The following is a 57,671-nucleotide window of genomic DNA, read 5'->3' on the forward strand; positions in this document are numbered from 1 at the left end:
CCAACTGGGAACCTGATCTGACAAACATATATCTTGCGCCAAGTTCATCCAACTGAGAATTTGATCTGTTCTGAAAGATCATCTTATCAGCTGTTTCACCTGAGTTAGATATACTGACTTGTTGTTCAATTAGAGTTGCTTCGCCCTGCACTCTATATCTTACTGCTTCTTCTACTTGAGCAAAAGATGCAATTGATAGAACAAACAAGATCAATATTATAAGGGATTTTTGCATAGCACCCACCTTATTATTGATGAAATAATTAGAAAAAAATATTTTTTTCTTAAAAGAAACTTTAACTAAAGTTTGCCCTCTTTTAAGTATTTATATTAGACAATCGAAATGCCAGTAAAATAGGTTTGAAAATTGAAAAGATAAGACAAAAACAAGAAATGGCGGTAAAATTTACAATTTTTAATCAGAAATTATGTTTTTTATGTAAAAAATATTTACACAAAAAAGTTCAAAATAAAGTGATTTTATTTCTTTTTAGAGATTAAAGAATCGAGTTTTGGTCTTGAAATGCCTAATAATTTTGATGCCTGTGATTTATTTCCGCCCACTTTATCTAAGACTTTCTGAGTATAGAATTTTGTTAGCTTCTTTAAATCTGTTGTTCCAAAGTTTAAATCTAATCTGATTATATTATCCGGCAGTTGATTATTAGAATCCGAGTTAATTGATACAGCGGAGGCAGAATTTCTTAAATTTGAAAAGTCACTTAATTGTAAATTTCCATCGTCTGATAAAAGAACAGCTCGCTCAATAACGTTTTTTAATTCTCTTACATTCCCGGGCCAAGGATATCCGAGAAAAAAGAATTTGAGTTCTTTATCTATCTTTTTTACAGATTTATTAAAACTTTTATTGAATTCTGAAATAAAGAAATCTGATAATGTTATAATATCTTCACCTCTGTCTCTCAAAGGTGGTAATTCAATTGTAACTACATTTAATCTATGATACAAATCTCTTCTGAAAGAACCTTCAGCAACCATTTGCTCAATATTCTTATTTGTGGCAGAAATAATCCGGGCATTAATTGGTATATCAGTAACTCCTCCCAATCTTTTAATTACTTTCTTTTCAATTGCTCTAAGAAGTTTTGCCTGAAGACTTAAACTCATATCTCCAATTTCATCAAGGAACAAAGTTCCTTCATCTGCAATCTCGAACAGCCCAAGTTTACGAGTTCGGGCGTTTGTAAATGCACCTGCTTCATATCCGAATAATTCAGATTCCAGTAAACTTTCGGGAATAGCAGTACAAACTATATCAACAAAAGGCTGCTTTCTGTTTTTTCCATAATTATGAATAGCTCTTGCAAACAGTCCCTTACCTGTTCCGGTTTCCCCAAGTATTAAAATATTAGAAGCAGTTTGTTCGGACACTTTTTTTGACAGTTCTATTGTTCTGGCAAATCTTTCAGAACTGCCTATGATGTTTGTAAGACTAAATTTATCCCACTTTGAATTTTCAGTTTCTTTATCGGATGTTTTAAACAGTCCATCAGATACAATTTCTTTTATGTAATTAGTAAATTTTAGTATCTCATAAGGGAAAACAAAAATATCTTTAAGTCCCATTTTAGCAATAGTACTTACTAACAGCGCGTTATTGTTCCTTACAACAACAACTATTTTATTTTTTATATCTCTTTTTATCGGAAAGACTTCATTGAGTAAACCAGAAGCCAGCGAATCTATCTGAAGTATTATTATGGTATCATCTTCAGCAGCAAATGCTTTTGGATTAGTATATGCAATAGGTACACTTTCAAGTTCAACCTGTCGCAAAGCAGAATTGATAGTGCTTATATCCTCATTATCAGAATATATTTTAATGTTCACTTTGCTGGTATTCATTAACTTGAATTTTATTCCCGATTAATAAAAGTTTTTCTAAAGTTTTTTTTCTTTCCGGATGATTAAAATATACTGATCTTAAATTATTATTTAAAATATTTTCACCAATCATATTTAGTAATTCATAAGAATAAAGACGAGGTTTCTTTAACTTAAAGATATTTCCTCTTTCATAATAAATAAGTGTTATCTCATACAGAACTTTCCAGGTTAATTCAGATATGCTATGATCTTCCAGAATATTATAAGCATCCTCAAAGTATTCAATTGATGATTTTTCGGGATTATCAGATTTTAATAAACAGATTTTCCCTAAGAAATAGTTTTTATATGCCAGTAAGATAATATTTTCTTCAATAAGTTCATTAGTGATTAGTGTGTTGAATAAACCTAGCAGCTTATCATATTGAGTAGTTCTTAATAGATAATCGCAATAGATAATAATTATTTCAAGTTTATCTTCTTGCGTCCCATTAATTATCTGTTCAAAGAATTCTTCCAATTTAACATTCGGTTTAATAACACTCGCAGGATTTAACTCAAGTAAAAACTTAAGAAAATTAAAATAGAAGTAATACTGCTCAGAGTTAGTTAAAGCCGTATTACTGAATTGCTCAATCTTATCTTGAGTCTTATATAATTGTTCAAAGTCTCCCAGGATATACCATAATTTTCCAAGCGAAATAAGAGAGCGAATTTTTTCTTCAATATTGCCAAATTTATTGAATAGATCATTAGCCTTAGTTAAATACTCATAGCTTTTCTGATAATCACAAATTTGAATATATACATTACCAATATTATACGAAGCATTCGCTATTTGAATTTTCAAGCCTATTGAGTTTAAAATATTTATTGCACTGAACCAGTTACTTAAGGCAGACTCATAGTTCCCTTTATTGCTGAAAAATACACCGTAATTAAAATATATGGCACTTTCCTGTTCAAGGTTTCCAATTCTGGAATTAATTTTTAGAGCTTTATTCCAGTTTTCCTGTGCTTTAGTTTGATTACCCAGGATATCATAGTAATTCCCAATATTTACATACATACCAGCCATACGGCTTTTAAGTTGAGAAGACTCGTATTTCTGTAAGGCAAGCTCAGCAAGGTTCAAACTTTTTTCAGGATTATTCTTTATTTGAAACTCGATAATTGATAATAAATTAAGCACTTTTCCGCATGCTTCGTCGCTAGAGTTTTTATTATTTATCACAAGGTTACAGTATTTCTCTGACTCAGAAATATTATTTAGATCAAGTTCTGCAAAAGCAAGATTAACATAAATATTTAATAAAAAATTTTCATCTGATATTTTTGATGCAAGACCTAGCAGAATTTTTTTCCCTTCAGTAGCCTCACCAAGTTCTATCAAACTGCTGCCTTTAATGGATAATATTTCGTTCAAATCTGATTCAGATAAATTATCAGTTTTAAGGCTGTAAATAATCTGCATAGCAGATGTATAATCACTTAACTTGAATAAAGTTTTTACTAATTCAATATATAATTTTTCGCGAGTATTATCGGAAATAATCAGTTTAAGAGAGTTATCAAGAAGTGTACGTTTATAACTAAAAGCATTTTCTTTTTCAGCTTTTAAAATTTCTCTATTAATTATTTCAACTGCTTTTTCATTTTCGCCGGCTAATTCATATTGTCTTGCCAGTTCAATGTTGTTAAACTCAGGAAATAATTTCTTAATTGAGTTTGCGATTACAAGATGAAATCTTGCTTTATTATTTATTGTAGAATAAACATATCTTTTAAAACTAAAAGAATTTATCGCCGGCGTATAACTCTGATTTAATATTCTAATAATATTTTTTTTCTCAAGTTCGCTGAGGAGAAATTTTAATTTTTCATTTCCAACATCAACTAACGCCGATAGAACAGTTTGTTCTACAGAAATATTAAATGATGAAATAATTTGTGCAAGCTTTAACTCCAGACTGTCTAAATTGCTCAATCTTATGCGGTATATTTCTTCGTGTGAACTTTGAAGTGCTAAATTTGTTTCTTCGGAACAATCAAATGAGCTTTTGCCATTGTTGAACTTTAAAACATTCAGCAGGATTAAATCTTTAATAAATTGCCTGATGTTCCCCGGTAATAGATCAGAGTATAATGCAATATACTTATGAAGTTCATCTTTCGGGAATGAAGAAATATAACTTAGATTCAGAAACTCTTTCAGGTGATGCTCTGTAAATGGATTGAGTTGGAATTCGTAAGTATTACTGATATTTAAGGAGCTTTGATCATAATCCGATGACTCAGTAATAATAACTTTTATACCTTTAATTTGAAAAATCCTGATCAGGTTTGTTAAGACCTCAATTGTATAGCTGTCGTATAAATTATAATTATCAAATAGTATTATTAAATCAAATCCAGCCGTTAATGTATTAAAAACCGTTTTTGCAGATTGTATAATCTCCGATGAATCCTTATTCATTGAATCCAAAACATATTGTATGTGATCAGCTTTATCCTTATAAAGAATTTCAGTAAACAATATTTTCTTCAAAATGAATTTGATACACTCAAGTCCTGTTTTTGTCCCAGGGTTTTCTATAAGTATTGAATTTTGATATTTCTCATGAATATAATTCAATAATGAGGTTTTACCTGCACCATCAAACCCCGTAATTGTAAATACTTCATTGCTGTTTTGATCATTAATATAAGTGTTGATAATATTTATAACATCTTTTCTTCCACTCAGTACTTTAGCAGGGATAAAATCCTTGGTCATATCCAAATCAATTTTAATATCTAAATCAGCAAGTACTTCTAATGCATTTGAATATCTTTCTAAAGGATCTTTCTTTAATAGTCTCTCAATTACTTTTAAAATTCTTTTAGAAAATATGCTCTCTCCAAACTCAATTTCTTCTTCCAGATGAGCTTTATAAATTTCAAGTTCATTTGAAGATTGATATGGGAATTTGTCATAAGTTATTTTATATAATAATACACCAAGCGCATACAAGTCCACTCGGTGATCGTGTGTTTCATTCTTTAAAACTTCGGGGGCTAAATAATTAGGTGTACCTCTGATTACAAAACATTCACTTTCGGATACTTTACCAACAAACCCAAAATCAATCAGCTTAATTGCTGGATTATTTTCTTTAACTGATACCAGTATGTTTTCAGCTTTAAGATCATAATAAATGTAATTGGATTGATGAAGATAAAACAACACAGAACAGATTTGTTTAATAATAGAATGAAGTTGTTTTTCATTGGTCAGGTTTTTGTAATTAAGCAGCTCTACTGAGTTAAAATATTCAATTAAAATAAAAGGTGAACCAACTTCAATTTCATCATCTTCTTCATCCTTAATCAGAACTGAACTTATTTCAAACGGCTTTATAATATTGGGATGATCAAGAGACAGCAGAGTAAAATATTCTTCCCGAAAAAAATGTTTTTCTTCATATGAAGAATCAACTGGCAAAAACTTTGCAGCAACTTCACGTTCAGGAAATTCAGTATCAATAATTCTAAATACTTTGCTTCTGCCTTGTCCGATTTTTTTTTGAATTATATATCTGCCATTAATCATTTCTTAGGACATATATTTATTTCACAATTTTCTGCCGGCTTCATTTATCGCCAGTAGTGTAATTATTAAAACTGATCCAGGTGCCAGCACAAGCCACCAGGCTTCACTTAAGTATCGTTGACCGGATTGTATCATTTTTCCCCAAGAGGAATAATCATTCCCCGTACCTAAGCCTAAAAAACTTAATGCTGACTCGGCTAATATAACATTACTAAACTGGAAAATCAGATTTACTATAACAGGTACAATTATAACAGGCAGTATTTCTTTTATTAACAAATCTCTTTTACTTAAACCAATTAGTTTTGCAGTAAGAAAAAACTCTCTGTGCTTTACAGTAACCATTTCACTTTTTGTAATTTTAAATAAACTCATCCAGCCGGTAAAACCTAAAACTAAAATAACTGTTAATAAATTATTTCCGAAAAATGCAAGAAAAAGCAGAACAAAGAAAATTGCCGGAACAGTTAAAAACAAATCAGTTATTCTTGATATTACAATATTAGTCAATCTACCGCTTTGTGTTGCTATATAAGCAAGAGTAATTCCGAATAAAAATGAAATCAACACGGCAAAAAATCCTACCAAAAGTGAAATCCGGGAACCAAATACAATTCTTGTAAACACATCTCTTCCAAACTCATCAGTTCCGAACAGAAAAAATTTGTTATATATCTGTATTCCTTTGCTGTTTGTCTCCAATAACGATTTATCAATCACTATCTCTTTACCAGCCTGATAATATTTAAACTCAGAGCCGGTGTTTGAACTATCAAAGAAAATTATTTTATTATCGTACGGTTTATAAATAATAGAATTATATAAAAACATCAACTTCTCTTTTTCGGTTACAGCAACATTTTCATTGATTAGCTTTACATATTTAACTGATGAAAGCGGAGGTAATAGTTTTGTTACGGAAATATTTTTTTGAAAATCAGGATGTTGTGTGGTAATAATCGGTGCAAATAAAAAACACATCAGTAATAGTGAAATTATAATATTGACAAAACTTATTTTCTGCTGAAGTTTTTTATTAATTGATTTTGATAAAACAATTGTAAAAAGTAATATGAACAGCAATAAAATTGAGATAATGTTATCTATAAATGAAAGGTCAATAATTTTAAGGACTTCACTGTCTTTTGTGAATAAATTTGTTATAAAAACATACATTAAATACAGCATACTTATTATGTAATTACTCCTCAATAGAATCAGAGACAACAGAAGAACCAGAATCAATCTTAACAATGTAAATTTTTTCATTACTACTCTATCAATTCTTTTATGAGTCTCTTATCAAATTTAACTTTTACTAAATCAGCTATCAGGTTAGTAAGAATCATTATCATACCAGCAATAAAAGTACAGCCGATTACTAATGGATAGTCGTGATTAATTATTGCTGATACTGTTAATCTGCCCATACCTGGCAATGAAAAAATCACCTCAGTTATTAAGGCGCCGCCCATTAAAATACCAAACTCAATCCCCGCAGCAGATATCAACGGTTGAATTGCATTTGGCAAGATATGTCTGTTGAAGATTTCTTTTTCAGAAAATCCACTTGCTCTTAGATTAGTTACAAAATTCATTTTTGCAATTTGTGTGAATCCATCCCGAAGATATCTATAAAACAGGGCAGAGCCGGCTGCTGTTAAAGTAATCAAAGGTAAAATCAGATGGTAAAGATGATCTGACATTTTTTGAAGTATTGAAGCAGAATCATTGTGTATAGATTCTATTCCAGAAGTTGGAAACAAATTCAGACTGACAGAAAAAATAATGATCAAAAACAATCCCAGCACAAATGAGGGGATAGTGTAAATAATAACTGCAAAACGGTTTGTTATCCTGTCAATAAATCTATCTTTATACTTGAATGTAAATCGTGCGATTAAAAATGCAATCAAGAATTGTAAAAAGAAACTTATAGATGAGAAAATGAGAGTAAACAAAAAATAATTTTTAATAACAGTTAAAACCGATGTCCTGTATGTGTAGGAAATTCCAAAATCTCCGGTAAATATTTTTGTAAGGAATGAAAAATACTGAATGTGGATTGGTTGATCTAAATTAAATGATTTTTCTATATGCGTAATAAGTTCAGGACTTAATTTTGGTGAAATAAATTTTTGTACCGGATTTCCGGGAGCTAATCTGATTAGAAGAAAGACAAGTGTAATTAATAAAAATAAGACAAGTATTGAAGTTAAAATTCTGTTGATAAAAAGTTTCGATAGTTCTGATTTCATTTGTTAATGAACTTGTCTTAAAAATAAAAGCTTTTTATTCAATTAGGTTTTCTTACAGTAAATACTAATTATTCGTTTGTTAATTTATTAATTTGGATAACAAAACCAAAAAATTGTTTATGCTTAAAACTGATATTAAAGAAATCTCGAGTGTTAAAGCGGATAAGAATTTTAATCTGCTTTCAAATATCAATTTCGAATTATCAGAGGGTAAAGTTTATACAATACTTGGAAAAAACGGAAGCGGAAAGACTACTCTTATCAAATCACTTACAAAATTACTTGATTCAAAAACATTTAATGTAAATGCTGATGTGTTCTGGTATGACAGAAATATTTATAAAATGAATGAAGATGAATTGCTGGGATTAAGAAAGAATCAGATTAGATATGTTTTTCAGGATTTAACAAACAATTTTGATCCTTTGAAAAAACTGAGTTACTATTTTTCAAAAACTGAATTGGAATTAACTGCCGTTGATAAACTTCTGTCAGATTTTTTATTACCGGAGTATAAAATTATATCCGAACTGTACCCTTATGAATTAAGCGGGGGTATGGCTCAGAGAATAAGTTTAATATTTGCTGTTATTCCTGCTCCAAAATTATTAATACTTGATGAACCAACTTCAGCTTTGGATTATATAAATACAAATCTTTTGAAATTTTTGTTTACTGACTATTGCAGCAAAGCAAATTCAGTAATTATTGTAACCCATGATATGGTATTTGCAAAAGCTGTATCCGATGAAATAGCAGTTTTAAAAAACGGTACTATTTCTGATTTTGTTAAAACTGAAAATTTTTATGAAACTGCACTTGTTTTATGAAAGACACAATTTTACAATTAGAAAATGTTTCTTTTACAGCTAAAGATAACAGCCTGTTTAATCCTGAAATAAAAAGTATTCTGAAAGATATTTCATTCAGCTTTGAGCATAGAAGGATATATGGATTAACCGGTGAATCGGGCAGCGGTAAAACTACTTTGGCAAAATTAATTACAGGAATTATTAGAGATTACTCAGGCAAAGTAACATTTAATTACAAGAATAACTGGAATGATGTTTTATCAAGCCCTGTCCAAATGCTTTTTCAGAATGATGGATATCTGATTAACCCGTATAGAATAATCAAAGATATATTCAATGAAACATTCAGGGTAAAAAACAATTCCCGAAAAAATTATTTTAAGGAAATTGAAAGCTTATTTACTAATCTGGGTTTAGACCATAAACTTATTAACAGCAAAGGCTCTCAACTTAGCGGGGGAGAACAACAAAGAATTGCTCTTGCAAGGATATTAATAATTGAACCTGAGTTATTAATACTTGATGAACCATTTTCTTCTCAGGATATAGAAGCAAAATCATCACTTATAGAATTAATTGTAAATACAAATAAAAAAGCACACACAACAATTATTTGTATATCACACGATATTTATGCGCTTAGAGAATTTGCAGAAGAGATAATAATTCTTTCAAATGGAAAGATCATTGAAAGCGGGGCAGCAAATCAGATCTTTAATAATCCTCAGATCGAACACACAAAATTCCTGCTTAGTGCACAGTCTTTAACTTTATCAAAAGAAGAGATAATTTCTCACTTAAATGATGAGCAAAACAAACGCAATTAGAATAGTTGAATCACTTAATATTAAACATAAAGTTGTTTCCTATGAAGTTGATGAGAGCGATTTAACCGGTGAAACTGCAGCATTTAAAACAGGAGCTGATCCGGAAAAGGTTTTTAAGACTCTCGTTTGTAAAGGTGATAAAACGGGGCATGTAGTTTTCTGCATTCCTGTTACATCTGAACTAGATTTAAAGAAAGCAGCATCTGAAAGTGGAAATAAAAAAGTTGAAATGATAAAGTTAAAAGATCTTTTCTTACTGACAGGTTATGTAAGGGGAGGATGTTCGCCAATTGGAATGAAAAAACATTTTCCGACTTTTATTGATGAGACTGCTCAGTTGTTTGAACAGATTTATGTTAGCGCTGGTGTAAAAGGGACACAACTGATAATTGCACCTGACGACCTTTTGATTATTATAAAGGGAAGTTATGCTGATTTAATTTAAATAGTATCTTACCATATTTTTTGGTTCACACCCACAGAATATTTGGTGAGTGTGATTATTCAGTTTTATCAGTTTTCCAAAGCTACCTTTCATAAATATTAAATAGCTGAATATAAACCTCAGTTTGATTATGTGAGAAATGAGAATTTTAAGAAATGCAATAATCATGAGGATTGAAGACCTTTAAAAGATTAAATGGGCTTTTAATTTTGAAAACACCAGTATCAAATATCTTTTTTGTAAAACTAATTTGGTAGCATTTAATTTTTTTTTAACTTGAAGAAATAATTAATAGCTATTTTCGGTCAACATCTTTTTACTAACTAATTGAAGGATTAAATTATATGAGAACAACTTTTCGGTCTTTCTTCATATTGTTAACGGCAATTTATTTATTTATGCCGTTGATTACTTTAGGGCAAACTGCTCCACTTGAGTATTATATTCAGGACTTCAAACTTAATTCCGGCAGTAAAGATGGTAATGAAAATTACGGGTCCAATCCTGAACTTGCATTTTCGGCTGTAATTGAAATTCCTGATGCTCCCTGGATACAATTACATTTTGATAAAACTAATCTCGGTAAAGAAAGTTATGTGATTATTACTTCTTTATTCGACCATCAATGGCAAAAGCTGAATGTAGCATCGCTAGAGCAATGGAATAATTACAGTGCATTCTTTAACGGCAATTCTGTTAAACTTGAACTTTTTGTCGCTCCCTTTGATAAAGAAATTTTAATAAATGTTGATGAAGTAATTGTTGGTAAATGGGCAAATGGTGTTGTAACAGAATCTCAATGCGGACCAACTGATGACAGAGTATTATCAAATCAGCCAGCAACAGCAAGGCTATTAAATGTTGGCTGCACTGCCTGGATTATCCCTAACGGTAAGTTTGCAACTGCCGGGCATTGCCTTGATGGAAGTAGTGCAAATGTAGTTGAGTTCAATGTTCCATTATCTTTACCAAACGGAACACTTCAGCATCCCGGTCCTGAAGATCAGTATTCGGTTAATGTTTCTACAAAAGTTTATCAGGATGGCGGGATAGGCAACGATTGGGGAGTATTTGAAGTTTATCCTAATTCAAATACCGGTTTAATGCCAAAGCAAGCTCAAGGTGCTTATTGGCCATTGGTTCAGAGTTATAGTCCTGATTCTATTAGAATTACGGGCTATGGAGTGGATTATGATAATCAAAACTATAATCAGGTTCAGCAGACACATGTAGGACCGAATGCAGGTTCAAGCGGCACAACAATGAGATATGTAACAGATACAGAAGGAGGAAATTCCGGAAGCCCTGTAATTGATGCATTAAATAATGTTGCTGTAGGTATTCACACACACGGAGGTTGTACTACTTCGGGCGGTAATAATAATGGAACAAGTACATTTCATACTGCGTTCTGGGCGGCTGCTGATGAAGGAGCCGGCGGATGCCCGGTCGAACCTCCTTCAAATCCAAATCCTTCAAATGGTCAAACTAATGTTGCGCTTACTCTAAGTGAATTAAGCTGGACAAACGGTACCGGTGCGGTTTCAAATGAACTTTATTTCGGAACTGATCCAAATGCTCTTACACTTGTCCAAAGCGGAACATTAGCAAATAGCTGGACTATAACTGGTGTTACGTTTGTTTATGGAACAACCTATTATTGGAGAGTAGTAGAGATTGGTGATACCTGTAATACAAACGGATCTTTATGGAGTTTTACATCTGTTCAAGACCCCAATTTAGTTGAGAATTGTGAGCCGTTTAATAATATAAGCAACTGGACTGCAGTAGGACCATTAGGTATGACAAATTGGACTGTAAGTAACTCAGCGAGTGCTGGAGGAACAGCTCCTGAATTAAGAATGGGCTGGTCGCCTTCATTTAACGGTAAGTCAGTAATTAGATCAGGTGTTTTGCCTTTGATAAATAACTATGAAACATCCTTTTCATTTAGATTTTTCCTTGACTGGTATGCTGACCCAAGCGGTACAGCAACAGTAAGCGTTACTTATGATGGCGGTGTTACAGAGCAGATATTACATCAGGTTGTTAATCCGACAGCTAATGTAGGTCCTACTCAGATTACAGGAACTTTTACAACTCCTGCTTCGGGTTCCGATAGTGCTAAATTACAGATTTGGTTCGAGGGTAATTCATTTAATATCGATTATATATATTGGGATGATTTATGTATTGGTCAGATCATTCCCGTAGAGTTGACATCTTTTACAGCAACAAAACTCGCTAATGAAGTTCAGCTAAACTGGATTACAGCAACCGAAATAAACAATCAGGGTTTTGAGATTGAAAGAAAGAGTTTTGAAAACGGAACTCAAAGCTCAGAGTGGATTAAAATTGGGTTTGTTCCGGGATTTGGAACAACAATAGAAATGAAATCTTATTCTTATACGGATTCAAAACTTAATTCCGGGAAATATATTTATAGATTAAAGCAGATAGACTTTGATGGAGCAGTTAAATATTCACAGGAAGTAAACGCAGAGGTAACAGTTCCGTTGCAGTATTCACTTGAACAGAATTATCCAAATCCCTTTAATCCAAGTACAAATATAAAATTCTCTCTTCCTTCAGAAACGAAAGTAGTATTAAGTGTTTTTAATACTCTTGGAGAGCGGGTAGCTGAAATTGTAAACGGCACAATGAAAGAAGGATATCACGAAGTGGTATTTGATGCAAGCTCTATACCATCAGGAATATATTTTTACAGAATGGAAACAAATAAATTTACTGATGTGAAAAAGATGATAGTAATCAAGTGATCTTTTAGTAACCGATTAACCCCTCTGATTGAGGGGTTTTTTTATTATAAATGAGATTAATTAAGAGAAATGCTTAATTTAACATCAGTTAAATAAATTTTTCATAATAAACTAAAATGAGTTTTAGAAATGAAAATTTTTTTTCTCCTCCTTTTTCTTTCTTTTTCATTTGTTAATATTAATTCCCAGGTACCTTTTAATCAAAGTCCGGATTGGATATCTGCTGATATCTCAAATGTAGCTACAGGAGGAGCATTTGCAGATATTAATAATGATGGCTGGCTGGATTTTGTTGTTGCAAACGGTAACGATATTTCTATCCAAACACTTGTTGTTTATTATAATGATGGAACAGGAAAATTTCCTTCAGTACCATATTGGCAGTCAGTTGATTCAGATTATCATGGTCACTTAGCGGTTGGTGATGTAAACGGAGATGGATGGGCTGATGTAGCTGTCTCGGTTTATATAGGAAAAGGCGGCTTTTCAACTCCCGGAAAAGTTAAATTATTTTTGAATAATAACGGAACGCTTTCTTCAAATCCGGATTGGGTATCAGCTGAATTATTTTATACTTTCAGTTGTGCATTTGGTGATGCTGATGGTGACGGTGATCTCGACCTTGCTGTTGCTGCTGGTGAAGCTTATTATGTCAATCCTGCTCAGTTAAGGATTTTTTATAATGAAAATGGAAATCTGGAATCAATTCCTTCATGGAAGAGTCAGATTTCTTTTTACAGCTATGATGTATGCTGGGCTGATTTTGATAATGATGGAGACCTTGATTTAGTATGTGCAGGAGAAAGTAATCCGAATTATATTTTTGAAAATTATGGTGATTCAATAAGCGTTACTCCAACCTGGCAATCTGCCGATGCAAGTAAATACGCAAATTCTTTATTTGCAGGTGATGTTAATAATGATGGTTTTCTTGATCTGGCAATTTCAGATAACAATCAGCTTGGCGGAACGGGCAGATTTAAAATATATCTTAATAATAACGGTACTTTGGAAACGACTCCTTTTTGGTCTTCATCTTTTTCAGGAATGGGTTCAGGGATAAATCTTGTTGATATTGATAATGATGATGATCTGGATCTAATTACTGGCGGCTGGTGGGAGCCGGTCAGAATTTATTTAAATGATGATGGAAATTTCAGTTCAACTCCTGATTATGTTAGTACAAGCTCGAGTGTTGTTGAAGTAATAGTATGTGGTGATGTTGATAATGATGCGTTGATTTCAGAAGTTATGTATGATGTGGGTCCGAATAAATTATTTTATCTGCCCCAGAATCATATACAAAAGATCAACAGAATAATTGTTGCAGGAGACACTTTACAGTTAAATGAGTACTGTTATAATCTTGAAAATGGCTGGATCAGTTTGGCAGCTAAGCCGGATTCAGCAGCAGAAATTATAATTGAGTATGTTTATTCAAAAGATATAGATATAGGAGTAACAAACTGGGATCAGAATATCGGGAATTATGTTTTCCTGAATAAATCAAATCCGGTTTCCATTGAAAGTGAAACAGAACTTCTCAACAGTTTTATTTTATCTCAAAACTATCCTAATCCATTTAACCCTGCAACACAAATACGATATACAATTAACAGCAGGCAATTTGTTTCACTGAAAGTTTTCGATGTTTTAGGAAACGAAATAGCTGTTCTGGTTAATGAAGAAAAACCTGCCGGTAAATACACAATTGAATTTAATTCAGAATCAAGAGCTAATAATCTTTCAACGGGAATTTATATTTACCAATTGCGTGCAGGTACATTTGCCGAATCAAAAAAAATGTTATTGCTCAGATAGATTTTTCATTACACAGATGGATAATTTCCAAACTGCAAAAATCTGTTTGGTAATATCGTTTACATTGCAGTTATTCTTTTTTATCTTTGATTTAAATAAGAAAGGAGAAAAGTATTAAATACAGAAAACTTGGCAATTCAGATGTAAGTATTTCTGAAATCAGTCTTGGCTGCTGGACAATGGGCGGATTAAACTGGGTAGATGGAGTTCCGAATGGCTGGGCTAATGTTGAAGAAAAAGAAATATCTGAAGCGATAAATTATGCGATTGATAACGGTGTAAATCATTTCGATAATGCAGATGTCTATGGTAACGGCAGAGCAGAACGTATGCTTGCCCGGATACTTGGAAAACGATCAAACAATTTTATTATTGCAACTAAAGTCGGATGGTTTCCCGGAACAGCAGAACACTCCTATGAACCCGGACACATTCGCCATCAATGTGAACAGTCTTTAATAAATCTTAAAAGAGAGTACATTGATATTTATTATTTTCATCACGGTAATTTTGGTGAAAACGATATGTATCTTAATGATGCTGTAGAAGTTATGTATAGGCTGCGTGAAGAGGGGAAAATAAGACTGATTGGACAATCTGCATACAAACATGAAGAATTTGTAAAACTGATCCCGAAGGTAAAACCGGATGTTATTCAAAGTTTTGCCAGTGCACTTGATGATAGATTCTTAGCAGATGAATCACCCACAAGAAAACTGCTTGATAAACACAATATTTCCTTTATTGCTTTTGGACCGATTGCACAAGGGTTGCTGCTCGGTAAATATCATCATCGAAATCCGCCTCAATTTGAAGAAGGTGATCATAGAGCGAAAAAGAAAATCTTTTATTCAGAAAATCTTGCAAGACTGGAACCTAAAATTGAACAGCTGAAAATAAAATTTGGACCATCAAATCAGGAGTTATCAAGAGCTGCTTTGCAGTACATATTATTTTATAAACAAGCAGGTGCTGTAATTCCGGGTTTCAGAAATCTTGATCAGGTTAAATCAAATTTAAGCGGTATGGATAATCCGTTAACTTTAGAAGAGTTTGAATTTATTAAACAATTATTTGCAGACTATTTACAAAACAAATTATAGGTGTGAATATGAAAATTTTATTTATAACTGTATTGGCAGTATTTGTATCGGGAGTAAATCATTGGACATTTTCACAGATGACAGACAACAATATAAATCTGATTCCAAATCCCAAAAGTATTGTAATTAATGAAGGCTCATTTACTCTGAGTAGTAAAACAAAAATTTGTTTTGATCAATATTCAAAAAGAGTTGCTGATTATTTGGCAGAGGTTATCAATCCGGTTACCGGATTTAATATAAAACCTGAAATCTGGAATGGTATGATGGAAACAAATTCAATCATACTTTCATTAAAAAGTAAAACGAATGAATATGGTAAAGAAGGATATACACTTGTAATAAATCCATTTAATGTTCTGATTGAAGCAAACGAGCTGAACGGATTGTTTTATGGCGTTCAAACATTACGACAGCTTTTTGATCCTTATATAAACTCACCAGTAAGAGTAGAAGGTATTGAGTGGAATTTACCAGCAGTGGTAGTTTTTGATAAACCGGAATTTGAATGGCGCGGATTAAATCTTGATTGCTGCAGACATTTTATGGAGAAAGATTTTATAAAAAGATATATAGACCTTCTGGCTTATCATAAGTTTAACACTTTACACTGGCATCTTACAGAAGATCAGGCATGGAGGATTGAAATTAAAAAATATCCTGAGTTAACAAAGAAAGGTGCTTACCGAAGTTATGAAGATGGCACTGTTTACGGCGGTTACTATACACAGGCAGATATAAAAGAAATTGTTGAATATGCTGCCAGCAGATTTATAAATGTTGTTCCTGAAATCGAAATGCCCGGACATTCACTTGCCGCACTGTCCTGCTATCCGGAAATTTCCTGCACAGGCGGACCATTTGATGTCGGAACTCTTTGGGGAATTTATCCTGATATTTATTGTGCCGGTAATGAAAAAACATTTCAGTTTTTGGAAGATGTGATAAGTGAAGTAGTTGAATTATTTCCCGGTAAATATATTCATGTTGGCGGTGATGAAGCACCGAAAACAAGATGGCAAAACTGTCCGAAATGTCAGCAAAGAATTAAGGATGAAAACTTAAAAGATGAAAATGAATTACAAAGTTATTTTGTAAAGCGTATGGAAAAGTTTATCAACTCAAAAGGGAAAAAGATTGTTGGATGGGATGAAATATTGGAAGGAGGGCTTGCACCGGCAGCAACTGTTCAATCCTGGCGCGGTCTTAAAGGCGCAATTGAAGCCGCTAAGATGGGACACGATGTAATTGTTTCGCCAACAACACACTGTTATTTTGATTATCCGGTTGAAACTACTGATTTACAAAAGGCGTATTCTTTTGATCCGGTTCCGCCTGAATTGAGTTTTGATGAGCGGAAACATGTTCTTGGCAGCGAAGGATTGATGTGGACAGAATATGCACCACAGGAATTAGTTGATGACCGGTTATTTCCGAGAATGTTAGCTCTTAGCGAGATAATATGGAACTATCCGCAGGAAAGAGATTTTGAATCCTTCAGACAAAGAGTCCAGAATCATTATAAAAGATTAGACTTACTTGGTGTTAACTACGGTTTGGAAGCAAAGCCCTTTGATATTACTAAAACTTTTAATCCTTCAAAAAAAGTTTATGATATTAAAGTAACTCAATTACAAAAAGATATTGACCTTAAAATCGGTTCATTCGTCAGCGAACTAATGATAAATAAAATTTCGGATAACGAATATCAATTTGAAATAGATAGATCAAATCTGGTAAATATCTTTTTACAAAAAGGTGAAAAGAAGGTTGGTAAAACTTATGCTTTTGGGATTTCTTTTAATAAAGCCAACAGAAAACCTGTTAAACTTTCTTATCCTTACAGCGAAAAATATTCTGCAGGCGGAATCGAAGCTTTAACAGATGGTATCAGAGGTTCAGATAGTTTTAGAGGCGGCGATAATACCTGGCAGGGTTATTATGGAACTGATTTTGAAGCAATAGTTGATTTAGAAAAGCCGTTCACTTTTAATCAAATATCGCTTGGAATATTTCAAGCCTCTTCTTCATTGGTAGTATTTCCTTTGTATGTTGAGTTCTATACTTCAGTTGATGGATATGAATATAAGAATGCCGGGAAGGTAGAAATCCCTTCTACATTAAAAAATCCGGATTGGATTCAAAAAGATTTTAGTGTTCAGTTAAATGATACTTATGCAAGATATATTAAAATCTTTGCAAAGAATTATGAACAATTACCAAAATGGCATCCGGTTGCACATGGAAAACCCTGGCTAATGATTGATGAGATAATAGTTGAGTAGCTTACTTGCTGCTTTAATAAAAAAATAATTGAATTTTAATTACTGCTGGTTTCTTAGCTGTTACCGGTAATTGAAAATTTTATAAAAGATTATGGGAAATGAAAACCGCAATTGTAATCGGTGCAACAGGTTTGGTCGGAAGTTTTATTACACTGCAGCTTCTTGATGATGAGCGATATGAAAAAGTTAAAGTATTTGTTCGCAATCGCCTGGGAATAAAGCATACAAAACTTGAAGAGAATATTGTGAACTTTGATTTATTGAAAGACTGGAAAGTAAAAGTATCGGGTGATGAGCTTTTTTCTGCACTTGGAACAACAATTAAAAAAGCAGGAAGCAAAGAAACACAATATAAAATAGACTTTACTTATCAATTTGAAACTGCCAAAGCCGCACTTGAAAACGGAGTTAAATCATTTTTTCTGGTTTCATCACTTGGTGCAAATTATAAATCAAGTAATTTTTATCTGCGATTAAAAGGCAGCCTTGATGAAAAAGTTCAGCAATTTGATTTTGAAAAAATTAGGATTTTCAGACCTTCAATATTAGTTGGATTAAGAAGTGAAAAGAGAGTTGGAGAAGCAATTGGAATAAAAGCAGCAGAAATTGTTACTTCAGTTATTCCAGTATTAAAAAAATACAAACCAATAAAAGCCTCTGTTGTAGCTGCGGCAATGATTGAAACTGCAAATTCAAATACGCCAGAAAGAGTAATAATTTATAATTCAGATAAAATAACTGAGTTAGTAAAGTGATTACCTAAATTACGATACCCCATCTTTGTCCGGAAAGAAAATATTAATAGTTTTTTAACTTGTTACATTTTGGTTTTGCAACCAGCAACAATGAAGAATAATTTTAACCAGGTTATTATACATAATCACTTATTGAGTTTGCCGAGATTAAATCTCTTTCTTTCATTCGTATCAAGATAGAGTTTTCTTAAACGGATTGATTTGGGAGTAACCTCCACCATTTCATCATCATCTACATATTCAAGAGCTTCTTCAAGCGAGAACTTAACTGCGGGGGTTATCTTGATTGCTTTATCAGCGCCCGAAGCTCGCATATTTGTAAGCTTTTTACCTCGCTGAATATTTACTTCGATATCGTTTTCTTTGGTATGCTCGCCTATGATTTGACCTTTGTAAACAACATCTCCCGGGTCTATAAAAAATTTTCCACGATCCTGTAAACTGTCAATAGCATAAGCGGTAGAAGGACCTTCATCCATAGAAATAATTACACCATTTTTTGAACCGTTAATAGAACCTTTGAAAAATTCATACTGATAAAAACGATGATGCATTACTGCTTCACCCTGTGTAGCATTTAAAACTTTTGTCCTCAATCCCATAATTCCGCGGGAAGGAATATGAAAATGAATCTTAGACATATTACCTTTCTTTTCCATCTTCATAAGTTCGCCGCGCCGCTGACCGACAAGTTCAATTACTTTACCCGAAAGTTCCTCCGGCACATCTACTACCAATACTTCAATTGGTTCTGCTTTTTTCCCGTCAATTTCTTTGTATATCACTTTTGGTTCGCGGATCTGGAGTTCAAAACCTTCGCGCCGCATATTTTCAACAAGTACCGAAAGGTGAAGAATTCCTCTGCCTGATACTTTAAAAGAATCAGGTGAACTTGTTTCCTGAACTTTGAGGGCAACATTATGTTCAAGCTCCTTAAATAATCTTTCTCTGATCTGACGTGATGTTACGGATTTTCCTTCGCGTCCATAAAACGGTGAATTGTTTACGGTAAATGTCATACTTATTGTTGGTTCATCAATAGAAATATTGGGCAGTGGTTCAGGATTTTCGGAATCAGTGATAGTATCACCGATATCCACATCATCAATTCCGACAATTGCGCAAATATCACCGCAAAAAACTTCCTCGGTTTCTGCTCTCTGCAGTCCTTCAAAAACCAATAACTGCTTTATCGAAACAGGATGAACAATTCCGCTGCGTTTAATGATAGAAAGTTTATCAGAATCTTTAAGCTTACCTCTGAATACTCTGCCTATTCCAATTCTTCCGACATAATCATTATAGTCCAAAGTTGTAATCTGCATTTGAACGCTGCCTTTTTTAATTATCGGAGCGGGGACATCTTTAATAATTGAATCGAGCAATGGAATTAAATTTTCACGTTTATCATTTAAATTTCTTATCGCCCAGCCGTTTCTTCCGCTTGCATAAATAACAGGAAAATCCAATTGCTCATCATTTGCGTCAAGATCAATAAACAAATCGTATATCTCATTAAGCACTTCTACAGGGCGGTTATCTGTCCGGTCTATTTTATTTATTACCACAATAGGTTTAAGGTTTAGAGAAAGTGCTTTTTCAAGCACAAATCTTGTCTGCGGCATTGGTCCTTCAAATGAATCAACTAAAAGTAAAACACCGTCAGCCATTTTAAGAACCCGTTCAACTTCTCCGCCGAAATCGGCATGTCCCGGTGTATCAATTACATTAATTTTATAATCTTTATAAGTAATGCTTATATTTTTTGCAAGTATGGTAATTCCTCTTTCGCGTTCGAGGTCATTTGAATCGAGGAATCTTTCCCTTACTATCTGATTTGATCTGAAGATTGAACATTGTTTTAATATCTGATCTACAAGTGTGGTCTTTCCATGATCAACGTGAGCAATGATTGCTATGTTTCTGATTTTTTTCATCGTTTTAAAATAGTGATTAAAAATTAAGGTGCTAATTTAATTAAGCGGGACTGAAAGCAGAAAATATTTTTATACTTTATTTTTCATCATTAATGTTTATCACAACTTTGCCAACTGTCTGCCTTGATTGAAATTTTCTTATGGCATCAATCAGATTGCTAAAATTAAACCGCTCTCCAATTACTGGTTTAGCTAAGGATAAATTTTGAATTTCAGATAAATATTTTTTCAGAATTTCAGCTTTACTCCATAAATAGATAAGATTAAAACCCATCACACTTTTATTACTGTCAGTAAGCTTTAGCGGATCAATTTTAGGACGCATAAAATATTTGCCAATAACTTTCAGGTAATTGGGTGAAAAACTTCCGGTTGAAAAATGTGCTGCACCATAAACAATTACTCTTCCGCCTGCACTTACTTGCTTAAAACTTTGTGAAAAAATCTTACCGCCAATGCTCTCAAGAACAAGATCAAGATTTCTGTTATTAATACTTTCTTTCAGTTGTTGACTGAAATTACTATTGCGGACTATAACTTTGTCGTAGCCTTCTTTTATCAGTAAGTCAGTTTTGTTCGAATTACCTACAGTGCCGATTGTAAAAGCATTAAACTTCTTTGCAATTCTGTTAGCATAAATTCCTACTCCGCCGGCAGCCGAATTAATCAACACTGTCGAATCAGTCTGGATATTTCCTAAAATAACAAGAGAGTAATAAGCTGTTAAAGAATGAACTATAAATGAAGCTCCTTCTTCAAAGCTCCAGTTTGAAGGTAACGGAGTTACATAGTTCTTATTAATATTAAGATGTGTTGCGTATGCACCAAATCTGATTACACCCATTATCTTATCACCAGGTTCAAATTCAGTAACATCTTTACCTTTATTAATTATTATACCCGAATACTCTAAACCCGGGATAAAACTTCCTTTTGGAGTTGCAGAATACAGACCTTGAATAGCAAATACGTCGGCAAAATTTAAACCAATAGCTTTAACTTCAACAGTAACTTCGTCCGGTGCAGGTTGTGAAAGGGTTTCAGTTAATAATTTCAGATTTTTGAGTGAACCAGAACTATCAATCCGGTAAACTGATCTTTCCATAGAATTTCTTATTTTAATTGCGAGTAAAATTTTAAAATTATTTAACCGATTAAATCATTGGGAAGTCAGGTTTTTCAGAAGAATAACATCAGTTAATAATTAAATATTCAATACAAATATAAAAAGTATGCTTAATGTTAGAAAGCATTTCCATTTTCTGCATTTAAGATTGGTTTGGTAATGACATTTAAATTAAAGCTTAACAGACAAGTAAAATTAACACTTATAATAGTTTTCTCTCTGTTGTTATTATATTTTTTAATAAGAACCGGTTTTTTGATTTATAATTATAACAGGTTTAGTCAGTTTTCGGCAAGTGAAATATTCTCAGCTTTCCTGATTGGATTAAGATTCGATATCAGCTCAATCTTTTTTATTAATATCTTCCCCTTAGTTCTGTTAAATCTGCCGGGTAAAATTTTTAGAAATAAATATTATGAAGGAACAATTTTTACTATACTCGTCGCAGCTAATCTTTTAATGATTATTATATCGTTTTCAGACTATGGTTATTATAATATAACGGAGCGCCGTTTAAGTTATGAATTGTATTTTATGATTTCGGATATAATAAGCATTTTGCCCGGACTTATTATTTCCCATTACATTATTTCAATTATAATTTTGTTAACTGCTGCGGCAATCATTTACTTTAGCAGTAAGTTTATTAAATCATTTCATATAAAGCATCCGCGGAAATCTACATTTGTTAAAGAATTATTATTCCTGATAGTCCTGATAATCTGTTCAATTATTGCAATAAGAGGCGGATTACAATTAAAGCCTTTAAGGCAGGCAAATGCGTTTCCAAATGAAAATCTGGAACTTGGATATCTTGCACTTAATACATCATATACTGTTATCAGAAGTTATTTTCAGAATAATATTAAAGTTATAGAGAATCTTGATTACGATGATGCATTAACAACAGTACGAAAAATGATATCAACTGACAAAGATAAATTTATTGATGACGGATTTCCGTTTTTAAGGATTACCGAAGCTGATTCAGGAATAAACAAAATGAATGTTGTAATATTCATAATGGAAAGTTGGTCTGCTAATTTTTGCGGAAGTATAACTGGTAAAAATTCTTTTACACCTTTTTTTGACAGCCTTGCTGAACACTCAATTTTGTTTACCAGCTTTTTTGCAAACGGTCAAAGATCAATAGAAAGTGTTCCTTCAATTACAGCTTCAATTCCTTCATTGTTTGATATTTCAATAATCGGATCAAGAGCCGAGTTAAATAATATTAAAGGATTAGGATCAATACTAAAGAGAGAAGGATATACCACATCATTTCATCATGGAGCAAAAAGCGGTTCGATGGGTTTTGATGGATTTACAAAACTTGCCGGATTTGATAATTATTTTGGGAAAGAAGATATGAGTGAATATGATGATGATGATACTGATGGAATGTGGGGCATTTGTGATGAGCCGTTCTTTATTGAATCTGCTAAAAATATAGATAAGTTTAATCAGCCTTTTTGTTCTGTTATCTTTTCACTTTCATCACACGATCCGTTCAGAATCCCTGATAAGAGAAAATCTTTGTTTGAAAAGTACAGCGGTGAAACAGAGCTTGAAAGGTCAATAAGATATTCGGATTTCAGCCTGCAGAAATTTTTTGAATATGTAAAAACAAAAAGCTGGTTCGATAATACTGTCTTTTTAATAACCGCTGATCATACTTTATATAATACCCGAAAAGATTTTGAATCTACTTTTCATATTCCGTTACTCATCTTTAATCCAAAAAATTCAACAGGAACAAAATATGATAAACCTGCTTCGCAGATAGATATAGTTCCATCGTTGATTGATATGCTTAATATTACAACAAAACATTCGTCAATGGGCAAATCAATTTTTGATACGGAAAAGCGGTTTGTTGTTTTTAAGTTTCATAGCGAATATACTATTCTTACAGATCAATACAGATTAGGGAATACTTTGGAAAAAGCTCCAACTTTATACTTTAATAATGATTCCTCTAATATTGATCTTTCTGAGGATAAACCGGAAATAGTTTCTGAGCTTAATAAAAAACTATTAGCATATTTACAGCTTGTGTCTTATTCCGTAGCTCACAACAAAATATTCATTCCGGATAGATAAAATCAGATATTAAATACTTTAATTATCTTTACGGCACTGATTTAATTTCTGTTTAATTAAATTACATTTACGGTATTTAACAAAGCAAAATAGTTAAAGGATAAATATGAATGATCAAATAATTGAATGTGTTCCAAACTTTTCTGAAGGACAGCGTCCTGAGATCATCAAACAAATTACTGATGAAATTGAGAAGGTTGAAGGGGTAAAACTGCTTGATGTTGATCCCGGCTACGATATGAACCGGACTGTTGTAACATTTATCGGCAATGCAAAGGGTGTAAAAGAAGCCGCATTTAATGCAATTAAAAAAGCTTCTGAACTTATTGATATGAGCAAACATAAGGGTTCACATCCAAGAATGGGTGCTACAGATGTCTGCCCGTTTGTTCCGGTAAGCGGAATAACGACAGAAGAGTGTATCGAACTTTCCAACGAAGTTGCAAAAAGAGTTGGACAGGAGTTAAATATACCTGTTTATCTTTATGAAAAATCAGCCGTTAAGCCTGAAAGAGAAAATCTTGCTAAGATAAGACAAGGAGAGTATGAAGCACTCGAAGAGAAATTAAAAAAACCGGAATGGAAACCTGATTATGGACCCTCTGAATTTAATGCAAAAGCCGGCGCAACAGTAATGGGCGTGCGTGAGTTTTTAATTGCATATAATATTAATCTGAACACACGTGAAGAAAAATATGCTTCTGATATTGCTTTTGAACTCAGAGAGAAGGGAAGAAGTGCAAGAGAGGGAAGCAAAGGTCCGTTTTATTTTAAAAGTGAGAAAATATTAAAATATGAAAAAGATAAATATCCTTGCGGCAGTTGCGATTTTACAGGAAAAACAATTTCTGAAACTGTTAAACATTGTAAAGATTCACATAATTATGATCTGACTGAACTGCTGGAATTAAATGGAATTGATCCATCCAAACCCGAAGGACAATCCGTTAAAATTCCAGGCTTGTTTAAACATTGTAAAGCAATTGGCTGGATGGTTAATAAATTTGATCGCGCACAGATATCAATAAATCTAACAAATTATAAAATTACTTCTATGCATGATGTTTTTGATGCAACAGAAAAACTTGCTGCCGATAGAGGTTTACGTGTAACAGGAAGTGAGATAGTTGGGATGGTTCCTTATCCGGCTTTACTTGAAACCGGTAAATATTATTTAAGAAAACAACATCGCTCAATCGGTGTTCCGGTAAAAGATATTCTTAATACCGCAGTTCAATCTCTTGGATTAAATGATGTATCGGAGTTTAATATTGAAGAAAGAGTATTGGGGCTGCCTGAAAATCCTGATACAGCTTTAGTTGAAATGAAACTGACTGATTTTGTTGATGAGGTCTCGAGAGAAACCCCTGCCCCCGGAGGTGGTTCTGTTGCTGCATTAGCAGGTGCACTTGGCGCTGCATTATCTTCAATGGTGGCTAATCTTACAGCAAACAAACGCGGCAGCAGTGTCGAAACAGATAAGATTCTTAACGGAGCGGCGGATAAGTGTCAGGAAATTAAAAATGCTTTAGTCAAAGCTGTAGATGATGATACAAATGCTTACAATGATTTTATTATTGCAAAGCGTTTACCGAATAAAACTTCTGAAGAAAAAAAATTGCGTGAAGAAGCAATGCAGAATGGATTGAAACATGCAGTGCTTGTTCCATTACAAACTGCACAGTTAAGTTATCAGATAATCGAAATTGCAGAAGAAGTTGCAAAGCATGGAAACCCAAGTTCTATTACTGATGTTGGAGTTGGTGCACAAAGTGCTTTTACCGGAGTGTTTGGCGGTGTTTATAATGTACTTACAAATCTTAAAGATATTAAGGATGATAAGTTTAATGCTGATATGAGAAATACTTGTAATGAACTGAAAATGCAGGCTAAGGAAAGATTAAATAAAGTACTGGAGCTTGTGGAAAGCCATCTTTAAATTATTTCTTAATAATATTGACAAGGTTTGAATTAACTTTACACTTTTACAAAGCAGAGTTGAGATATATTTTTTACTAACAAATCATTGAATGGTATTTCTTAACTCTGCAATAAGTGGATGAGAATTGAGTAAGCGTTATTATCAGGCTAAACACAGTTGAAGTCTGACAAAATATTTACTTCTAAAACATAATCTTATTTATCTGCGGGCAAAAACAACTCAAATTATTATTGATTCTAATCTAAACTACTTTTAATTTCCTTTCAGATTTTTTCCACAAACTAAAATTCAGGAGTTTATATGTCTGATAGGAAATTAAGCGGTGAAGTCTTTTATCCAAGTAAAGAAGTTCTTGATCGTACACAAGTACAATGCGAAAGTATTTATCAATCTGCTGAAAAAGATTCATTGTCATTTTGGGAAAATGAAGCAAATAAGCTTCATTGGTTCAGGAAATGGGATAAAGTTCTCGATGATTCAAAAAAACCTTTCTTCAAATGGTTTATTAACGGAAAGACAAACATCGCTTATAATTGCCTGGATGTTCACTGCGAAACTTACAGACGTAATAAAGTTGCTTTAGTGTGGGAAGGAGAAAACGGTGACTTTAGATCCTTGTCTTACTTTGCTTTAAGAAGAGAAACCTGCCGCTTTGCAAATGTACTTAGAAGTCTTGGTGTTAAAAAAGGTGACAGGGTTACGATTTATATGGGCAGAGTTCCTGAAATTGTAACTGCTATGCTTGCCTGTGCACGAATCGGTGCTATTCATTCGGTTGTTTACGGAGGCTTTTCTGTAGAATCACTGCACGAAAGATTAGAAGACAGCCAGTCAAAAGTTTTGATAGTAGCTGATGGAGCTTATCAAAGAGGCAAAATTGTTGAGTTAAAAAAGATTGCCGATGAAGCTTTGCAGCGGGCAGCAACAGTTGAAAGTGTTCTGGTTATTAAAAGAACTGGTCACGAAATCAATATGGAGTTTGGCAGGGATTTTTGGTATCACGATTTAATGTCCTCTCCGATAGCCGGAAACTCCTGTGATATTGAAATAATGGATTCAGAAGATCCTCTTTACTTACTTTATACTTCAGGAACTACCGGAAAGCCTAAAGCGATTATGCATACTCATGGCGGTTATATGGTTGGAACATATTCAACAACAAAATATGTTTTTGACCTGAGTGATGAAGATAGATTCTGGTGTGCTGCTGATCCCGGTTGGGTAACAGGGCACAGTTATATTGTTTACGGTCCTTTGTTAAACGGGGCAACTTGTTTTATGTATGAAGGAGCACCGAACTTTCCTAATCCCGGCAGATGGTGGAGTATGATTGAAAAATACGGAATCAATATACTATATGCCGCTCCTACTGCTATCAGAGGATTTATGAGATACGGTGATGCATGGGTTAAACGATACAATCTTTCATCTTTAAGACTACTTGGAAGCGTTGGCGAACCGATTAACCCTGAAGCCTGGAGATGGTATCACAAAGTAGTTGGCGGAGAAAGATGTCCGATTATGGATACCTGGTGGCAAACTGAAACAGGAGTTGTTATGATTTCTCCATTACCCTGCACGCCTTTAAAACCCGGATCAGGAACAAAACCTTTTCCCGGAATTCAGGTAGATATTCTTGATGAAAAAGGTATGCGTACCGATGATGATGAAGAAGGTTATTTGGTTATTAAAAATCCATGGCCCTCAATGTTAAGAACTATCTGGAACGATCCTGAAAGGTACATACAGCAATACTGGAGCCGCTTCCCGGGTATGTATCTTACAGGCGATTCTGCAAGGCGGGATGTAGATGGATATTATTGGATTATCGGAAGAGTTGACGATGTAATTAAAGTTTCAGGATATCGTTTAGGAACTGCAGAAATTGAAAGTGCGCTTGTTAGTCATCAGGCAGTTGCCGAAGCTGCTGCAATTGGATTGCCCCATAGTGTTAAAGGGCATGCTATACATTGCTATGTTCTGTTAAAAGCAGGGTTTGAAAAATCTGATAAGCTTATTGAAGAACTAAGACAGCACGTTGGTCACGAAGTTGGTCCAATTGCAAAACCTGAAAGCATCGAAATTGTTGATTCGCTTCCTAAAACAAGAAGCGGAAAAATTATGCGAAGAGTACTTAAAGCAAAAGCACTTGGAATTGATCCGGGAAATTTATCTACGCTGGAAGAATAAACATTGAACACTGATTAGCTAATTGAAAATTAAAAATAAGAATAGATAAGAGTTAGAAATAAAGTAGAAATCATTAAGTGTAATTTAAAGATCAAAAGTACAACAAAACCGAAAAAAGAACTATGTTAAATTAAAAGAATTATTTTTTTCAAATTATTAAAATATTATCTATTAATACTTTAATAAAAATTATTTAGTTAATTTTCGTAAACAATAAAATGGAGTTAAAAATGAAAAACCTTTTTTTTAAAAGCATTTTTTCTTTATTTGCCCTTACTTTGTTTATTAGTATTCCTGGTTATGCACAACTTGGACAATGGAACGGATCTCAGACAATCTACAATTTCATTTATCGAATGGGACCAGTCGGGATTAACAATGTTAAACCAATTGAGATGCTTGAAGTCGATGGTAGAATTCGGCTTTCTGATTCACACGAGGACCCCAAGCCTGGGACTATTCGTTTTTACTCAGCTAATTCTGATTTTGAAGGATACAATGGCAGTAGCTGGAAGTCTATGACTTCTAAATGGACTTTATCGGGTAACAATATTATTAATAATAATAGTGGATACGTTCAATTAGGATTGACAAGTAAGCTTGGAATTGGAAAGACACCAAATTCTAAATTGGAGATTTATACTGAGAATGCTGCTAATAGTTGGACAGAAGGGTTGCAGCTTACTTCAAAATACTATAGTGAATCTACCCCCAGTAATTATGAGACTTATATGATTCAGCGTATGGACGGATTTTATATTAAATCTCACGGGGGTTATAATTTTATGAGTGGTGATGGTAATACAAATTTTGTGCGTATCAGCAATACAGGAAATGTTGGAGTTGGTATTGCAAATCCTACTCAGAAACTTCACTTGAACGGAAAGATTTTTATTGAATATACAGGGATTGCAGATGATATTTTTAAGATTAGTGAATACAATGAATTAGGAATAAAAGAAAATGGCCCATCAAAACAAGGATATTTAGCCCTATATAACAAAGATCTTGAAATTGTGCCTCCTGTTTTATCAAAAAACTTAGTGTTAAATGCAGGCGGGACATCTTATATACTAGGTGGGTTGGCACTGGGGAAAACAACGATCAGTTCAGGATATAAGTTTGATGTAAACGGTAAGATCAGAGCAAATGAAATAGTTGTAAACTCAACAGGTGCTGATTTTGTTTTTGAAGCTGATTACAATTTAAAATCTTTGGAAGAGGTTGAATATTACATAAAAGAAAATAAACATCTTCCCGGTATTCCATCAGCAAAAGAAGTTGAAGAGAACGGAGTTAGTCTTGGAGAAATGCAGACAAAACTGCTGCAGAAGATTGAGGAGCTAACGTTGTATGTGATAGAATTGAAAAAGGAGAATGACATTCTTAATACAAAAGTCAATGGATTAGATAAAAGGTAAATCATAAAATCATCGCATTATCGGTAAGAAAAAATAAAAAGGGTAATACTATGATGAAAAAATATATTTCTTTTTTAATACTAAGTGTTTTATCAATTGTTTTTTATCAAAATATATTTGCAGAAGGTCAATCATCAACAGCAAAACCAAAAGCTGCAAATACGCCTTCAATAGGCGGCGGTGATGGAGATTTTAGTAATGAAAGTCTTTTTACTGGTGATGTTGCTTTTTCTGTACCTATTACAAATATAGGTGGGATTAGTGTCGCATTAAATTATACTAGTAATGTGCATAAACTGGTAAGAGCTGATAATAAAGATGCGCAAGCAGGTTGGGTTGGGCTTGGCTGGTCTTTAAATCTTGGGAGTATTGTTGCGGATATAAATGGGACAAGAGATGTTTCAGACGATAAATATTTTTTTGTAAGTGCTTCTGGATCTTCAGAAATGATTCTTATTTCCGGAAATGATTTTATGTTAAAAGAATATCAGTATTGGAAAATTACTAGAAGCGTGGATGGTAATGGTAATTTGATTGGATGGACTATAATTCTAGATGATGGTACTAAAATGAGATTTGGAAATTATAATAAAACAACAAACAACTTTCTCTTTGATACTACACTAACAAAGGCAACGCGTTTTATGCTTGGCTGGGATGGAGTTGTTTGCAATCCATTAAATAACAAATACAACTCTGCAAGCTTTATTGCTTATCAGTGGGACTTGTCGGATTTAGAAGATATTGCCGGCAATCATACTACAATTTCATACCAGGGTGTTGCTGAGGTATTAAGCGCAAATTCACTCTCAACAACTCTAAAGTATACCCAGGAATCGCATCCTTTAAAGATTACTGATTGGACTAACAGAAGTGTTGAATTTGTTCTAGGTAATCTTACGACTGCAGAGTACGTTACACCTCCTGATAAAATTATCCAACGTCTGTTTGAACGAAAGTATTTGAATAAGATCCTGATAAAAGACGCTACTAATTCGATAATACAGCAGACTGTTTTTGATTATTCAGTACTGGATATTTTTAATCTGTCAGCTTCAAAAAGATATCTAACATCAATTACTGTTCAGGATGCAAATATTAATTCACTTACTCCAACAAACTTTAGTTATTATACAACAAGCGGAAGCTTAGGCGAAAATCCCGGTGCATTAAAATCAATAACCTATCCTGATGGCGGCAAGGTTGAATATACTTATGCTTATCATACACTTAGTAACGTTGAACTTAATTTTAGTCAGATTTACACAACAAATGAACCCATTGTTGACCTATCTTTATTACGAACTCTAATGTCTGGATCGGATTTCTATGTAATAAAAAGAGCTGACAACAAACTTGAAGTCTATAGATGGGGAACAATAGGATGGTTTGTTGATAGTAATTTTCCAATTTCTACTTCAGTTTCAAATTTTTGGGTACGAAATGATTACATTGTTGCTTATATGGGAAGTAATACATTAAAAATTGCAAAAAGAAAAAATGATGGATGGACTGTCTCAACTATAACATTAAGTAACAGTAGAGATCCTGGTAGTATGAAAGTAATCGCTGTATCAAGCAATTTTTTCTTGGTTGCACATAATCTGGAAAAGTATAATTATAACACACAAGAGCATAAATGTAGAAGGAGAGAAAATCTTTCTGTTATACGATTAGATGATGCTACATGGAGCAGTTATTCCTTGGGTGATTTTGATCTTGGAAGACATGATATTGATTGGGACATTCATATTGAAGCTGCATCTGGTATTGATTTTTTTGCAATTAGATATTCCGATAATCCTGACAGCGATCAAAGATCTAGATGCAGGTTATATGTAAAAGATGGATTGAGCTGGTCAGAAAAATTCAGTTTTTATCCGGATGACATTACACCGTCAGATTTCCGACTTTATGCAGGACCTAATTATTTTATTGCTCATGCATATATAGGTCACTTAATTAATTGGGTATTTTATCCCCCCAATATTAAAGTTTTTTCTTGGCCGTTTACTTCTGCTAATGATTTTAAAAAGCGTGATATTTTTACCGACGATATTTATACTCATTCAAATTTTTTTGTTACAAAGAAGGATGATGAAAGTTCTTCCTCTATTTTTATTCACAGTTTTAATAATGATGGTTCTAATTATCCTTATACAGTTACTAATATTGAAAATGTATTAACAGGTTCATTTTATAATAGTAGATTAGCTCTTGGGAAAGATTATGTTTGTGTTGGCTGGATAGAGGGATCGAGTCCTTATAGCGGAAAATTGGGAGTCGTAAAAAATGTTGATGGTTTGTGGTCAACTGGATCATTAATTGAAACTATAAGTGATATGCAATATGATAGTTACGTTACTCCTGTAAACAATGGAATGACACTTTTTGCAGAGTGGTATTCGCCTTTTGATTATCATAGTGTAAGAACATATAAAGCGCAAAATAACAACTGGATATTCATTAGCGAACTTGATAATGTTTCACTTGGAAGTGGAAATGCTTCTTTTACTCAACCTGGTTTTCAACTTTTAGGAGATATTATTCAGCCAGGAACTGCAGACGATATTGTCTCTCATAGTTTTATGGAAGGAAACACCCAGGGTGGAGACGCTTTGTTTTTAGGCAATCCCGCTGATTATCCTGTTTCAACTAAAACTATAACTGATGGAATGGGTAACAGCTACCAGACAATTTATACATTTGAAAATGGTGTCTATGATCACGAAATTAATTTTGCAAAATATAACAAAGTTACTGTAGAACTCCCACAGCAAGATAGCGGAAAAACTATTACTTATTTTTATAACCATTTAGGTCCTGGTCAGGCAGAAGAGTTTGTCTATTCTCTTAACTATAAAGAACTGGATGGGCTGCCATATAAAATAAAGGTTTATAACTCAGCAATTAATGAAATTGCAACAACAACGAATTACTGGGCTGCTTTTGATATTGATGCAGCTAATGGAGTTTATCATAAAAGACTAACTAAATCTGTAAATATCAACGACGGAATAACAAGTACTGTTGAGTACGAATATAACAACACAAATGGACAGATAAAGAAAATTACCGAACCTGCTAAAGTCGCTTCTGATCTTTACGGTTTACGGGACAGAGTAACTGAAATTACATATGCTTACGAGCAGTATACTGCTATGCAAAATTTGAATATGGTATCACAGATATATGAAAAGAAAACAATATCAAAAGGAAGCAGCAGTAATACTGTAGCAGTTCTTGCTGATGGACCCGAAATAACCGATTACAACCAATTTAGTGTACTTTATAATCAAACCGTTACCTATGAAGCTATAGTTTCAGGTGGTTATTTTTGTGTTGGCACAACTCAAGGCGGAGATGATATCATCTCTAAAAAATATTCTGACGCAAGCGGGTCGTTTCACGCAAATACCGGAATAACATATTATCTAACCGCACATACATACCCTTGTTCTCCTCCGCCGCATCCTTGTGAAGCTTGGGTTATTGGTCGGGTCACATATCATCAATCGAACGATCCAGATGAGGTGATTATTTCTCAGGAGCGTACAGAATTCGACCCAAATAACAATTACGTATCATTTAGGAATTCAGTTTACAATGGCACAAATTGGATTGTAACAAATGCTATTACTGGACGTAATGATAATGGAAATGTAACCGAAAGCTATAATGTGGACAATGTTTATTCATCCACAAAATATGGATATGATAATGTTCTTCCAATTGCACAGGTATCAAACTCAAAAGACGGTGAATCCGGTTATACGGGTCTGGAAAGCGGGTGGCAGGATTGGGAAACCGGCGGCAGCACAATTGTAAGCAATTTAAAACATACAGGGATTTTTAGTGCTTATTCGCAAAACAATTATGGACCTACCAAGAATTTTTATTGTGCCAATGGCGTAGATAAAATTAAATCTTACATACTTGAAGCTTGGGTAAGAAGAACAAGCGGAACCGGTAAAATTACGATTGAACTTCGCGATGCTAATAATAATGTATTATCAATTGTATCACAAGATATTACAGGCGGTACGGACTGGCAACTTGTTTCACTTCCTATTACTCCACAGCAAATGACGAATCTTCCTTCCAATGGTTATTTGCGAGTATGGTGCGGATTTCCTAACTCAACTTCTAATTTCGGCTACGTTGACGATGTAAGATTTTATCCCGCTGATGCAATGATGACAACTTATACTTACGATCCTCTTACTCTGCAAGTTACAAGCGGAACAGATGAAAACAACGTAACTACTTTTTATGAATATGACAGCTTTGGTCGTTTGACTCAGACAAAAAATGATGACAGTGATGTATTATCACAGACAACATATTATATATCAAGAGAACATAACGCCGGTAATTTCAATCCAAACGATCCTAATTATATCAGAACTTCGGCTTATCCAGATGGAATTGGTTCTACACCTATTGTTACAACTAACTTTACTGATGGTCTCGGACGAACTTTACAGCAACATTCCCAGGACGGAAGTAATGATATTATCTCAGCAGTAAGCTACGACAATGCAGGACGAATAAATAAAACTTATAATCCTTATTCTCTCAGCAATCCAAGTCATAACTACGATCCAAATTATTCATCGGGTTCATCGGGTTATATTGAAACGCAATATTATTCCGATCCGCTTGGAAGAGTACAATGGAGAATTCCACAGGGTTCAAACCCATCAACACCGAATAAAAATATCGAGAGTGTTTACGGCAATGCAACGCTTAGCGGAGTTTCCTGCTATACCAACGATATCAAACAGAAGCCAGCAACTAACAGTGTTAACTGGATTACTTCGAGGAGTTACAGGGATAGGTTAGGCAACGTTGTTAAATCTTCTGTGCTTGATGGATCCTCCGAAATACAAACCTCCACAACACTTTACAATATGCTTGGGCTTCCTGTACAGGTTACTGACCCGAAAGGAATGCTGCAGAATTTTACTTATGATTTTCTCGGGCGTTTGAAAGTAAAAACAACTCCTGATGCAGGAACTTCTAAGTACATTTACGACATAGCCGGACGACTTAGATTTATGCTCGATGTTGACGGCGATGCTGCAAATCCCGATAACATCTTGTATTGGAAGTATGATACATTTGGGCGCGTAACTGAAAAAGGTTATATCGTGATGAACTGGAATGAAACATTATTGCAGGATGAAGCAAATACAGATCCTGATTACCCAACAACTCCCGATACCTGGCGTAAAAAATTTACTTACGATACAGATGCAACGTCGCAATATCTAAAAGGCAGATTATATAAAGTAGAAACCAACAACGATAATAATACAGATGTGGAAACTCAGGAAACTTTTGCTTATAATAAATACGGATTTATTACTGCAAAGAATTTAACCGTTATGGAAGTAAGTACGCAGATGCAATCTACGCTTTATGATTATGATAATCTTGGAAGAGTTACAAAGATAACCTATCCTTCCCGTCCAGGTAATTTAACTTTGCAGAATGAAACCATCTCAGGCACAACCCCGACGCAGTATGAAGCAAATAATAATATAGATGCAGGACCTGATGTAACAATAAACTCCGGAGCCAGCGCAACATTTAAAGCCGGAACTAGCATACATCTTAAGCCCGGGTTTACGGCAAGTAACGGAAGCAACTTTAGGGCTTATACAGGTACATTCACAGACGGAGGAACTCCTACAGAAGTTGTTTACTCTTACAACCAGCGCGGACAAATTTCCGGCGTAGGTACAACCACTAACCCGACTTTTTATGCTTCATACACTTATAAGCCATCGGGACAAATAGAAACTGAAACTCTTAACAACGGGCAGAAAGTAGTGCAGGCAACTTACGACGTTAAAAACCGTCCCACACAGATTTCATCTCCTCTGTTTACCGAATCGCTTACTTACGAAACAGGCGGTTACGGCGGAGTGGGATATTATCACGGCAATATTGCGTCTGCAAGTTTTTCTTATTACTCCGGCGGACCTGCTGCTTACCAAACTCTGTACCAGTACGATAACCTTGGACGGTTGAAGATAGCAGATAACAATATTACTGCACTAAACCCTTATGATATTTCCAACATCAGTTACGATCTCAATGGAAATATTATAAGCATAAACAGAGGCGGTACGAATTACACTTACAATTATTATACTGGTACAAACAAACTCAAGAATACCGGGGGAAGTAATAACGATTACGAGTATGATTTAAATGGTAATATAAAAAAGTCATTACCGAAAGGCTTAGATCCTTTAGTTTATGACCCATTTACACAGATGACAAAAAGCATAACTGTTACCAGAACTCCTAACAAGATGATGTCATTTCAGTATTCTGCCGACAATGAACGTATACTGAAAAATGAAAAACAAGGAACGACGAATAATTTGAATCTTTATATCCGTGGAGCTAGCGAGTATCCTGTAATAGAAAAAATAAACACAAACAATACTCTTACTGACAAAGTTTACATCTACGGACCAACTGGTTTGATTGCATTTAAAGATGCAACGGCAACTTACTTTGTAATTAAAGACCATCTCGGCTCCACAAGAGTGCTTTTTAGAAGTACTGGAACTCAATACGCAACTTACGATTACTCACCATTTGGCAGCTTAATGAGAGCAACGATAAACGGCGATGTAGTTTATAAATTTACCGGACAGGAGTACGACAGCGAGTTTGGCTTATACAACTTTAGAGCAAGATTATATGATGATGAGCTTGGAATTTTTTATGCGGTTGACCCAAGCGGACAGAATTTTTCTCCATTCAGTTATGCAGGCAATAACCCTGTTATCAGGGTAGATAGAGATGGCCGAATTTGGTGGATACCGCTTTTAATTGGTTTCTCAACTGGGTATTTGTCACATGCTTTAACTTATGATGACTGGGGTTGGGGAGCAATTGGTCAAGGACTTATTTCAGGGTCAATGTCGTTTGTTGGTTGGGGCGTTACTTCAGCACTTTCGCCATACTTTAGTTCAACATTGGGACTATCGCAAGGACTCTCGACAACTCTCGCCGGTGGTTTATCCGGCGGAATAACAAGTTCACTCTTCACTCCTTGGGTAGGTGGAAACTTTGGGACTAATTTCCTATCTGGATTTGTAGGTGGTGCTTTAGGAGGAGCTGCTCAGTTGGGGGCATCTTCATTGTCAATTTCATCGGACATTCAATTTGGATTGAGGGTCGTGGGCGGTGGTATTTCCGGTGGGTTAACATCGTCTGTTTTTGGTGGTACATTTATGCAGGGTTTTGCAGGTGGGGCTATGGGTGCTGCAATGTCTGGCGTTGCAGCTGAAATTATTGATGAAGTCTACTCGGGTAAAATGACTATTGAAGAAGCCAAGAAAATTCTGGGTATTACAGATGAGGAATGGGCTGCCCTTGAATATGCTAATGGTGAATATCCAGAAGGTACTTATCCAGAGTTAACTAGAGAAATTGGCACTGAGGAATTATGGGCAAAACTACAACAATTACAGCAAAATGAAATGATAGGTCCACGAACAACATCTCAATCTTTGGGCAATTTTCAACTCGGGGTTGAAACATTGCGTTTTGGAGGTGATTTACATGTGCGATATCAAAGTGGAACAATAAGTTTTCATCGTGATCTTATTAGTATTGTTAGAAATCCAATTCTTCATCTGTGGGATGATTATAAGCATCCTTATTCTGTACCCGCAATAATCAGGGGAAGATAAAAAATGCATAATAGTAAAGGACTGTAATGTCTAACTCTATAAAATTGATTCTATTTTTTTTCTTATTCCAAATAGTAGGTTCGTCACAAGATGTTTGGAATACTAAAAACAATAATATGAATAACATAAGGTCTCTTGGCTTCACACCTGAATTTGTGGTTGGGGTTTGTGACTGCGGAGGAATAGGAACAGTCGTAAAGACATGGTCATTATCAGATGGGGAAGCAGATTCGCTTTTTCGAGCTCGGATACAAGAAATATGCATAAGCAATAACGGAAACTACCTAGCAATAAGATCATTCAAAGATAGTATAATGCTACAGACTTTTTTCATAGAAGGCAAAAAATGGTTATGGCAATACACAGGATCACATTATAATTCTATCGCATTCTCTGAGGATGATGAATATTTAATTGCGATAAATGAAAATGCTATTGAAGAATTTGAAGTGCAGTCAGGAGATAAAAATATATTGAAAACTCCTCTTGAGGATAAACTCTCGGATTATGCTGAAAGTAAAAAAAGAGTTCTGAGACAAAAACTCAGTCCTGATGGTAAATATATGATAATATGGAATGACAAGATAAATTATGAGTGGGGTATTTCTTTTCTATTTTTATTTAGTGCTTCCCCTAATCCAAACATTGCTGTATGGGATATTTTAGAAAATAAACTTATATCAGAGATTCAGAAGCCATTATCAAAGATTGTTTCGGTTGCTTTTTCTCCCGATGGAAAAAAAGTGTTCCTTGGTTGTGAGGATAAAAAAATTAGAGTATGGTCTCTACTTGCAAATAAAATCATCAAAGATTTTGAAGGGGATCCATCTTACATAGATGTTTCAAACAGAAATAACCTGCTTGGAATTGGTGGAGATCATCTACGCATTTTAAATTCTTTGACGTTTACACTAATAAAGGATTTTGGAAAGGTTGGTGATAAAGTTGGAAGACTTAGCGAATGGAGTTTTAGCAGCGATGGTAAGTATTTCGCTCTTGAGGTAGAAGGCATTCTTTATCTTCATGAAACTAATACCTGGGAAGTACTATGGAGTATCCCTACTTGTCCCTGATTGCAGGTCCAAACAGAAATATTACTTCTTCATTTCATAAAGAATTAAACCCGATAGTTTACGACCCATTTACACAGATGACAAAAAGCATAACTGTTACCGGTTCACCGACAAAAGCAATGACATTTAACTACTCTGCAGATAATGAAAGAGTATTAAAAACGGAAAGTTATGGCACTACGAAAAATTCCAATCTTTATATCAGAGGTAATAACAATTATCCAATTACGGAGAAGATTAATTTAAACTCAGTATTGAATGATAAGATTTATATCTATGGACCGACAGGATTAATTGCATTCAAGGATGCAACGGCAACTTACTTTGTAATAAAAGACCATCTTGGTAATACAAGATTACTTTTTAGAAGTACCGGAACACAATACACAACTTATGATTACTCTCCGTTTGGTAGTTTAATGCGTTCATCAATAAGCGGAGATACAGATTATAGGTTTACTGGACAGGAATTTGACAGCGGAACTGCTCTGTATAACTTTAGAGCGAGACTTTATGATGATGAGCTTGGAATTTTTTACGCAGTTGATCCGGGTGGACAAAACTTTTCGCCATTTTCTTATGCTGGTAATAACCCGGTAATATATGTAGATAAAGATGGGAGATTATTTTGGTTGATTCCCGCCATAGTTGGATTTGTTACAGGATATGTAAGTCACGGTATAATCCAGCACGATTGGGGTTGGGGAGCGTTAGGTAGTGGTTTGCTTGGAGCTGTCTCATCTTTGGTTGGTTACCAAACTGCTGCTTGGGCTTCATCGCTTGGTCATAATATTGGTTTATCTCAAGGACTTAGTACTGTAATCTCCAGCGGTATAGGAGGAGGTACATCTGGGGCGTTTAGCAATTTATTACAAGGACAAAATGTTGGTCGTGGATTTTTAGCTGGTTCACTTGCAGGAACTCTGGGAGGAGCGTTTAGTCTTGGTGCTGGTAACCTTTCAACAACAGGACAATTTATAAGTAGAACAGTTTCTGGGGGATTTGTAGGAGGATTAGTAAGTGATGTAATGGGAGGTAGTTTTATTGGTGGTTTCGGAACTGGAGCACTTTCTTCAAGTGTTTCGTTCTGGGCAACAGAACTTACAAATTATGTTTACAAAGATGGCGGAAGCTTAGCAGAAAAAACTTATGGTTTAACTGAAAGTGAAAAAGAATTACTTAAGTATGGTTTGGAAGAATATAAGAAGGGTAGTGTAACTCCCGAACTTTTGCAGAAATTGCAGGAACTTCATGCTAAGCTTTATCCTCATGATAATTCAGCTACCGGTATTTTATCAAGATTAAGGGATTGGAGTGTAAATGATTTACGCTTCGATGAAATTCATATAATGACTGAAGCAGGAAACGTTAATTTTCACTACGACCATTTTAGTTTAGTAACAAATCCTTTTATGCACATTTTAGTTGATGAAGTAATAGTGAACCGAATAATTGGTGGACAAGGTATATATACAGTCCCAAGATAAATGTTATATCTGAAAAATGGAGAACAATAATGCTTTATGCTATATTTTTTATTTTGTTAATTATGGTTGGGGATGTGTACGATGGATCTTTCGTAGGTCATTACCCAAGTGTAGGTAAAAATAAATTAACATCTAATGATACATCAATATACAACTCAGATTCATTAAGAGCAGATATGAATTCTAATCATCTGAGTTTTTTACATATTCTGAATAAACGTTCAGAGATAATTGCAGAGCCCGTTTCAGATGATATCAAAGGAGGAACAATTTATAGGTGGAACCTTTTTGACGGTAAACGTTCTATTTTGGCATATTTGGGAGATCGTGTTTGGATAGCCTATATGACGGTCAGCCATAATGAAGACTTCATAGTAGTCGCAACCTTAGATAATGATCCTACACGTTTAAAATATTTCTCAATTAAAGAAAAAAAGTGGTTATGGGAAATTCAAGATTTAGATCATTACTGGTGGTTAGGTTTTTCTGATAATGATAAGGAAATAATAGCTTTTGGGAATAATGCTGTGTATAGAGTTAACGCATATAACGGTGTTATATTAAGTAAAACTAAAGCTATACATAATGAATATTCTCTTAGTGTGCACAAAAGCACAGGTACTTTTATAAGCCCAACTGGTAAGTATTTGGTTATATGGCAAGTGCAAGAGACATGGGCACTACTTGATTTATTCAGGAGATCTGCAAATAAAAATATTTCAGTTTGGGATATAGAAGAAGAAAAAATTGTAGCATCAATGTCATTGCCTGAAAAAGGAGTAAGAACTGCAACTTTTACTTCGGATGAGAAAAATGTTTTTCTTGGCTGTGGTGATGAGACTATAAAATTATGGTCATTAGAGAAAAACAAAATAGTTAACGAAATTCCAGGGTTAGCTACTTATTTAGTGACAAGTAATAAACAAAATTTTTTAGCATCTGGAATTATGGAAGAAGATCGTCTTTCCAAAGTAAAAATATGGAAGTACCCTGAAATGACACTAATACATACTATAGAACCATATTCGAAAAACTATATCAATCGAGGGAGAATGCCAGTTAATTTTGATAAAACTGGTAAATATTTCGGAGTTGAAAGAGATGGAAAACTCTATTTGTATGATACTTCAAATTGGGAAGTGTTATGGTCTTTTAATACAGATGTAAGTGACTCAAAACAAAACTCTGAGAAGTAACAAACAAGCTGCAGAACACAGACGGAAGCGGAAATGATTAGATATATGATGCTAATGGAAATATAACTACTTCTATACCGAAAGGATTAAACCCGATAGTTTATGACCCGGTTAATAACAAAGCGAAAGTGTTTAACATTTTTGGAAACGGTTTGATTAGCAAAGTTGTAACAGGTGCTTATGATAATTTGTATTTAACAAATACAATACTTGAAGGCACGTACGAAGCACAGAACACTATCACTGCTGAAACAAATGTAATTGTAAACGGAACGGCAACACTTAAAGCCGGAAACACAATAAGTCTTAAACCTGGTTTTCACGCAGCTTATGGAAATAATTTTACAGCAATGATTGAAGCAGTACCAAACACAGCAAAACGCTTTTACTATTTGAAAGACCACCTTGGCAGTATTAGAGTTGTAGTAAATGAATTGGGCGAGATAGTAAGCAGCGACGACTACGATCCTTGGGGAATGATATTAAACGGAAGAAGTACTAACAGTGCTTACACAAATTCAAAGTATAAGTTTACCGCTAAAGAAAGAGACACAGAGACCGGCTACGACTACTTCGGTGCAAGGTATTACGACAGCAGGATTGGAAGATGGCTGCAGGTAGATCCGCTTGCAGAAAAATATTTTGGATGGAGTCCGTATAATTATACTTTAAATAATCCATTAAAAAAGATTTAAAAAATAAAAACTTATTACTTTATATTAGTTCCGCATTAATTTTTTATTTATACACTGGACAACATTGCGGAATATTTTCTTATTCACTTTTCAGATATTTATAATATCCATTTCACTTTTGAGCTTTAACTCGCAGGCACAGGCACCTGGCAGACTGCGTGGAGTAGTTACTGATTCAACAAATGGTGAAGTGCTTGCTTTTTGTAATATAGTTATTGAAGATTTAAAAATCGGAGCTGCTACTGATAAGCGGGGAATGTTTGTTCTGAATAAACTTCCGGCTAATACCGAGATGACCGTTATGGTATCTTACATCGGATACAAAACAAAAAAAATTTCTTTTCTGTTAAAGCCTGATGAATTATTAGATCTCAAAATACAGATGACTCCATTAAATATTGAATTAAATGCTGTAGAAAAAATCGGGGAAAGATATGTTGATAAAAATGTAACTGATCTTGGGCTTGAAATTATTTCTATGAGGCAGCTCGAAGTTATACCCAAAGGTGTTGAAACAGATGTTATGAGATCTCTTCAATATTTATCTGGAGTAAGTTCTACCGGGGATATCTCTGCAAGATATTATGTACGGGGCGGAAGCAGTGATCAGAATCTTGTTTTACTTAATGGGATTACTTTATATGCACCATTCCATTCACTCGGTTTGTTCAGTTCAATAGAACCTGATATGATAAATTCAATTGAGTTTTTTAAAGGAGGATTTACATCAGAATATTCAGGCAGATTGTCTTCAATTTTGAATGTGATTACAAAAGATGGAAATAAAAACGCATTTAACGCATCTGCCAGCGCAAGTTTTTTAACAGGTAAAGGAATGATTCAAGGTCCGATTCCGAATGGTTCTTTTATGCTCTCAGGTAGATTCAGTTATTCGGACAAAATCCTGAAAAGTTTTTTAGATCAAAAAACTGTTCCTGTAAATTTTTATGATATAGCAGCCAAAATTAATTATTCAAGTCCTGATATTTTTAACAATGCAAAGTTCAGTTTGTTTGCATTTATAACTGATGACAAAATAAAATATTCTGATCCGTTAAGAGAATCTTATTTATGGAAAAATAATTTATTAGGATTTGAATGGCTTCAGGTTTATGATGCCCCGGTTTTTTCCAGACTCGGGATATCTTTAAGTAAATTTGAAGGTAAAATAATTCCTAACGGAAGTAATTTGAAACCTTTAGTGAATAATCTGCAGGATATTTCAATTTCTTTCGATTTAAATGCTGTGTTTGATAGTAAAGATCAGATTGATATTGGTTTGTTAATTAAGCTGATGGATTCTGAATTGCGTTTAGAAAACAAAAGCGGAATTGAATCCGATATTTCCAGATTTACAGGCAATATCAGTGCTTATGCAAAGTATAAACTTTTAAGATTTGAAAATTTTGGTCTTGATATTGGATCGAGAATTAATGTATCAGGATTAAATACAAATTCCTCCGGCAAATTGGAACCAAGAGTCAGCTTAACTTATAACCCAATCGGAGATTTAATAATTAAAGGCTCAGCCGGAATTTATCTGCAAGAGATGACAACAATATCTGATGAAGATGAAATCATTTCTGTTTTTGATCCGTGGATTATAATTCCTGATTATCTGAATCCAGCAACGGGATATAGTCTTTCAGGCGGTATTCAATATAACTTATCTTCAAATTCAAATATCCAGATTGAAGCCTATCACAGGAATTCAAATAATACTCCGGTCTTAAATGATGAAAAGTACTTTAATTTTGATCCTGATTTAGTAGAAGGCAGTCAGGAATCCTACGGCTGGGAATTTACTTACGATTTAACTGAAACAAGTTTTAGTTTATCTGCTTCTTACTCTTTAAGCTGGGCTTATAAGAAAATTGACAGCTATATATATTATCCAAAATACGATTCAAGACATTCAGGTAATTTAATGTTTAGCTGCAATCCCGGAGCAGGCTGGAATCTTACTTCCATTTGGTCGGTTTATTCCGGATTACCATTTACCGAAATAATTTCTTACTATGATAAATATAATCTTGTAAATCCATTTGAAATAACACCAGGTGCGTCTGATTATGTTCCCTACCTTATTCTTGCTGATAAGAATCTTGGCAGGCTGCCATCTTACCACAGATTAGATATTGGTTTATCAAAAAAGATCGCAATTGCATCAACTATTATTACCTTAAGTATCGATGCAATTAATGTGTATAACAGAAAAAATATTTTTTATTATGAACGTGATACAGGAAGAAGAGTAAATATGCTGCCATTCCTGTTAACCGGAACTGTGAAGATAGAGATATGAAGTACTTGCGAATAATAATCGTGGTAAATATTGTTTTATCATTTTCAGGTTGTGATGATTCTTTTAATCCTTATACAACCTTCAAAGAGAAGTATTCTCTGGTCAGCATATTAAGATCTGATACTACTTTGCAGATTGCAACGATTACTAAAAATTATCTTGATGAAAATAATAACTCAGCACATAAATTATTATTTGAAAAAAATGCAGATGTAAGAATTTGGTACGGTGATTCTGTTTATAGATTAAGAGATACAGTCTTGACTTCTGATGCAGGCGAGGATTCAATACAATGTTACTATACTCAAAAATTTTCTGTTGGAACCGAAAAGTTAATTGAAATTGAGGCTTTGCTTTCAAATGGAAAAAGACTGAAAGCGATTTCTGAAACTCCATCTAAAATAGAATTTAAAAATACAAGCGAAGTAATTATCCCGCCAATCGGAAAAAATGTTGTTCAGGTTTACTGGACACCTGCAGGAAGTCAGAACTTTTATCAGGCTCGTTTGAAAATGAAATGTGAGTTTGTTGAAAACGGGATCAATAAAATATTTTATAGAGTATTACCAAATTCAATTTCAGTCAGTGAAGGAAAACAATATGCTGTTTTTCCAAAAGCTTCCAGAAATAATTATGTCGTTTATAATCTTGATGCAATCAACTGGTACCTGCAAGCTTTAGCTGATTCACTATCGGAACCTGTTAAATTCAGTATCCACCAGAATTTAGTTTTGGAATTACTGACATTTGATCTGGAACTATCTCGATATATTTCAATATCTACAAGCAGTATCGATAATTATTCGATTAGATTTGATGAAGGCGACTATACAAATATAAATGGCGGACTAGGAATTTTCGGCTCGCAGATAAAAACGAATTATTCTAAGCTGAAGTTTATTGATAGTTATATAAGAGGTTTCAAGTTTAACTTTATTTATGATACAAAGTAAAGAAATTATGTTTCTAAACCGATTAAGAAATAGTTTATCATCTGTTTTAATTTTGTTATTGTTATTAAGTTGTGATAAAGAAGTATCCGTCAGTCCAGAAGAACCACAACCGTTTAAAGGTAAATTAATTGTTCATTCTGAACCGGCAGGATTTTCGATTTTTTTAAATCACAAAAATACTGGTTCAATAACTCCTGATAGTTTACTGTTTATGGATCCGGGCAATTATCAAATTACATTGAAGAAAAAATATTTCAGAGATACATCTATTGTAATTCACTTAGATATAGATCAGGAAGTATTGTTAGATGTTGATCTGTTGAATAATCAGGCTATGTACGGAAAGTTAAACATATTTAGTATTCCTGCCGGTGCTGCAATCTATATAAACGATTCTCTAACTCAAAAAGTTACTCCATTTACTTTTACTCATTTATTACCTGGTGAGTACAAAATTAAATTAACTTATCCTCAATTCCGGTCAATATCATTTGATGTTGCAGTAACAAGCAGTCAAACAAGCTCTTATTCAAAAGCATTACAGGATACTTCTGTGTGGGTTGATTATCTGGTATCAAACTCGGGGCTTACAAGTAATATTCTCAGCAGTATTGCAATTGATGATTTCGGAAATAAATGGATTGGCTCAATTGATAAAGGTTTAATAAAGTTTGATGATGTTGAATTTATTAATTACAACACATCTAATTCAGGGATCCCAAGTAACCGAGTTTTGACTGTTGAAGTTGACCAGTTTAATATTGTATGGGTCGGTACTCAAAATGGAATTGGAAGATTTGATGGCACAAGCTGGATTGTTTACAATAAAAATAATTCAGGACTTCGCTCAGATGAAGTATATTCTGTAAAAATTGATCCGCAAAATACACTTTGGGCAGGAACTTCATCCGGTCTTTATAAATTCGATGGTAATTCATGGAACAGATATAATGATTCGTTATTATCAATCTGGGCTAATGATATCGAATTAGATGATAGTAATATTTGGATTGCAACCAATGATGGAATTGTTAAGTTTACTGATGGAGCATTTCAGTATTATCAACAGCCCGATTATAATTATCCTTCAATTATCGTTTCATCAACTGCTAAAGATATGATTGGTAATATTTGGTTCTGTCATAAAAATTATAAAACATCAAGAAATGGAATCTCATATTTTAACGGAACTCAATTTGTTAATTTTTATCCCGGTTCAAACTTAAACTCAATGAATCATATAAGTGTTGATATGTTTAATAACAAATGGATTTCTACTAATGAAGGTTTGGTAAAACTGAGTTCAAATAATAATATGCTTATATATAATAGATCTAATTCACTGATTAGTTCAGATATAGTCTCTTCGTCTGCAATAGACAAGAACGGCATTCTTTGGATTACTAATGCTTTTAACGGATTAAATAAGTTTAAGTTTAATACAAATTAATTTTCAAATTAATTTATTGAGGTAATATGAAAACCATTAGATTCATTTTAATCATTATCCTATTTCAATCAGCAGTATTTGCTCAGGATTCTGACCTGCTAAAGTGGTTAAAAAACCAGCCTGATATTGAAGTAGTAAATAAACTTGATTCAAAAAACTTTTCTGAAGTATATGAAATATTTGTTACACAGCCAGTTGATCACAATAATCCTGATGGATTAAAATTTAAGGAGCAAATATTTTTATCGCATATTGATAAAGATAAACCGATGGTGATTGAACTTGATGGTTATGCTGTTGAAAACAGACCTGCAGAGCTGGCAAAAATATTGGATTGTAATCAGATAATGGTTGAGCATAGATATTTTGGTGAATCAGTTCCCGCTCCGTTTGATTGGAAATATCTTACTATTGAACAGGCAGCAAATGATCATCACAGAATAATCGAATTGTTTAAAAAATATTACGCAGGCAAATGGATTACTACAGGTATCAGTAAAGGCGGCTCTTGTGTAATATTTCACAGCTATTTTTTCCCTGATGATGTAGATGTTTCTGTGCCTTATGTTGGTCCGTTAAATTATTCTATTGATGATAATCGTGTTTATGAATGGATAAAATCTGTATCAACTCCTGAATGCAGAGAAAAAGTATTTAATTTTCAAAAATTATGTTTTGAAAAAAGAGATGAGCTTTACCCGATGTTTTTGAAGAATGCTGAAAATAAAAAACTAACTTATGATATTGTTGGTAATGAAAAAGCTTATGAGTACGCGGTACTGGAATTCTCTTTTGCATACTGGCAATGGTCTGATGGTGATTGTTCGAAAATACCGGATAATAATTCCTCACTTGAAGACATCTGGAATGAATTATCAAACTACGGAGGTGTTACTTATTTTGATGACGCAAGTATTACAGGAATCTATCCTTTTTTCTATCAGTGTTATACTGAGTTTGGATATTATGCTTATGATGTAGCTCCATTTAAAGAATATATTAAATATGCTGATGGACAGACTCCATTCTTTATTCCGAAAGACTCAAATCCAACTTATGATCCGAGACTGCTAAAGAAGATAAATGATTGGGCTTCGAACAAAAGTAAAAATTTTATTTATATCTATGGCGGCAATGATCCATGGACATCTACAGGTGTTCAATTAACCGGAAAAACAAATTCAATTAAAATGGTTTGTCCTAATGGTTCTCACGGTTCAAAAATAAGAAGCTTTTCCAGAAAGGATCAGGAATTAATTTATTCACGGTTGGAGAACTGGCTGGGTATTCAAATTGAAAGATAATTGATTTGATTTTATTGTAAGAGGCTTCTGAAAAATTGTTGTTTAAGTCATTCTGAACTGATCAATATTTATATTGTGTTCATTTAGGGATTGATGTGATTTTATGATTAATGTTAATAATTTCTGAAATAATCAGCCTTTGATGAACAGTATGACGCTCTGCTTTTCTTAATTATTAGAATAATTTTTCAGAAGTCAGTTTAAGTTAAAGCTGGCATATATTATTCTCTTTTTTTCGTCCACCATTTAAAATTACCTTTCATCATTGTATTCTTTGTAAAGTATCACCGGTTAAATATTTTTCACTCAACAAAATCAAACTAATCTGATGGATACAAAAAACGCAGACTTATCGTCTCTAAAGATTAATAGATCTAATAGAGAAGATGGGAGTACTTACAAGACTGGAATTTATATTGCAGCAGTGGTAATCCTACTTATTGTAATTGGATATTTTATTGTTCCCAAACTTATAAGTAGTGCTGTTCAGGTCAAATTATCAACTGCAGTTTTACAAAGACCAGGTCAGACGGCTGCCTCATTAAATGCAAGTGGTTATGTTGTTGCTCAAAGAAAAGCTGCTATTGCTTCAAAGGGAACCGGCAGATTGATTTATCTTGGAGTTGTAGAAGGTGATAAAGTAAAGAAAGATCAAATCATTGCTCGTCTTGAAAATACAGATATACTTGCTCAGCTTGATGAAGCAAAAGCCAATCTTGATTTAGTACAAGCAGATTTGATAAATGCTGAAAATACTTTTGATCGTGAACGTGAATTATTTAATAAAGGTTTAAGCTCTCAGCAGCTGTTTGATCAGGCTGAGGCAAATTATAATAGATTTCTTGCATCAATTGAAGTAGCCAAAGCCAGAATAAAACAATATGAAGTTGCACTTGAGAATACTTTAATCAGGGCACCGTTTGATGGAACTGTTTTAACTAAGAATGCAGAAGTCGGTGAAATTGTTGCACCATTTGGCGGAAGCACAACTTCTAAAACTGCTGTTGTTACAATTGCTGATATGAGCTCGTTACTTGTTGAAGCTGATGTTTCTGAGTCAAACATTGAGATGATCCGGTTAAATCAGGATTGTGAAATAACTCTTGATGCATATCCTGAAAAAAGTTACGCTGCTTATGTATTTAAAATTGTTCCAACTGCTGATAGGTCAAAAGCAACTGTGCTGGTTAAAGTCGGATTCAAAAATTATGATTCAAGAGTTTTGCCTGAAATGAGCGCTAAAGTTTCTTTCTTTACAAAATCTATTGATACTTCAGTTGTAAATCAGAAACCGGTTTTGGTAATTCCTGCTTCATCCGTTAGAAGTGAAGATGGTAAAAGTTATATCTTCACAATCTCTGATAATAAAGCTGTTAAGAACGAAATAACTGTCGGGCAGAAGTTTGACTCTTATGTAGAAGTGATTTCAGGTTTACGATCAGGGCAAAAAGTAATTTCTGAACTTAATGATAAAATAAAAGATGGTGTTGAAGTAAAATTAGCTGAGTAAAACATTGTCATTGCTAATCCCATTTGGGATGAGGCAATCTGACAAGGAATTTTATGATTGCTTCACTCGAAGACTTGTTCGCAATGACTTTATTAAATTAATAATTATGGAGTTTAAATGTCATCAATAATAACAATTCAAAATGTTTTCAAATCTTATTCGCGGAATAAAATTGAAATTCCTGTTTTAAATAATATTAGTTTAAATGTTGAAAAAGGCGAATTTTTAGCTTTGATGGGTCCTTCAGGTTCAGGTAAAACTACTTTGTTAAATATGATTGCAGGAATTGATAAACCAAGTGCCGGAGAAATTATTGTCAATGATACTGTTATTTCTTCTCTTGGAGAATCAGCTCTTGCAAAATGGAGGGCAAATAATGTCGGATTCATTTTTCAGTTTTATAATTTGATTCCGGTTCTGACTGCTTTTGAAAATGTTGAACTGCCTCTGTTTTTGACTAAACTAACTAAAGCAGAAAGAAAGAAGCAGGTAGAAACTGCATTAACACTTGTTGGTTTGGGTGACCGGATGCATCACTCGCCAAAACAGCTTTCTGGCGGGCAGGAGCAGCGGGTTGCAATTGCAAGAGCAATTGTTACAGATCCTGTTTTAATTGTTGCAGATGAACCTACAGGTGATCTTGACAGAAATTCTGCAGAAGAAATATTGATATTACTTGGAAGACTTAACAGGGAGTTCCAAAAGACAATTATTATGGTAACACACGATCCCCACGCTGCTGAAAGCGCAAAGCTAATTAAGCATATTGATAAAGGTGATTTGGTAGGAGCATAAAATGAAAATCCTGAAAATAATTTTTGCAAATGCATTGCGACACAAGTTAAGAACAACACTTACAATTCTTGGAATTGCTATTGCAGTGATTGCTTTTGGTGTTTTAAGAACTGTTGTTACGGTTTGGGATTCTAGTGTTGATGCCGCAGCTGCAAATAGACTGATTACACGACAGGCAGTCTCGTTTATCTTTCCGTTGCCTTATGCATATAAAGAAAAAATAAAAAGTGTTGAGGGTGTTAAAGAAGTTAGTTTTGCTAATTGGTTTGGCGGAGTTTATAAAGATAAAAATAACTTTTTTACAAGAATGTGTGTAGATGCTGACACTTATTTTGATGTGCTGCCTGAATTTTTAATCTCTCCTGAGGAACTTGAAAATTTTAAGAAAGAGAGAAACGCTTGTGTTATCGGGCAGGAAATTGCTACTCAGTATAATCTGAAGCTTGGAGATCAAATGGTTCTGGATGGTGATATTTTCCCAGGAAGATGGGAGTTTGTTATACGAGGAATCTATAAGCCAAAAAATAACAATACAGATGGCACACAAATGCTTTTTCACTGGGATTATATTGATGAAAGAATGAAAGTTGAATCTCCCGCACGTGCTGGCAGTGTTAACTGGTATATTGTACAGATTTCAGACCCTAACAATGCGGCAGAAGTATCTGAAAAAATTGATGCATTGTTTAAAAATTCATCTGCTGAAACTAAAACTGAAACTGAAAAAGCTTTTACCCAGGGATTTGTATCTGCTTCGGGGGCAATAATTACTGCAATGAATTTTATGTCGTTTGTAATTATCGGAATTATAATGCTTGTTCTGGCTAATACAATGATTATGGCTGCAAGAGAACGAACTCGTGAATACGCAGTGTTAAAAACACTCGGCTTTTCAGCTTTTCATATTGTTGGCTTAATTTTAGGAGAATCGTTAGTTATTGCTATGATTGGCGGCGGAATTGGAATTTCTTTAACTTATCCAATTGTTGCAGGATTTGAACAAGCAATGCCAAAAGGATTCTTCCCATTCTTTTACATCGAACCAATTACTACCATACTGGCTTTAAGTGCAGCTATTATTATAGGAATCCTGGCTTCAATTTTCCCGATTCAACGCGCATTAAAAACCAGCATTGTTGATGGTTTTAGATTTGTTGGATAAAATATGAATCGTCATTGCGAGTCACATTTGTGACGAAGTAATCTATTTAATTGTCAGACTGCTTCACTTTGTTCGCAAAGACAAAACGAAAATGAATTATGAAAATACCATTTAAATATACTTTTAGAAGTTTTAAATCCAGAAAGCTAACTGCTATTATAACTGTATCCGGAATTGCACTGGTTGTTTTTGTATTTGCTGCTGCATTAATGATGGCTTACGGTGTTGAGAAAACACTGGTATCAACCGGATCACCGGATAATATTAAAATATTTCGTCAATCTTCTCAGGGTGAAATCACAAGTATAATTGACGGAGATACACAGGGCATTATTAGAGCTTTGCCGCATATTGCAAAGGGAAGTGATGGAAATTTACTTATCTCTGCAGAACCAGTTGTTATAATTAATTTGGAGATAAAAAGCGGAGGAATGAGTAATGTAACTGTCCGCGGAGTATCACAATCTGTTTATCAGTTAAGACCACAGATTAAATTAATTAGCGGCAGATTATTTAATCCTTCTTTGCGTGAATTAATTGTTGGGAAATCAATAAATACTAAATTTAAAGGCGCTGAAATCGGCAGTAAGGTTAGATTTGCCGGCGATGAGTGGAAAGTTGTAGGAATATTTGAAGCTGATGGAAGCGGATTTGAATCCGAAATGTGGGGCGATAGCCAGCAATTGTTAAATGCTTTTAACCGTGGTTCTAGTGTATCAACACTTACACTTAAACTGGATGATATGGCTAATTATGAAGAGTTTAAGAGAGCATTTGAAACTGATAAAAGATTAAAAGAATTTGAACCTCAGATCGAGCAGAAATATTTTGAAGAACAATCAGAGTATCTTGCTACTTTTATCAGAGTTTTAGGAATTTTCATCACAGTAATTTTTAGTTTTGGTGCAATGATTGGGGCAACAATAACTATGTATTCAGCAGTAGCAAATAGAACAGTTGAAATAGGCACTATGCGTTCATTAGGATTTAGCAGAAGAAACATTCTAAGCGCATTCTTGTTTGAAGCACTTTTAATTTCAAGCATTGGTGGAATCATCGGATTGTTTCTGGCATCATTTTTACAATTCTTTTCAATATCTACTTTAAACTGGAATTCATTTTCAGAATTGGCATTTAGTTTTTCACTTTCACCTGCAATTATAATTTCATCAATGATATTTGCAGTTGTTATGGGAATTATTGGCGGATTTTTCCCTTCTGTGCGCGCAGCAAGATTAAATATTGTAAAGGCTTTAAGAGCCGGATAAAAAATTGTTTAGAACAAACAAAGTATTATTTGTTAACTCTGTTTGAAATCAATTTGTCAAGTTGTCGTTTTAATTCTTCTTTTGCCGGTTGAGCTTGTTTAAATATTGAATCGGCTTTTAAAAAATCAAACACTCTTACATCATAAATTTCCGGTCTGATATAGATGTCAGGTTTATAGAATTTCAGTCTCTCTTTTATAATAGAATTCTGCATAGTTTGATATGTTGTAAAAACCGAATCAAAGGTTGGCGGAATATCGTTTTCAGTATGTGATTTAGAAGCAGTTACATCTATAGCAATTGTTATGTCACATTTATCTTTCAATAAATCATAAGGCAAAGGATTAACTGCACCTCCATCAATTAAGACTCTGTTTTTAATTTTAACAGGTGTAAATAATCCGGGCAGTGAATAGCTTGCCTTTATTGGATTTAATAAATCACCTTTATCAAATATTACTGCTTCCTTTTTCCAATAATCTGTTGCAACAACTATTAATGGAATTTTTAATTCTTCAAATCTGGAAATATTCAGATTAGACTTCATATAACTCTGAAACTTTTCACCCTTAATGAAACCAGATTTAATAAATTGCGGATCAAACATTGTGAACATTTTTACAATATCTGATTTTAGCAGAAAATCAAAAACCGAATCACTCTTTGGATTGATAAGCTGATTAAGAATTTCTTTCATCTCTTTTGAAGAAAATCCTGCAGCACAAAAGGCTCCTACTACCGCACCAATACTTGAACCAGAAATAACAGAAGGCTTAAGACCTAATTCATCTAAAGCCTCTATCATCAACAAATGTGCAATACCCCGCGCACCACCAGCACCAAAAGAAATTCCTATCTTCATTTGGAGTCCACATCTGTTTTATTCATTCAATTTTCCTGATCAGTTTAAATCCGTTTAATCAGTAATATCCGTGTACCATTTATTTTTCAACTTGAAAAACTGAATCCAACACAGTGCCATCAACCCACTTAACAATTGCAACAACTTTATCTTTATTAACTTTTGGTTTTGCAGGAGAGCCGCCGCATATTATATCAATTTCTTTCTTTAATTCTTTTATATCTATAATCGGAATCGAAGAATTTTTCATTGCCTTCAATAGATCTTTTCGCTTTGGATTAATGCAAAGTCCTCTTTCAGTTGCAATCACATCAATTAGTTCTCCAGGTCCGCAAAGTGTTGTTACTTCATCAACAATAACAGGAATTCTATCTCTGAAAGTTGGAATCGCAAGTATTGTGCATTTAGAGAAGAGGCAATTCTGCCAGCCGCCGATTCCGTGAAGTAAATACCCATCTGAATGTGTTACAACATTTGCATTGAAGTTTACATCAACTTCAGTTGCACCAAGAACAGCGGCATCAACCATTGAAGCAAAATTTCCTTTTCCGTGAAAGTTGTAGCTTGTAAAAGGAGAAGTGTTTACGTGTCCAATATTTTCTCTCATACTTCTTACGCCTTCAAGATCAAAAGTTTGACCATCGAGGATGTAGTCGGTTAATCCTTCTTCAAGCATTTGAACAAGATATTTTGTTGAACCGCCTCTAATAAACCTTGCTTTTACATTTTTCTTTTTCATCCGTTCTTTCAGATAAACTGCAAAAGCAAGAGTTGTACCGCCTGCACCAGCTTGAAATGAAAATCCGTCTTTCATTATTCCTGCTTCATCAAGAAACTGCGCCACGTATTCTGCAATTAACAAACGATCGGGTGATTTGGTTACTTCAGTTGTTCCGGAAACAATTTTTGAAGGATCGCCGAGTGTTTCAACTTCAACTACATAATCAACATTGTTGCCCTGAATCTGCCAGGGAACGCAAGGGAAGGGAACAAGATTATCAGTAACGATAATAGTTCTGTCTGCGTATTCAGAATCGCCTAATCCGAATCCAATTAGTCCGCATGCAGATTTGCCGCGATCCCCGGTTGCATTACCAAATGGATCCGCCGTTGGTGCGAGTAAAACCGCGATATCAACATGAACCTCTCCATCCTGTAATGACTGATATCTTCCGCCGTGTGAACGAAGAACCCCAACACCTTTCATTTTTCCTTCGGTTGTAAATTTGCCGAGAGGTCCGTTCATACTTCCTTCAATATGATGAATTGTTCCATCTTCAAGATATTTTATCAGATGTGAATGAACAGGAAATGAAGCCGAAGGGAACCAGCGAATATTTTTTATTCCCATTTCTTTAACAGCATCAAACAACATATTTGTAACTGCATCACCATTGCGCAAATGATGATGAGTTGAAATTGTCATTCCGTCTTTTAATCCTGCTTTTTTCAATGCTGTCTTTAAATCCTTAACAACTTTATTTCCGTCTGAAGGATAATCCACACACGAACGAATTGGCGGTTTTGCTTTCACTCCTGTTGGTTTGTATTTGTTAACTCCTTTAAAAGGAATTTGTGATTGTCCGTTTACTTCTGTCGGGACTAATCTTCCTGCTGCATTTTTTATTAGTTTCATAATTCTTAAATCTCTGTTATTATCATTCCGAACTTGTTTCGGAATCTTCTTTATTTTTTAGATGCTGAAACAAGTTCAGCATGACCATTTAGTTTAGCTAAATGTAAAGTCCTTAATGCCCGTTTCACAACCGGCGGATCAATCATTTTGCTGCCAAGTGATACAACACCAAGTCCTTTTTTCTCTGCTTCTTCAAATGCGAGAACAATTTTCTTTGCTTTTTCTATTTCATCTGTTGTTGGAGCAAATGCTTCATGAACAACCTGAATTTGTCGTGGATGAATACATCCTTTGCCTTCAAAGCCAAGTGACTTTGCTTCGATTACACTTTGACGAAGTGCTTCCATATCAGATACATCAGAAAAAACAGTATCTATTGCCTGAATACCTGCTGCCTTAGCAGCATTGACTAACATCTGTCTTGCAAAAATACTTTCACGACCTTCATTTGTTCGTTGAGTTCCGATATCGGCTGTGTAATCTTCAAGTCCGATTGCAAGTGCGCAAATATTTTTTGATGCTGAAGCAATCTCGTAAGCTTTAATAACTCCGAGTGCACTTTCAATTATGGGCATAAAGAAAATATCGCTTTTAACTTTGAATTGCTTTTTAAGTTTCTCAACTTCCTTTTCAAGTTGATGGATTTGTTCTGCTGACTCGCACTTTGGAACAAGTATGACATTAACATTGTGTGGTATAATATATTTCAAATCATCCAAACCTTTAGGAAGCTGATTGATACGAACCATTCTTTCAGCATTATAAAAATCAACTGAACGCAGTGCATTGCGTACTAGCAATTGTGCTGCATCTTTTTCTGTTGGCGCTACGCTGTCTTCAAGATCCAGAATTATTCCGTCAGGTGCATGAAGTCCGGCATTCACAAAAAACTTCGGCTCATTGCCGGGAAGATATAATCTGCTTCTTCTTAGTTGATCTTTTTTAGTTGAGTATAGATTTTTTTTGTGAAAAGGAAGAAGATATTCCTTTTTGATTTCAGGAAATAATCTTCTCACTGCAAGCTCAAACCTTGCAGCAAGAACAAATGGTAAGGCTCCATAATCTTCGCAAAGTATTTTTGCATCTTTAAGAGCAAAGTATTTGCACATATCAAGAATCATCTGTTTAATTGATTCTCCATACATTGTATCTACCTTACTCTTTAGATCGATTTTAATTCCGCCAGAATTTTTCAATTCAATTTCAAAATAGCAATCGGAGCGCACTGAATCGCCGCGTTTACCACTAATTACCTTATTTATTTTTTTTGCCATAAAAAACTCATTAATTATTTAATATGAATATGGTTAACAACATAGTTTCATTGATAGATTGTTTCATTGTTATTCAGACAATTTTGAATTAGTAAATTTGATCCGCTGATGAATTAATTTAGGGAGCTTTTGAAGTTCGCTATAAATGTAATCATAATCAGTTTTTGAGATCAACTTTCTCATTAAAGCTTTTTCATTCCAATCTAATGATTCATACATAGATCCAAAACCGATACGAAAAAATTTAACTTTATCCTTCTTTGAATATCTTCCAAGACCTTCTGCTATATTTGCTGAGATTGAATCAATCGAACGGACGAATTGTATTCCTAAAGTATCTTTACTAAACCGATCCAACTTTACAATTAAATCCCAAACATAATTACTCAAATTAAACGCAATCTTGTAAGCATCAATATCATTTAATTTTAAATATTTCTTTTCCATTTTATAACAATGTAACAATTAACAATTGAACAACGAAAGATCAGATTATCATCTTCTTCATAAATTCTCTTGCTGTCATCAGCTCAGCATTAAAGATAGCATCCTTAATTTCTTTTCTTCTTCCAGCAACAAATAATTGTGAAGATAATCCATCAAATTTATTGTCAAGATCTTCCATTGTCATTGGTTCTCTTGGATCGCCTTTAGGATATTCGAGATATTCTGAAAATTCTCTTCCGTCTTTTGTTTTTACAACAACTTTACTTGGCTGTTTTGCAGGGAACATTTTTTCAAATTCAATTGATGGCTCACCTTTAACCCGGTCAATTACTTCCCAGATTCTCGGGTCTTTTAATTTTTCATCTGAGAAAGATTGTGTAGTAACTTTATGATCTACCAGAGCCGCAGCAATGCAGTAGGGAAGTGAATGATCTGCAGTTTCTCTTGATTCAGGACGATACTTGTGCGGATCAAAAAGAATATCATAAGCCTGTGCAAGTGTTGTAAGCGTTACAGTATCAATCTGATCGTAACTGATGTTATTCTTTGTAACAACTTTTAAAGTTGCAGAAAGGTGCGTATGAGTTAAAGCTTCAGTTGGGAAAGCTTTCATACTGCATTCAAGAATTTTGTAGGATTCACCCAGTCCGCCAATTAATTTATCAATATTCCATTTCCATTCAGAAACACCATCACGTCCTTTCATACTTACTGGTTCAACTTTTTGTTCTTTAGCATTCCATCCGAGAAATGTATCCATAAATCCTTCTTTTCCTTCAAAGACAGCTTCTGTGCCTGTATAGCCTCGTTGAGCCATCAATGCAGCAAAAACTCCAGCTTGTGTAGCCATAGGATCAACAGTGTTTTTCATCATCGTAAGTTTGCCTGCAGTTGGACAGCCGATTGTGTGATTGTGGCTTCCGCTTATTCCTATCGCATTTACCATTTGATCAACACTTAGACCAAGGATTTTTCCTGCAACAATAGGGGAAACAAATTGTGTTAGAGTTGCATGATGCCATTTTCGTTCACGGACACCTGGTGAAGCAAATAAGCATAGCCGCTGTTCAAATTCGTAAGCAAGAACTATAGCTGTAATTACATCCTCCATTGAAGCACCGACTAATTCAGCAGCTGCAAGCGCAGCAGGAATAATGTCCGATGGATGAGAAGGATCTTCTTTCCAATAAATGTCGTTAAAATCAAGCGCACGAATCATTAGTGAATTTACAAGGGTGGCATTTACTGCAGGAATTTTATCTCCGTAACCAATAATTGTTGCCTCTTC

General features: G+C 34.1%; 37 protein-coding genes (1 of these 37 running past the window's edge). 25 read left to right on the forward strand and 12 right to left on the reverse strand.

The genetic code is table 11. The features are described from left to right. From ROY99_08575 to ROY99_08595, 5 genes are all read right to left on the reverse strand, one after another. Positions 1–235, reverse strand: a 235-nt coding sequence (locus tag ROY99_08575; protein MDT3696436.1) for a hypothetical protein, incomplete at its 3' end; no start/stop codon positions are given. A 245-nt stretch (positions 236–480) separates the two neighbouring features. Then, positions 481–1,851 carry a sigma-54 dependent transcriptional regulator gene (locus ROY99_08580; protein ID MDT3696437.1) on the reverse strand — a complete coding sequence of 457 codons (1,371 nt, stop codon included), beginning with the start codon at positions 1,849–1,851 and terminating at the stop codon, positions 481–483. Then, complete coding sequence (locus tag ROY99_08585) at positions 1,841–5,440, reverse strand: protein kinase (GenBank protein MDT3696438.1); 3,600 nt, start codon at positions 5,438–5,440, stop codon at positions 1,841–1,843. The genes ROY99_08580 and ROY99_08585 overlap by 11 nt, the downstream gene beginning before the upstream one ends. 21 nt (positions 5,441–5,461) lie before the next feature. After that, positions 5,462–6,709 carry an ABC transporter permease gene (locus ROY99_08590; protein MDT3696439.1) on the reverse strand — a complete coding sequence of 416 codons (1,248 nt, stop codon included), beginning with the start codon at positions 6,707–6,709 and terminating at the stop codon, positions 5,462–5,464. A gap of 2 nt (positions 6,710–6,711) precedes the next feature. After that, the gene (locus ROY99_08595; GenBank protein MDT3696440.1) at positions 6,712–7,698 is read right to left on the reverse strand and encodes an ABC transporter permease; all 987 of its coding nucleotides are present in this window, start codon (positions 7,696–7,698) and stop codon (positions 6,712–6,714) included. A gap of 119 nt (positions 7,699–7,817) precedes the next feature. Here ROY99_08595 and ROY99_08600 point away from each other — a divergent pair, with 119 nt between their 5' ends. The 8 genes from ROY99_08600 (at position 7,818) to ROY99_08635 (ending at position 18,526) form a co-directional block, all read left to right on the forward strand. After that, the gene (locus ROY99_08600; protein ID MDT3696441.1) at positions 7,818–8,528 is read left to right on the forward strand and encodes an ATP-binding cassette domain-containing protein; all 711 of its coding nucleotides are present in this window, start codon (positions 7,818–7,820) and stop codon (positions 8,526–8,528) included. Next, the gene (locus ROY99_08605; protein MDT3696442.1) at positions 8,525–9,337 is read left to right on the forward strand and encodes an ATP-binding cassette domain-containing protein; all 813 of its coding nucleotides are present in this window, start codon (positions 8,525–8,527) and stop codon (positions 9,335–9,337) included. The genes ROY99_08600 and ROY99_08605 overlap by 4 nt, the downstream gene beginning before the upstream one ends. Continuing rightward, positions 9,315–9,782 carry a Cys-tRNA(Pro) deacylase gene (ybaK, locus tag ROY99_08610; protein ID MDT3696443.1) on the forward strand — a complete coding sequence of 156 codons (468 nt, stop codon included), beginning with the start codon at positions 9,315–9,317 and terminating at the stop codon, positions 9,780–9,782. The genes ROY99_08605 and ybaK overlap by 23 nt, the downstream gene beginning before the upstream one ends. A gap of 344 nt (positions 9,783–10,126) precedes the next feature. Continuing rightward, positions 10,127–12,562: a T9SS type A sorting domain-containing protein gene (locus ROY99_08615; GenBank protein ID MDT3696444.1), complete on the forward strand. Its 2,436-nt coding sequence runs from the start codon at positions 10,127–10,129 to the stop codon at positions 12,560–12,562. Positions 12,563–12,691: 129 nt separating this feature from the next. After that, positions 12,692–14,383: an FG-GAP-like repeat-containing protein gene (locus tag ROY99_08620; protein MDT3696445.1), complete on the forward strand. Its 1,692-nt coding sequence runs from the start codon at positions 12,692–12,694 to the stop codon at positions 14,381–14,383. Between the two features lie 158 nt (positions 14,384–14,541). Continuing rightward, the gene (locus tag ROY99_08625; GenBank protein ID MDT3696446.1) at positions 14,542–15,486 is read left to right on the forward strand and encodes an aldo/keto reductase; all 945 of its coding nucleotides are present in this window, start codon (positions 14,542–14,544) and stop codon (positions 15,484–15,486) included. Between the two features lie 8 nt (positions 15,487–15,494). After that, positions 15,495–17,771: a beta-N-acetylhexosaminidase gene (locus tag ROY99_08630; protein MDT3696447.1), complete on the forward strand. Its 2,277-nt coding sequence runs from the start codon at positions 15,495–15,497 to the stop codon at positions 17,769–17,771. 98 nt (positions 17,772–17,869) lie between these two features. Further along, positions 17,870–18,526, forward strand: a complete 657-nt coding sequence (locus tag ROY99_08635) for an NAD(P)H-binding protein (protein ID MDT3696448.1) — start codon at positions 17,870–17,872, stop codon at positions 18,524–18,526. 125 nt (positions 18,527–18,651) lie between these two features. On the opposite strand, the gene typA is transcribed toward ROY99_08635, so the two are convergent. Then, positions 18,652–20,463, reverse strand: a complete 1,812-nt coding sequence (gene typA / locus ROY99_08640; protein ID MDT3696449.1) for a translational GTPase TypA — start codon at positions 20,461–20,463, stop codon at positions 18,652–18,654. A gap of 76 nt (positions 20,464–20,539) precedes the next feature. Then, positions 20,540–21,568: a zinc-binding dehydrogenase gene (locus tag ROY99_08645; protein ID MDT3696450.1), complete on the reverse strand. Its 1,029-nt coding sequence runs from the start codon at positions 21,566–21,568 to the stop codon at positions 20,540–20,542. Positions 21,569–21,748: 180 nt separating this feature from the next. On the opposite strand from ROY99_08645, the gene ROY99_08650 reads away from it, so the two are divergent. The 17 genes from ROY99_08650 to ROY99_08730 all read left to right on the forward strand — a co-directional run bounded on the left by ROY99_08650 (position 21,749) and on the right by ROY99_08730 (position 52,164). After that, on the forward strand, positions 21,749–23,692 hold the full coding sequence (locus tag ROY99_08650) for a sulfatase-like hydrolase/transferase (GenBank protein MDT3696451.1): 1,944 nt from the start codon (positions 21,749–21,751) through the stop codon (positions 23,690–23,692). A 106-nt stretch (positions 23,693–23,798) separates the two neighbouring features. Next, entirely contained in the window at positions 23,799–25,631 is a 1,833-nt protein-coding gene (gene ftcD, locus ROY99_08655; GenBank protein MDT3696452.1) for a glutamate formimidoyltransferase, read from the forward strand. A gap of 303 nt (positions 25,632–25,934) precedes the next feature. Further along, entirely contained in the window at positions 25,935–27,824 is a 1,890-nt protein-coding gene (gene acs / locus ROY99_08660; GenBank protein MDT3696453.1) for an acetate--CoA ligase, read from the forward strand. Between the two features lie 230 nt (positions 27,825–28,054). Continuing rightward, positions 28,055–29,245: a hypothetical protein gene (locus ROY99_08665; protein ID MDT3696454.1), complete on the forward strand. Its 1,191-nt coding sequence runs from the start codon at positions 28,055–28,057 to the stop codon at positions 29,243–29,245. 50 nt (positions 29,246–29,295) lie between these two features. Then, the gene (locus ROY99_08670; protein MDT3696455.1) at positions 29,296–36,966 is read left to right on the forward strand and encodes an RHS repeat-associated core domain-containing protein; all 7,671 of its coding nucleotides are present in this window, start codon (positions 29,296–29,298) and stop codon (positions 36,964–36,966) included. Between the two features lie 314 nt (positions 36,967–37,280). Further along, on the forward strand, positions 37,281–38,039 hold the full coding sequence (locus tag ROY99_08675; protein MDT3696456.1) for a hypothetical protein: 759 nt from the start codon (positions 37,281–37,283) through the stop codon (positions 38,037–38,039). Beyond that, positions 38,015–39,526: an RHS repeat-associated core domain-containing protein gene (locus tag ROY99_08680; protein ID MDT3696457.1), complete on the forward strand. Its 1,512-nt coding sequence runs from the start codon at positions 38,015–38,017 to the stop codon at positions 39,524–39,526. Before ROY99_08675 ends, ROY99_08680 begins: the two co-directional genes overlap by 25 nt. Positions 39,527–39,555: 29 nt before the next feature. Next, positions 39,556–40,722: a WD40 repeat domain-containing protein gene (locus tag ROY99_08685; protein MDT3696458.1), complete on the forward strand. Its 1,167-nt coding sequence runs from the start codon at positions 39,556–39,558 to the stop codon at positions 40,720–40,722. Positions 40,723–40,874: 152 nt separating this feature from the next. Next, positions 40,875–41,417 (forward strand): RHS repeat-associated core domain-containing protein, encoded by a 543-nt coding sequence (locus ROY99_08690; GenBank protein MDT3696459.1) that lies wholly within the window; start codon positions 40,875–40,877, stop codon positions 41,415–41,417. 64 nt (positions 41,418–41,481) lie between these two features. Then, on the forward strand, positions 41,482–43,722 hold the full coding sequence (locus ROY99_08695) for a TonB-dependent receptor (protein MDT3696460.1): 2,241 nt from the start codon (positions 41,482–41,484) through the stop codon (positions 43,720–43,722). Then, complete coding sequence (locus ROY99_08700; GenBank protein MDT3696461.1) at positions 43,719–44,675, forward strand: DUF4249 family protein; 957 nt, start codon at positions 43,719–43,721, stop codon at positions 44,673–44,675. The genes ROY99_08695 and ROY99_08700 overlap by 4 nt, the downstream gene beginning before the upstream one ends. A 7-nt stretch (positions 44,676–44,682) precedes the next feature. Continuing rightward, a complete protein-coding gene (locus tag ROY99_08705) occupies positions 44,683–46,125 on the forward strand; it encodes a PEGA domain-containing protein (protein ID MDT3696462.1) in 1,443 nt (480 codons plus the stop codon). A 26-nt stretch (positions 46,126–46,151) separates the two neighbouring features. Continuing rightward, positions 46,152–47,429: a S28 family serine protease gene (locus tag ROY99_08710; GenBank protein ID MDT3696463.1), complete on the forward strand. Its 1,278-nt coding sequence runs from the start codon at positions 46,152–46,154 to the stop codon at positions 47,427–47,429. Positions 47,430–47,757: 328 nt separating this feature from the next. After that, a complete protein-coding gene (locus ROY99_08715; protein ID MDT3696464.1) occupies positions 47,758–48,939 on the forward strand; it encodes an efflux RND transporter periplasmic adaptor subunit in 1,182 nt (393 codons plus the stop codon). 117 nt (positions 48,940–49,056) lie between these two features. After that, positions 49,057–49,734, forward strand: a complete 678-nt coding sequence (locus ROY99_08720; protein MDT3696465.1) for an ABC transporter ATP-binding protein — start codon at positions 49,057–49,059, stop codon at positions 49,732–49,734. A 1-nt stretch (position 49,735) separates the two neighbouring features. Next, the gene (locus ROY99_08725) at positions 49,736–50,896 is read left to right on the forward strand and encodes an FtsX-like permease family protein (GenBank protein MDT3696466.1); all 1,161 of its coding nucleotides are present in this window, start codon (positions 49,736–49,738) and stop codon (positions 50,894–50,896) included. A 98-nt stretch (positions 50,897–50,994) separates the two neighbouring features. Continuing rightward, entirely contained in the window at positions 50,995–52,164 is a 1,170-nt protein-coding gene (locus ROY99_08730) for an FtsX-like permease family protein (GenBank protein MDT3696467.1), read from the forward strand. A 25-nt stretch (positions 52,165–52,189) separates the two neighbouring features. Here the strand turns inward: ROY99_08730 and ROY99_08735 are convergent, their stop codons facing one another. From ROY99_08735 to ROY99_08755, 5 genes are all read right to left on the reverse strand, one after another. Further along, complete coding sequence (locus ROY99_08735) at positions 52,190–53,026, reverse strand: patatin-like phospholipase family protein (GenBank protein ID MDT3696468.1); 837 nt, start codon at positions 53,024–53,026, stop codon at positions 52,190–52,192. A 79-nt stretch (positions 53,027–53,105) separates the two neighbouring features. Beyond that, positions 53,106–54,662, reverse strand: coding sequence for a citrate lyase subunit alpha (locus tag ROY99_08740; protein ID MDT3696469.1), 1,557 nt, complete (start codon positions 54,660–54,662; stop codon positions 53,106–53,108). Between the two features lie 50 nt (positions 54,663–54,712). Then, positions 54,713–55,936 carry an aldolase/citrate lyase family protein gene (locus ROY99_08745; GenBank protein ID MDT3696470.1) on the reverse strand — a complete coding sequence of 408 codons (1,224 nt, stop codon included), beginning with the start codon at positions 55,934–55,936 and terminating at the stop codon, positions 54,713–54,715. Between the two features lie 69 nt (positions 55,937–56,005). Beyond that, positions 56,006–56,383 carry a four helix bundle protein gene (locus tag ROY99_08750; GenBank protein MDT3696471.1) on the reverse strand — a complete coding sequence of 126 codons (378 nt, stop codon included), beginning with the start codon at positions 56,381–56,383 and terminating at the stop codon, positions 56,006–56,008. Between the two features lie 40 nt (positions 56,384–56,423). Beyond that, positions 56,424–57,671 carry the 3' portion of an MmgE/PrpD family protein gene (locus tag ROY99_08755; protein MDT3696472.1) on the reverse strand. 186 nt of this gene lie beyond the right edge of the window, so the window shows 1,248 of its 1,434 coding nt (coding positions 187–1,434); the start codon falls outside the window, past its right edge; the stop codon is at positions 56,424–56,426.

This window comes from Ignavibacterium sp., assembly GCA_032027145.1.
Lineage (GTDB): Bacteria > Bacteroidota > Ignavibacteria > Ignavibacteriales > Ignavibacteriaceae > IGN3.

Excerpts from the sequence above, each read along its gene's own strand:
- acs (MDT3696453.1), top strand. The coding sequence starts at position 25,935 with ATGTCTGATAGGAAATTAAGCGGTGAAGTCTTTTATCCAAGTAAAGAA.
- ROY99_08740 (MDT3696469.1), bottom strand. The coding sequence starts at position 54,662 with ATGAAACTAATAAAAAATGCAGCAGGAAGATTAGTCCCGACAGAAGTA.
- ROY99_08685 (MDT3696458.1), top strand. The coding sequence starts at position 39,556 with ATGCTTTATGCTATATTTTTTATTTTGTTAATTATGGTTGGGGATGTG.
- ROY99_08590 (MDT3696439.1), bottom strand. The coding sequence starts at position 6,709 with ATGAAAAAATTTACATTGTTAAGATTGATTCTGGTTCTTCTGTTGTCT.
- ROY99_08715 (MDT3696464.1), top strand. The coding sequence starts at position 47,758 with ATGGATACAAAAAACGCAGACTTATCGTCTCTAAAGATTAATAGATCT.
- ROY99_08605 (MDT3696442.1), top strand. The coding sequence starts at position 8,525 with ATGAAAGACACAATTTTACAATTAGAAAATGTTTCTTTTACAGCTAAA.
- ROY99_08675 (MDT3696456.1), top strand. The coding sequence starts at position 37,281 with ATGCTACAGACTTTTTTCATAGAAGGCAAAAAATGGTTATGGCAATAC.
- ROY99_08670 (MDT3696455.1), top strand. The coding sequence starts at position 29,296 with ATGATGAAAAAATATATTTCTTTTTTAATACTAAGTGTTTTATCAATT.
- ROY99_08730 (MDT3696467.1), top strand. The coding sequence starts at position 50,995 with ATGAAAATACCATTTAAATATACTTTTAGAAGTTTTAAATCCAGAAAG.
- ROY99_08750 (MDT3696471.1), bottom strand. The coding sequence starts at position 56,383 with ATGGAAAAGAAATATTTAAAATTAAATGATATTGATGCTTACAAGATT.
- ROY99_08630 (MDT3696447.1), top strand. The coding sequence starts at position 15,495 with ATGAAAATTTTATTTATAACTGTATTGGCAGTATTTGTATCGGGAGTA.
- ROY99_08710 (MDT3696463.1), top strand. The coding sequence starts at position 46,152 with ATGAAAACCATTAGATTCATTTTAATCATTATCCTATTTCAATCAGCA.
- ftcD (MDT3696452.1), top strand. The coding sequence starts at position 23,799 with ATGAATGATCAAATAATTGAATGTGTTCCAAACTTTTCTGAAGGACAG.
- ybaK (MDT3696443.1), top strand. The coding sequence starts at position 9,315 with ATGAGCAAAACAAACGCAATTAGAATAGTTGAATCACTTAATATTAAA.
- ROY99_08600 (MDT3696441.1), top strand. The coding sequence starts at position 7,818 with ATGCTTAAAACTGATATTAAAGAAATCTCGAGTGTTAAAGCGGATAAG.
- ROY99_08615 (MDT3696444.1), top strand. The coding sequence starts at position 10,127 with ATGAGAACAACTTTTCGGTCTTTCTTCATATTGTTAACGGCAATTTAT.
- typA (MDT3696449.1), bottom strand. The coding sequence starts at position 20,463 with ATGAAAAAAATCAGAAACATAGCAATCATTGCTCACGTTGATCATGGA.
- ROY99_08700 (MDT3696461.1), top strand. The coding sequence starts at position 43,719 with ATGAAGTACTTGCGAATAATAATCGTGGTAAATATTGTTTTATCATTT.
- ROY99_08665 (MDT3696454.1), top strand. The coding sequence starts at position 28,055 with ATGAAAAACCTTTTTTTTAAAAGCATTTTTTCTTTATTTGCCCTTACT.
- ROY99_08650 (MDT3696451.1), top strand. The coding sequence starts at position 21,749 with ATGACATTTAAATTAAAGCTTAACAGACAAGTAAAATTAACACTTATA.
- ROY99_08680 (MDT3696457.1), top strand. The coding sequence starts at position 38,015 with ATGGAGTATCCCTACTTGTCCCTGATTGCAGGTCCAAACAGAAATATT.
- ROY99_08725 (MDT3696466.1), top strand. The coding sequence starts at position 49,736 with ATGAAAATCCTGAAAATAATTTTTGCAAATGCATTGCGACACAAGTTA.
- ROY99_08735 (MDT3696468.1), bottom strand. The coding sequence starts at position 53,026 with ATGAAGATAGGAATTTCTTTTGGTGCTGGTGGTGCGCGGGGTATTGCA.
- ROY99_08720 (MDT3696465.1), top strand. The coding sequence starts at position 49,057 with ATGTCATCAATAATAACAATTCAAAATGTTTTCAAATCTTATTCGCGG.
- ROY99_08745 (MDT3696470.1), bottom strand. The coding sequence starts at position 55,936 with ATGGCAAAAAAAATAAATAAGGTAATTAGTGGTAAACGCGGCGATTCA.
- ROY99_08705 (MDT3696462.1), top strand. The coding sequence starts at position 44,683 with ATGTTTCTAAACCGATTAAGAAATAGTTTATCATCTGTTTTAATTTTG.
- ROY99_08585 (MDT3696438.1), bottom strand. The coding sequence starts at position 5,440 with ATGATTAATGGCAGATATATAATTCAAAAAAAAATCGGACAAGGCAGA.
- ROY99_08645 (MDT3696450.1), bottom strand. The coding sequence starts at position 21,568 with ATGGAAAGATCAGTTTACCGGATTGATAGTTCTGGTTCACTCAAAAAT.
- ROY99_08595 (MDT3696440.1), bottom strand. The coding sequence starts at position 7,698 with ATGAAATCAGAACTATCGAAACTTTTTATCAACAGAATTTTAACTTCA.
- ROY99_08635 (MDT3696448.1), top strand. The coding sequence starts at position 17,870 with ATGAAAACCGCAATTGTAATCGGTGCAACAGGTTTGGTCGGAAGTTTT.
- ROY99_08620 (MDT3696445.1), top strand. The coding sequence starts at position 12,692 with ATGAAAATTTTTTTTCTCCTCCTTTTTCTTTCTTTTTCATTTGTTAAT.